Raw genomic sequence first — 57,671 nt, forward strand, 5'->3', positions numbered from 1 at the left:
ATTTTTATCCCCCAATATCCCAAGCCCCCTAAACATAATAGAATGATTGCCAAGCCAACATATTTAAGTCTCTTTTTCTTCTTTATAGGCTCAATGTTTGGCGCATTCTCCATTATGTCAACACCACAATTTGGACATATCTTTGCCTTATCACTAACTTCCTTTCCACATTCTGGACACTTAATTAATGCCATACTACATTTCCTCCCTACAAGAAATAAAACCATGTAATCTTTACACAATTTTACATGATTTTCTTTCATTATACTCTTATTATATGTTATTTTCAACAAATTTTTCTGAATTTGTGTATACATTTTCACCAATATGGAATTCTATATTGATACACTATTAGTGAAAGCAGGTGATACATTTGGTAAATATGGGTGAAAAATTAAAATATCTCCGACAAACAAAAAAACTTACTCAGAAGCAAGTTGCTGATCGTCTCGGTCTTGCTGTAAGTGCCATATCTTCCTATGAATCTGGTTCACGGTATCCAAGCTATGAATCTCTAATTAAACTTGCCTGTATGTTTCACGTATCCACCGATTATCTGCTTGGTATTACCGATAAGCGTATTATTGATGTATCTGACTTAAATACAGAAGAAATCGAACTTCTTTCACAATTAGCAGACAAATTAAGAAGTAAATCCTATTAATAAATAACTATGAGTTCTATCTTGCTCTAAAATCTTATACACAAACACAAAAATAGGGCATACCAAGCATTTCACCCGATATACCCTATTCATTCTATTCTTCCACAAAAATATCTTTCCGCACACTAATCGTATGGGAATCCTTTTTCTTCTTATACTTCAAATTCTCGGTAAATCCATTCTTAAGGTAAAATGTAATTTTAAATTCTACACCTATAGAATTCACTGCTATTCCACTACAATTTCCAGATCATCATAGCTTCCAGGCCGCAATTTTTCTCCAAACTTGTGAAAAACGGGCATCCAGTCCTCAGCTGTCCTGTAAATCACGGTTACCTCCCTGGAAGGTTCAATCTTATTGATATCTTATTGATATCGTATTGAGATACCTTTGTGACCTGTGCCAAATTCAGCTCGTCGTTCCATTCTATTGCATAACCACCTGGACCTACTTTTACAGATTTATACAGGGTCAAATCCTCTTCCCGTGCCTTTAATTGCGGCAATTCCTGATGGAGTTGGCGAATATTATAAGATTTCTCGGTGCCGTCCCAGAATATACATTTATATGAACATAGAAATCAAGAATAGTACCCAAGAATCTCCCTGAGTGCTATAACATAACTTTTAGGTATCGCTATAATGGTAACGGCAGGCCAGTATATACACATTATTTTCATCAATTTTATATATCACTCTATCTTTGTCATTTATCCGCCTGCTCCAATATCCTGCAAGGTTTCCGCTTAATGGCTCTGGTTTTCCTATGCCCTCATTTCCGTTTCTACAGATATCTTCAATCAACTTATTGATTTTCTTAAGTGTTTTCCGATCTTCCGTTTCCCAGTAGACGTAATCTTCCCATCCATTGTCAGTAAATACCTTATTCATCGTCCACCTCAATAAGTTCATGAGCCTTACACTGACCATTTTCTAATTGTGCCTTGGATTCCATTAACCAATCATAATTTACTTTATTTCCCATTACATAAATATTTTCCATAAGATTGTTGTAGCTTTCTTCTGATATCATAACAATATTCTTGTTATTTTTTCTCGTGACAATCATAGTTTCATAATCATCTGTTACCTTATCCATGTAACTTTTCATGTTATCTCTCAAATTTGTGTAATTAACTGCTAACATATAATCAACTCCTTCCGTACGTTTTTCTGTACTTATATTATACTGTACAGTTTTCTGTACGTCAATACTTTTTCAAAAATTAGTGCCCTCTGTCTGGTAAACTAAGGCGCTACTTTTATAAAACCATTTACCGGTGGCTAGGCTTCATCTAACCTTATGCCAGATAACTCTTGTCTTCTCTATTATACATCAGTGTATCTACTAAGTACTTGAGATTAATTTGAAATGCTGGCAGATATAAAAATAGCCTGCACATCTCTGTACAGGCCAAATTCAGTATTGAGTTATGAATCATGGGTTATAGGACAAAACGTGTTGATGGCTAATCCCAGCCATCAAACGTTCTATCCATTTTATGCAAATCACTCCAAACAATTGCATCACCCCAGATAGAGAGACTCTTTTCCAATCGGTTCTTCTCATTCAGCCGCTGTATTAGGCCTGGATGTTGTATATCGTTTCACTTGGCAAAACACATGAAATACGCACCGTTGATGCTTTGCTTTTGGCCATATTTTTTTGAGAGCTTTTGCAAATCCGGTTCCACCATCCGATACAACCATTCTTGGTTCCGCTATACGTTTCATTAACGCAATCCATGCTTCCGCATGTTCATAACGGCATAAATACCATCCCAACACATGCTTTTCATCACAGCAAATCAGAACGCAGGCTTTCCGACTAAGATATATGCCATCAAGAAATAAGACATCTCTGATTCCTTCTACCTTTGGCGGCATAGCCCATATATTCCAAAACTTTGCTGTCTTTCTTCGAAAGGTTCTTCCTTCTCCAGGCATCATTGCTTGAGATTCTTTTCCAAACAACCAATTTAAAAAGAACTGCAATTCCTTAGATTCATTATTTATTTTATGTGTCGACGATGTTTTGCAGCTCTTACAAAGCCAACGTTGCGAACCGGCTTTTGTCTTTCCTGATTTAACACATTTTTTACCACAAATAGGACAATTTACTTGATTCATTTAACCTTCCCTCCATGGTTCTAATTTTAAGGAAGATTAAATGCCTGCAAACCCTTTATTTTCAAGAGCTCACAGTACTTTCTATCAACACGTTTTGTCCTATAAGTCTGAATCATAGCACCGAACGCTACTGATATTTAATTTTTAGAGGATTTTTAAAGAGCAAACGTACAAGAATTTCTCCTTTCTTGTACAAAAAAACCAGTGTTATCAAGTGTTCTTGGAACGTTTGTTCTCGCAAATCGTTCTAACCCTTGATTTCACTGGATTCTCTGGGTGTTATAAAATGCCGGCGGCGGGACTTGAACCCGCACGCGGTTGCCCGCAACAGATTTTGAGTCTGCCTCGTCTGCCATTCCGACACGCCGGCATTCGTTGCCGTTATCAGCAACTCATTTATTATAGCATACCGGTTTTCTGTGCGCAAGCCCTAACTTGACATCTTACGCAATTTTTCCAGCAGCTTTTCAAAATACTCCGGAAGCGGCGCCTGAAATTCCATATATTCCCCTGTCGTCGGGTGGATAAAGCCCAGCACCATGGCGTGAAGTGTCTGCCCCTCCAGCTTAAAGGGGGACTTTCCCCGTCCATAGACCTCGTCGCCCAGAAGCGGATGGCCCAGACTGGCCATATGCACGCGGATCTGGTGGGTCCGGCCCGTCTCCAGCTGGCATTCGATATAAGTATATTTACCAAACCGTTCCAGCACCCGGTAATGGGTGACCGCCCGCTTCCCGCCGCTGCGCACAATAGCCATTTTTTTCCGATCCTGTGGGTGCCGCCCCAGGGGTGCGTCCACCGTTCCTTCGTCCTCCTTCAGGTTGCCGCAGACAATGGCCCGGTACTTCCGGGTAATGCTGTGCTCCGCCAGCTGCTCCGCCAGTCCGTTATGAGCCCTGTCATTCTTACATACCACCAGAACACCGGTGGTATCCTTGTCAATGCGGTGTACGATGCCAGGCCGCAGCACGCCGTTGATACCGGAAAGCCCTTCCCGGCAGTGATACATGAGCCCGTTGACCAGGGTTCCCGTATAGTGCCCCGCCGCCGGATGAACCACCATATCCTTGGGCTTATTGATGAGAATCACATCCGAATCCTCGTAAAGAATATCCAACGGGATATCCTCCGGCAGGATCTCCGGCTCCTCCGGCTCCGGAATCGCAAATACAATCTCTGCGCCGGCCAGGGTTTTCGCGCTGGCCTTTACTGCTTTTCCGTTCATCTTGATTTCGCCGTCCCGGAATAGCTTCTGCAGATAGGAACGGCTGATATCCGGCAGGCTCTCCGCCAGATATTTATCGATTCGAATTCCGGCATGCTCCGGACTTACTTCCAGCCTCATACCTTCTTTTTCAGGCTTAGAAAGCCCAGCTCCTCGTCCTTGTATACAAAAAGAATCAGAATCGCCAGCAGGATGGCTCCCATCGTCACATAGCAGTCTGCCACATTAAAAATCGGGAAATCAATCAGCTTAAAATACAGAAAATCCACCACATAGCTCTGCATCATCCGGTCGATCAGATTGCCTACCGCCCCGGCTCCCAATAGAATCCCTACGATCCGCATGGGAAGATACCGCTTTTCCACCGGCATCCGGTTATAATAAAAAGCCAGAATTGCCAGTACCGCAGCCGTACAAATCAGAAAAACAACTTTCTGTCCCTGCAGGATTCCAAAGGCTGCGCCCCGGTTCTCCAGATAACGCAGTTCGAATACACCGTTCCAGATTACCATGGGTTCCTGCCCCATCAGATGTTTTACCGCCAGAACCTTCGTCCACTGGTCAAGTCCAATCAGCACCAGGGCCAGCGCCGCTCCTATCAGGTTGTATCTTATCTTTTTATTCATGCTCTTACTCTCCCAAAATCCAATGAATTGCTTCCAGAAGTTCTTTCTCTGTCAGCGTCCGATCCACAAAAGCCTCTCCGATATGGCGCAGCAGCACAAACCGGATGCTGCCCCCATCCATCTTCTTGTCGGACTTGGTGGTCTTTAAAACCGCTTCCGCAGCCAGATTATTTGTACGGATCGGCAGGCCAAATTCCCGCAAGCCTTCACAGACATAGACCAGATCCTTCTCGGAAATCAGTCCCCGCTTCCAGGACAGATAGGCGGCTGCCGCTGTTCCAATCGCCACACATTCGCCGTGGGACAGACTGAAATCCTTTAGCTTCTCCACCGCATGGCCCACCGTATGGCCGAAATTCAGAAGAGCCCGCTCTCCCTGCTCGGTGGGATCCTGCTCAACCACCGCACGCTTAATCTTACAGCTTTCTTCGATCATTGGAAGCAGTACTTCCATCTCATGCCCGCAGATGGCCTTCTGATTTTCCAGAAGCCAGCGGAAATATTCCCCGTTTTTGATCAGTCCGTGCTTCAGAATCTCACCCATGCCGGAGGCAAACTGCCGCTCCGGAAGGGTCTTGAGAACTGCCGGGTTGATGTATACCAGACGGGGCATATGAAAAGCCCCGACCATATTCTTGTAGCTGTCAAAATCCACGCCTGTCTTACCGCCGATACTGCTGTCCACCTGGGATAAAAGAGTCGTGGGGATCTGGATAAAGCCAATTCCTCTTAAGTAGGTAGCCGCCGTAAATCCGGTCAAATCCCCGGTCACGCCGCCTCCCAGTGCCACCAGCATATCCTTCCGGTCATAATGCTTTTCAATGAGACAGGTATAGACCTTACGCACCGTATCCAGGGTTTTGTATTCCTCTCCGGACGGAATCGTATAGAGATCCACCCTATCCGTGACCTTTCGCAGCTCCCTTTGTACTTCCTCTCCGTAGAGCTTTCCTGCCTTCTCGTCCGCCACAATACAAAGCTTTCTGCCTGCCACGCCAAGCGTCCTTACCTGTTCCCCCAGTTCGGAAAAATCCGGTCTCAGGATAATATTGTAGCAAAAAGCCCCATCCTTTTGAACCGGAAGTGTATGCGTGTTTTCTTTCATGGAATCTCCTCCTCTGTAGGTCCGCTCCTCTGATGTTATATATACTTCCACAGGGTCACATATTCCCGACCCTTTTTGGACTGCCCGCCGGCTCCCTGAAAACGGAACCGTCCCATACCGCGTACAGAAACCAGATCGCCTTCTTTCGGCTCATAGCCGTTTGATGTGACTAACCTGCCGTTTACAAAGACCTTTCCGCCCTCGATCAGACCGGTCAGACTGCTGCGGGAGGCCTGGAACGCCAGGGATAACAGCTTATCCAGCCGGACGGAGGCTACGGTTCCGCACAGCTCCTGATATCTGGGCTCGTAATGAAACGCTCCGGCTTCCACCCGCTCCACATAGACGGAGGTGTGCCGGATCCGGGTCAGGTTATCCCGGATAAAATCCGCCATCCGTTCCAGGCAGAACAGATACGCCGCTTTTTCCTCCACCAGGATATCTCCCAGGCAGGACCGCTCCAGTCCCAGATTCAAAATCGCGCCCAGATAGTCCCGATGGTTCAGCTCTTCCGCGAATTTTGCGTTCAAAGGCGTAATTTTAAGACAGGCAACGGGATAATCCGCATAAAAGACCGGAGCCTCAGGACGAAATACCGCTATCTGACGCTCCGCCAATTCATAGCCGCCGAAGCTCTCCGTCTCCAGATAGGAGAACTCCCGGCGTACACTCTGAAAGATATTCAGTTCGTTTAAATTCAGAAAATCGGAAAATACAGGAATTCCGCGCTGGTAAGCCGTCCTTGCCAGATCGCGGAAATGCTGCTCCAACTGCTGTTCTTCTTTTGTCATAATTATTTATTGTATACCGATGGAATATCCAGAGAACCGCTCAGGATATCCTGAAGGTCACCGGAGATATCCACATTCTTCGGCGTTACCAGGAAAATATAGCCGGATACCTTCTGTAGATGACCGCCAATGGAATAGCAGCCGCCGGAGGTAAAATCAATGATTCTCTGAGCCACATCCACGTCCAGGCCCTCGAAGTTCAGCACTACCGTACGGTTGCTGAGCAGTGTATCCATAACCTCCAGGGAATCCTCAAAGCTGGTGGGCTTGATAACACAGACCTCCATGCCGTTGCCGGATTTTCTCTGGGTCTGTCGAATCGGAGTCACCTTAGTAGGCTTGGAAGAAGCGCTGTCCGCCGGAAAATCATCCTCTGCGTCCTCGTCCTTTTTTTTCTTAAAAATGCTCTTTTTCGGCTTGTCCTCGTAGTCGTCCTCGTAGTCGTAATCATCCTCGTAATCGTCGTACTCGTCGTCTCCTCCGAGCTTCATGACATCCAGAAATTTATCGATTACACTCATACCGCTGTCTCCATTCTATTAGATTTCGTAAAATTAGATCTTGTAATTTCTTTCTCCGAAAATACCTGTTCCCACGCGTATCATGGTGGCGCCCTCCTCAATGGCTACCTGATAATCTCCGGTCATACCCATGGACAGGACATTCATAGATACATTATCAATATTTTTCTTCCCGATGTCAACAGATAATTGCTTTAATCTGGAAAAATGTACCCGGTTGTCCTCCGGATTCTCCACATAAGGCGCTATGGTCATCAGTCCCCTGATCCGGATAGCCGGAAGCTTCGCGATTTCGCGGACCAGCGCTTCCGTTTCCTCCGGCGTCACGCCAAACTTGCTTTCCTCGCCCGCCACGTTGACCTCGATGAGTACCGGAACCGTCACACCCTTCTTTACGCCTTCCTCGCTGATGGTCTCAGCCAGACGCAGGGAATCCACGGAATGAATCAGATATGCCTTGTCCACGATATATTTTACTTTATTGCGCTGCAGATGGCCAATCAGGTGCCAGCGGATATCCCGGGGCAGCACCTCGTATTTCTCGCAGAGCTCCTGTACCTTATTTTCACCGAAATCCCTGGTTCCTCCCGGAAGCAGCTCTTCTATCATGGACACCGGCTTGGTCTTGCTCACCGCAATCAGCGTCACCTCGTCTCTGGAACGCCCTGCCCGGGCGCAGGCCTCCTGTACATGTTTTTCCACTTCCGCGAAATTTTCCACTACCATACTCATCTTAACTCCTCCTGTTTAGAAACTAGTAAATAACCTGATCCTCCTTGACCGCCAGCGCGTTCAGCACAATCCGGTCGTAGACGGAAAGGCCGTAGCTGGTTCCCTCCTTCACAATACAGTACTCCTCATTTTCGTAGAGAACCTCTATCCGCCGGAAAATCGTATAACCCTTGTTGATATTGTAGACACCTGTAAGCTGGGAGGTCTGCCCCACCTGGAAGGTGTCAGAGGAATCGGTCTTCACCAGCAGATCGCCGCTGTTCAGCTTTTTCTGGGAGGTGCTGAAGCTCTCCTCCTCCGGATCCGCATAAGCATTCTCTTCGTCCTGATAATAAATGGTACAGTTCACAAACTGGGCGCTGACCGTTCCGTCTTCCCCAGTCAGCTGCTTCATAAAGCCGGTGTCATTTTCCACCTTTGTCAGGTAATCCACCGGAATCACATAAAACTCCTTCTGGGTGACGGCGGTCTGCGGAATCTTAAGCCCTGTGGTCTCATCGCGCAGAACCTCGAAGTTCAGATAGCGCTCCCCCGCGTAGCGTACCATGGAATTCACAAAGGACAGCACGCCGTAAGCCTGTCCGTCCCGGTACTCCACCGTTACGGAGGGCCAGACTGCCTCCTTATCCTTGTCAAAACGAATCTGTATGTAGGTTGTCCGCTGGGTCACTGTCCCATCCTCAGCGGTCTTCTGATTGGCCTCTATCTTATCCAGGATATAGCGTTCCATATCCTGATCCAGCGGAAATACCAGCTTCCAGTTTTCATCGGTAACCAGCTTATATACCGGGTCTCCGGAGCTGACCAGCTCCTCCGTCCGCAGATTCTGCCGCTGATACTTCGTCTCGTCGAACCAATCCGCGCTTAAGCCTTCGAGGCTGGCGTCCTCATAGCCGTCTATATAATACTCCACCACTCCGGCTGTTGCCGCGTTATACCGGGTAAACAGGGCGCTGTTTTCCTCCGCCGTACTGTCCAGCCTGTCTATCATATTCTGATTCACCAGATCCAGAATGGTGCTGTCTATGTTCGTCTTAAAATTGTATACGCCATTGAAATCCATATCGGAAAAGCTGCTTGTATAGGTACCGATCTGGGAACGCAGCTCCGTGTAATCTTCTTCAGAAAGACTCACGTCTCCGGCGTTCTCCTTGAGAATATCCGCCATTCTGCCGCTTTCGTCCACCGTATAAACCGTAGACAGCACGGACACCTTTTCATTTTCCGACGCATAATAATTGACATAGCCTGCTTTCTCTGCCGTATAGACCTGCTCAGTCCGCAGCGCAATGCCTGTATAGCGGTAATCTGTCGCCAGATTTCCCTTGATAACCTCATACCCGGATATATGGGTCGAGGTGAAATACAGATAGATACAGACTATCAGATATACGGCAATAAACCCAAAAAAGACAACGCCGATATTAAATGGGCGTCGATATCTGACAATCTTCTTATTCTTTTTTCCGGCTCCTGCCACCCGTCAAATTCCTCCATATTTAACGAGAGGACGCCCTGAAATCAGGGCATCCTCTTATGTACTGTGCAGAATCACTCAATCTTAACAGGAAATGATAACCTGTTCTTTCGCAAATTCAGGAAGCTCGTTCTCCTCTACGGAAATGCTCAGGCAGAAGTTTACCTTAAACTGCTCGCTGATAGCATTCAGCTGGGTCAGAGCGTCTGTCAAATCCTCGCCTTCCAGATGGGCAATCTTCAAAAAGCTGTCCAGATACATCTGCTCCAGGTCGTAATCCTGAGAAATAATACCGCAGATAAATCCGATAAATTCATCACAGTTCTTAAGCGGATAATCAGCTACATTGATAAGACGAACCTTGTTGTCAAGCTCATGCATATGCTTGGTATTCTTATCCAGGTATACGATATTGCCTGAAGCTGTCTTGATCTGGCTGTTTACTCTGTCCAGTAAATGTTTTGTCTTTCCGTCTCCCTTACTTCCTACAATTAACTGCACCATAGCCGTGTCCTCCTTGGTTTTCCCATTTTTCTTTAAAAAGGCTTTCCGTCCTTTTTTATATAATACCAGTATAGTCGATCTGCCCTAAAAACACAACTATTATTTACTTTTTTTCTAACTAATTATACAACTCTCTCCATTCCATATCTCCACGATCCAGAGCCTTGATCAGAAGCTCCGCCGTAGCCAGATTGGTAGCCAGCGGAATGTTGTACATATCGCAGAGCTTCACCACGTTATTCACGTCCGGCTCATGCTGCTTGGGATTCAAAGGATCCCGCAGAAAAATCACCAGATCCATCTGGTTATGCTCGATCTGGGCCGCAATCTGCTGCTCTCCTCCCAGATGGCCCGCCAGATAACGGTGTACGTTCAGATTGGTCACCTCGACAATCAGCCTGCCTGTGGTACCGGTAGCGTAAAGCTCATGCTTACAGAGAATTCCCCTGTAGGCAATGCAGAAATTCTGCATCAGTTTTTTCTTTGCATCGTGTGCGATTAATCCAATATTCATAGGAGTACCCCCAAGTTAGTATTTTTTCGGCTGTAAGCCGACATTCAACACAAAGCCGATCGCCATGAAAAGCGTCAGAAGAGACGTCAGTCCATAGCTCACAAAGGGCAGCGGAATTCCCGTATTGGGAAATATTCCTGTCGCAACGCAGATGTTGATAAAGCTCTGAAATCCGATGTAGCCTGCTACGCCGCAGCAGATCAGTGTGCCCGAAAATTCCCTTGATCTTTTACCAATCCAGATACATTCTATCACAATTAACGCCAATAGTAAAATAATTGTTGCGCAACCGATAAAACCAAGCTCCTCTCCCGCCACCGCAAAGATGAAATCTGTCTGGGGCTCGGCGATAAAGCTGCCGTTCTTTACCGAGGAAACCAGGTTATTGTTCAGACCCTTTCCCACCAGCTGTCCGGATCCTATGGCCATAATGGAATTCTGCTGCTGGTACGCATTGTCCGCGTACTTGGTCGGATTCAGCCAAGCCATAATACGCAGCCAGGCGTAATGATCCAGGATCTTCTGATTCGGCTGCATAATCAGGCTGATGAAAATCACCACCGCGGGAATCCCCACTGCCAGCGCCCCGCCGATAAGCTTATAGCTTAAGCCCGAGACAAAAAGCAGGATACCAAAGGTCATACAGATAGAGATGGTGGTGGACAAATCCGGCTGGCTCTTAATCAACGCTGCCGGAACTGCGAAAAATGCCGCCATCATTCCCAGAATCTTCCAGGTATTCAGGCTATCCCGGTACTTCTCCAGCATTTTCGCGAAAAACAAAATCAGAAGCAGCTTGGACAGCTCCGAGGGCTGAAAGCGGAAGCCTCCGATCTTCAGCCACCGGACCGCTCCGTTGGCGTCGTCACCCAAAGGCGTCTTCACCAGAAGCAGCAGGAGCACATTAAACCCATAAAGCAGCCAGTAAAACTTCAAAACCCAGTTGTAATCAATCAATGAGACTACGATCATGGCTATGGTTCCCAGAAAAAGTCCTACTATCTGCTGATTCTGAACGGACTTTTCCGCGCTGCCAATAACCAGGATTCCTAAAATAGTAATCGCATATACATAACACACAAGTCTGAATCTGTAATCCCTCAATCGATACTGTTTTAACATATAACTCCTTTGTCGTTATCTCTGCTGATCCTTGTGTTTCAGATCCTTAATCGGGATATTGGCACACAGGGCCGGCACGCGGCCGTTCTGGCCTTCGGACTCGGTCTGTGTAATCTGGATATCCAGATTTTCGCAGTCAATCTCCATGTATTTTGAGATAACCTTGATAATATCATTTTTGATCAGTTCCATCACTTCAGGGGAACAGTTTGCCCGGTCAGAGATCAGCAGGAGCTTCAGTCTGTCCTTCGCCACATCCCCCGAACTCTTTTTCCGGAAAAAATCCATCAATGCCATTTTCCTTCTCCCCCTTTACTTATTTGAACAGCTTGGACAGCTTCGCGAAAAATCCGTTGTTCACATCCAGATTCAAAAGCGGCACATCCTCGCCCATGATACGCTTACAGATGTTCATATAAGCGGTTCCTGCCAGAGAGGAATCGCCGGCCAGCGGCTCGCCCTGGTTGGTGGCTACTACGATGCTCTCGTCATCCGGTACGGCTCCGATAAGGTCGATCGCCAGAATGTCGATGACGTCATCGATGGACATCATGTCGCCCCGCTTCACCATATCCATACGCAGACGGTTTACAATCAGATGAATCTTGTGGATATCGTTGGCCTCCAGAAGTCCGATGATACGGTCTGCGTCGCGGATAGCGGAAACCTCCGGCGTCGTAACGATAAGCGCCCGGTCTGCAGCCGCGATGGCGTTCTTGAAGCCCTGCTCGATACCTGCGGGGCAATCCAGCAGTATGTAATCAAATTCCGGACGGAGCTCCTCAATCAGCTTCTTCATCTGCTCCGGATTTACAGAGGTTTTATCTCTGGTCTGCGCGGAAGGAAGCAAGCAGAGGTTGGAATACCGCTTGTCCTTGATCAGCGCCTGTTTCATCCGGCAGTTACCCTCTACCACGTCTACCAGATTGTATACAATCCGGTTCTCCAGTCCCATAACCACATCCAGGTTACGCAGTCCGATATCGGTATCGATCATTACTACACTTTTGCCCAGCTTCGCAAGTCCGGTTCCAATATTCGCGGTGGAGGTGGTTTTTCCTACGCCGCCCTTACCGGATGTAATTACAATTACTTCACTCATACCTTTTTCCTCCAAAGATTTTATAATTTAATATCATTTAATACATCTTTCGTAATGGGTTCTATATAAATATTCCCATTTTCCACAAAGGCTATCTTCGGCGTATCCTCCGCCTTCTTTTTCCGCCTTGCCGCTCCGTCTGAGCTGCGGGCAATCACGTCTCCGATACGAATCTGCATGGGATCCATGGACAGGGCCGCCACAAAGGCCGCTTCATTTCCTGCCGCTCCCACAAAGACATTTCCCTTCAGGGCTCCCAGGACGATGACATTTCCCTTGGATACCACCCGGGCTCCCGGGTTCACATCACCCAGAATGATAATGCTGGTCTCAGACTCCAGCACCTGGCCGGAACGTAAGGTTCCTTTATAGAAGCGCCCATCCTGCAGATTGGAGAGCTCCGGCTCCTCCCGGGATCCGGATGCGTCACCTGCCCGCTCCACTGCCTGCTTCATGTTCTGCTCGGTGATCTGATTTTCATCTACCAGGCACATAACCTGAATCTGGCAGCTCTGACTGATCACCTCCACAAGCTCCTGCTCCTCCTGAGCACTGAGCTCTCTTCCCTGAAAGCACAGGGCCATCTGGGCATTTCCAAAAAATTTGGCAGAAGCGCTGAATTTTTCAGCCACTTCCTTCTTTATAGTCTCCCAGTCGGGTTGTCCGTCCAGAATGACAATCAGCCCGTACCGGTTACTTTTGATGATAACTGACTGGTTCGACATCACTTTCACTCCTAATCACCGATAGTCTGTCCGCTGGAGCCGCTGGCGGTTCCGCTTAAGATCTCCTCCTCATCCGTAAGGTTAAAGTAATACTTAAACACATCGGAAGCTACCTCCGCACAGTTTGCAGAGGTATATCCGTTCGCAATACGAACGGCAATCGCGATCTCCGGCTGCTCATAAGGCGCAAAGCCCACGAACAACGCATGGTTCGGATGGCTCTTGCTCTGCTGGGCCGTACCTGTCTTTCCGGCCACATTCAGTCCCAGATCGCTTAAAGACTTCAGGGCGCTGGTGTTCTCTGCCACCAGACGCATACCCTGCTGCACCGCGTTCCAGCTGCTGTCCGAAATCTTTACCTGATTGTGCAGCACCGGATCGTAATCCTGAATCAGCGTTCCGTCCGTCTCTGTAAGCTTATCCAGAAGCGTCAGGTCATAGCAGCTTCCCCGGTTGGCCAGAGTCGCCACGTAGCGGGCGATATGGGAAAGGGAATAGCTGTTGGTACCCTGTCCGATGGCGGAACGCACCGCGTCCTTATCGGAAATCTGCGGCTCATACTCGGAAAGCTCCAGGCCGGATTTATCGCCCAGGCCAAACATTCTAGCATATTTTTCCAGAACTGAAAGGCCCTTATCCACATTGTAGCCGCCGGCAGAACGTCCTCCTGCCAGACGGTACCCCACTTCATAGAAAAAGCAGTTACAGGAATCCCGGATCGCCGTCGTTACCGTCTCATTGCCATGATGGCCGCCGTACTGGTTGAAAATCCAGCAGGTCGGCGACGGCGTGATCTCCGTAAACTGTCCGGACGCGTAAATCACGGTAGACGGCGTAATCGCCCCTTCCTCCAGACCCGCGATAGCCGTAATCGGCTTAAAGGTAGAACCGGGAGCCAGGTTTTCCTGGGTCACACGGTTGACGAAGGGGGAGGACAAATCCTTCCGCAGGCTATTGTAATAATCGGAATCCATCACATTGGTCAGCCGGTTGTTATCGTAGCTGGGATAGGTCACACAGGCCAGTGTCTTGCCTGTTTTCGTATCCACGATTACGATACCGCCGCTGCAGGGCTCCAGCGCAAGCTGCGCCGGGGTAATCTCCAGATTCCGGATCTTGTCCAGCATAAAGCTGTAGGCGCTGAGAGCACCGGATTTCAGCTTTGACACCGTATCCTCATCATATTCTAACACATTCTGCTCATATAATAAAAGACAAATTTCCCTTCCGGACACCTGGTCGCTTAGCAGCATGTATTTATAAAGCATCTTACCAAACTCCGCGTCCTCCAGAAGGCTGTCCCGGATATAGTCCAGCACCGACTGGTAGATCTCACTGGAATCCAGGTAAGGATTGTCTCCGGAAATCTTCGTTACATCGATCCAGTTTTTGGAAATTGCGTACTGCAGATATTCCCGCAGACTGATGGTTTCATCTGTGGTCCACGCTATATAGGTAGCGTCCGAGGTATCCACCGCGTCCTTCATCAGCACCTGATGGTCACCCATCAACACATTCGCCACAATATAGCTCATGTAATTTTTCATCTCTTTGGAGAGATTCTGGTATGGCGCGGCCTGCGCGTTGTTCAGCTCCGCAATCAGACTGTCCACGGTGCCTGCAAGCTTGCTCTGGAACCGGCTGTAGATACTCTGCTCCAGCTCTGTGGCGTCCTCCGCGTTAAAATGGGTGGTATCGATAATATAATTGTTGATCAGCGCGTAATATACATCGTAAATCGGGATCATAATCTTGGCCGCGCTGGCATTGGGTCCCGGGTTATACTCCTTGGTGTTCTGAATCTTGGAAATCAGGATACCTGCCAGCTTCTGCTCCAGAATATTGTAGCAGGCCATCTGCAGCTCCTTGTCAATGGTCAGATAGACGTCATTGCCCGGAACCGCGTCTTTCTGCTCCGATACCTCCAGAATCCGTCCCACGCTGTCCACATACATCCGCTCATAGCCCTTGATTCCCTGGAGATCGGTCTCCATATACTGCTCGATACCGGATTTTCCTACGATATCATTGAGTTCGTAATCCGGATTCTTCTCCTGCAGGCTTTCCAGCTCTTCCTGGGAGGCCTTGCCGATATAACCGATAATCGGCGCGAAGTATTCGCTGTCCGGATAGACTCTCCGGCTGCTCTCCTCGATTTCCGCGCCCTGCAGCTCGCTCTGATTCTCCAGAACGGCCGCCACCGTCTCATCTGAAACGTCGCTGGCCACGGTTGTCGCCACGTACCGCTTGTAGTTATTGGCGGAAATACCGAACCGGATAGTCGCTATCTTCAGCTGCTCCTCCGGCGTATAACCGGATGTGCTGATTCCATATTTTTCCTGTTCCTCCTCCGTATAGGAGCTGCGAATATCGTATTTCTTCTCTCCGCACAGATAAGCCATCAGCTCGTCCGCTGTGGCGAGTTCCTGCTTCGGCGTCAGCTCGCTGATCTTATTCTTGCCATATACGTCCGCTTTTAAACGAAGAAGGGAATTTCCTTCCAGGGAATATTCATAATGTCCGTTGCTGTATACAATTCCCAGATCGCTGACGACGCTGTCCCCGTTCTTCTCAATCAGCTGAATCAGCCGGTAGATGGTATCGTTGAGCTTGGGATTCTTGGTTTTGCTGGCATAGGTGCCGTTATCCTGGATGGTTACCGAATAGGACAGCTCGCTGTACGCAAGCAGCTCTCCGTTCCGATCGTAGATGTTTCCCCTGGTACTGGCCACCGACACCTCCCGTTCGGTTTTCAGGGAAAAGGATTCCTGGTAATCGTCGCCCTTTACAATCTGCAGGTAGAAAACACGCTGCAGCAGAATTCCAAACAGCACCACGAACACCACGCCGAGAACGAAGGTCCTGGATTTTATTAAATTGCTTAAGGCTTCTTTGATTTCGTCCAACAATTTTTTTACTCCTCTGTCTTACTGTCCGTCTGTCCCCGCCCCGTCATTATCATTATAAGGTATCACGGGAGAAATTTTCCTGCTTTCTCCCTCTTCTTTTTCCTTCTGCTCCAGCCAGTGATTCAGGGACCGTATCACACGGTAAAAAAGAATCGTGACCACTACGGTATACACCAGCTCCGGAAGAATGATATTGGTAAAATAAAAACCGAAATGGAATTTGCTGCGCATCAGAAACAGGAAGAAATAAACGCTCAGTCCGTAGACCAGCTCCGAAAGCGCGATCCAGATCATCGGAAGCTTGATATCCTCATCGTAGAACATACGGTGAAACAGCCCGCTTCCATAACCCAGGAACAGATACAGAAGGCTGTAAAAGCCAAACAGCTGGCCAAAGAAAATATCCATCAGAAGACCGGAGAAAAAGCCTACGGCCATTCCCTCCTTTTCGCCCCGCATAAAGCCCAGGGACGAGGTCACAATCAGAAGCAGATTCGGAACAATTCCCGCCAGGGCCAGAGCCTGGAACACGGTGCACTGCAGGATAAAGCATACGATAATCAGAAGCGCCTCTATTGCTTTACGTCTCATCCTTTTTCACTCCCGTTCTATTCTTCCACCGTCTGCTTCCGATCAGTGATGACAAGCACCGAATGCAGATGCTCAAAATCCACCGCCGGAGTCAGGGTTCCGGAACGCGTCAGATTGTTGGAATCCAGACTCAGCTCATTGATATAGCCAATCAGAAGTCCCTCATGGTATTTGTCGCTCACATGGGAGGTCACAATGGTATCGCCGATGCTGGCCTTTCCTTCCGTATCCCGCAGCTGGGTCAGCTGAATCAGCCCCGACTCCATCAGCTGCAGATCGCCCTTCACAAAGCAAAGATCCGAGGTAGACAGCACCTGGGCGCTGACCTCGCTCATATCATCGATGATAGAACGGACCTGGGCCCAGTTATCTCCCACCTTGATGATAATACCTGCCAGGCCGCTGCCGGCAATGACATTCATATCCACTGCCAGGCCGTCCCGGCTTCCCTTATCAATGATAAAGGTATTAAACCAGTTGCCGGAATCGCTGGCGATAATATTGGCCGCCACCTTATGAAATTCCTCGTAGGTCTGATCCAGGTTGTAAAGATCTTCCAGTTCCTGAAGGCGGTACTGGTTCTGGGTCAGTCTGCTGTTTTCCAGGGTCAAAGCATCCACCTGCTCCTGCAGAGCCCGCTTTTCCGCCTGGGCGTCCTTCAGATCCTGCAGGTTGTCGCCCTTGTCCCTGGCCCAGCCGCCCACACTGTTGATCCCCCGTTCAAAGGGAACAAAGACATAGCCGGTGATCCGGCCCAGGGTTCTGCCCGCAAAGCCTGTGGCATAGGAAGCATACATCATTCCGATACAAAGAATCGCCAGTGCCGCGAATATGTACCTGGGCGGCACGGAAAAATGATTTTTTTTCTTCATATTTCACCTGATCATTAATTATAATTCTGCTCTTTGGTCACAAAGGTCAGACTACGGAATTCCTTCTCTTTGATTACCCGTTCCAGTCCTCTTGCCACGCACTCCTCCGGCTTGTCAACCAGATTTACCTTGATATTGGTGGCGTCCGCGATCAGCTGATCCAGTCCCTTTAAGTTAGCCACGCCTCCGGTCAGGAAGATACCGTTGCGGATAATATCCACGCCCAGCTCGGGCGGAGTTCTCTCCAGAATCACCTTGATGGCATCCACGACGGACTTCAGATTCTCGGAAATCGCATTAGCCACAAAGTCCGCGGTAATCTCCAGGAGCGCCGGAAGTCCGAGGGCCATATTCCGTCCGCAGATTTCCCTTCTGGAGGTGGTGTCACCCGGCTGATAGCCCAGCTCATTTTTCAGGATCTCCGCTGTCTTATTGCCGATAAAATAACCATATTCCCGGCGGATGGCGTTGGCAATGGCCTCGTCAATTTTATTACCGCCATTCTTGATCAGCTTACTGGTGACGGTGCCGCCCAGGGACAGAATGGAAATCTCAGTAGTATCCGCTCCCACGTCTACAATCATGACGCCCTGGGACTGGGTTACATCAAGGCCGAGACCCAGGCCTGCCGCTACCGGCTTGTCAATCATCTGGATATTCTTGGACTTGAGGCCGGTACCCTGAATCAGTGTGCTGAATACACGATCCTGCACATCCGTCGGCAGGGCTACGACGAATTCCGCGCCCTTTAAGCTGCCCTTGGTGTGGGTCTCCAGGAATGCCTTCAGGAATTCCTGCATATAGGTAATGCTGGCTACGGTTCCGAAAGACATGGGATAAAGCACTTCGATATTGGAGGGCGCCTTCTCATGCATCTCAAAGGCCTCGTCTCCGTATGCAATCATTCCCTTTCTTTCTTCAATGGCCACCATATTCTTTTCGCTGAAAATGGTATCGCTTTCCTTGCTGTAAATTTTGATGCTGCTTGTACCAAAGTCGCATCCAAAACTCTGTGCAGACATGTTTCTTCCTCTCTTTCTTTCCCTGTAACTGATTCTTATTTCTCTGATAGTATTCCCCGCTCCCGAAAGGAGCTATAACAGTGATCACCTATAATAATATGATCCAAAAGCTGGATTCCCAGCATTTCGCCCGCTTCATAAATCCGGTGCGTCATCCGGATATCCTCCGGACTGGGCATAGCGTCTCCGCTTGGGTGATTATGCACCAGTACCAGCCGCACCGCGTGACATTCCAGCGCCTCCAGGAAAATCTCCCTGGGTGAAACCAGGGAAGCATTGACCGTTCCCTGAAACAAAAGTTTTTCCTTCAGAAGCCCGTTTTTCGTATTCAGAAACAGCGTATGCAGCTGTTCCTGCTCCGCGTAGCGCAGATCCTCCATGAAATAATCCGCTACCGTCTCCGGCGCGTCAAAGCAGAGACGCTCAGCCGCTTCTGCCCGGGACATCCGGGCCGCCAGCTCCGCCACGCATTTTAGCTGTACGGCTTTCACATTTCCAATGCCCTTAAGCTTCATCAGGCGCTCCATGGGAATCCGGCTCAGCCCTTTAAGTCCCTGGTAGCCTGGCAGGCTCAAAACTCTTCCCGCCAGCTGACAGGCGTTTTCCCCGCAGGTCCCGGTCCGCATAATCACGGCCAGTAGCTCCGTATCGGAAAGCGATCCGGCTCCGGCCTGCAGGCATTTTTCATAGGGACGCTCTTCCCTGTATAATTCCTTCATGGTTGTGGTTGTATTCATTCCCGTTCCTTTCTGCTCTCCAGACAGCGAATCACGGCAGTACAACCCTTTCGGAGCCTTTTACAGCTTCCGGTAGATAATAATCGCAAGCACCACGCCGATGATACTGGCAATGGATATCTGTATCGTCAGACCGAAGGTCAGAATCAGGAGACCCAGATCCAGTACAATCGGATTCTCCAGTCCGAAGCTCTGCCCGTAATTCAGCCAGCTAAGGCCTGATACATTGGCGGTCAGCATTCCGATGAAGCCTCCCAGTACAATGCCGGAAAGCAGCATCACCAGCAGCACCCAGCCGTTTTTTGATCTCATAACATCCCTCCGTCTTTCGTGATTATCACATTTTATAATAGCACAAAGGCTTTCTCTTGTATACAAAAAAAATCCTAAAGTTCTCTTAAGATGTCGCCGGATTTCGACTGTATTTTCCTGCAATCATCTCTGCCGTCCGGACGCCGTCCATGGCCGCCGAGGTGATACCTCCCGCATAGCCTGCGCCCTCTCCGCAGGGATAAAGTCCCTTCACCGGACTTTCCGCCCGATCTCCTCTCAGAATCCGCACCGGAGAGGAGGTCCGGCTTTCCACGCCGGATAATACCGCGTCTGCCCGGGAAAAACCAGAAATCAGATGCTCGCAGTCCAGAATCCCCTCCTCAAGGGCCGCCGACAGATACTCCGGAAAAATTCCCCGCACATCGCCAAACTCCCAAGCGCCCTTGATACAGGGTTCCACCCCGCCAAGACCGGTGCTCAGCTGTCCCCGGCAGAAATCTCCCAGAAGCTGGACCGGCACCTTACCGCCGCCTGCCGCGAAGGCCGCCCGCTCCAGCTTTCTCTGGAATTCCACGCCGGAAAGCAGATCCTCTCCGCCAAAATCCTCCGGGCGCACAGTCACAATCATGGCGCTATTGGCGTTGCGGCCGTCCCGGGCCTGATAGCTCATACCGTTCACCGCCAGTCCTCCCTCCTCAGAGGAAGCGTTGACCACATAGCCGCCGGGACACATACAGAAGGAATAGACGCCCCGATCCCCGCCGACCTTCCGGGTCACCTTGTAGGCTGCCGTGGGAAGCTCATCGGGATAATGCTCCCCATACTGGCTCACATTGATCAGCTCCTGGGGATGCTCAATCCGCACGCCCACCGCAAAGGCCTTCCGCTCCATAGGAATCTTCCGATCCCGGAGCATGGCAAAGGTATCCCGGGCGCTGTGACCGATGGCCAGCACCAGCACCTCTGTCTCCAGATAAGAGGGCTCGCCCTCCTGCTCCCCGCTTTTTCTTGTATACACGCCGCAGACCTGTCCGTCCCGGATCTCGATATCCACAAGCTGGGTATCAAAATATACCTGGCCGCCCAGATCTTCGATCTCCTTCCGGATATGCTCCACCATGCCAATGAGCACGTCGGTGCCCAGATGGGGCTTATTCCAGTAGAGAATCTCCTCCGGCGCTCCGGCCTGTACAAAGGTCTGGAGCACCAGCCGTCCTCTTCCCTCCGGATCCTTGACCAGGGTGTTCAGCTTTCCGTCTGAGAAGGTTCCTGCCCCGCCTTCGCCGAACTGCACGTTGGAATGAAGCTTCAGGGCGCCGCCGCCCCAGAACCGATCCACCGTCTCCTTCCGCTTTCTGGCCGTCTCTCCCCGCTCCAGTAAAATGGGCCGGTATCCTGCCCGGGCCAGCATCAGCCCGCAGAACAGGCCCGCAGGTCCCGTCCCCACGATAACCGGACGGTGCGGCAGCTTTTCCCTGCCCGGCTCCGGAAAATGATAGGCCTTCTTTACCGCCGCCGTCACATTCCGGTTGTGAAGCTTCTTCAGCAGCTTCTCCTCACCTTTTAGCTTCACATCAACCGTATACACGTAGGAAATCGGTTTCTTCCTGGCGTCCACAGACTTTTTCTGAATGGTCAGCTGCTCTATTTTATCAGAAGATACCTTCAGCTCCCGGGCAGCCGCCTGGACAAGCGCCAGCCCGTCGTGTCCTGTGGGAAGCTTGATCTGACTGATTCGTATCATATACTCTCTCCTTTATTCTGCCGCCGCGCTGGTTCCCGCCAGCCAGCCGCTGCTGAAGGCCCATTGCAGATTGTAACCGCCGCAGGCGCCGTCCACGTCCAGCAGCTCTCCTGCCAGATAGAGTCCCGGCACCTTCCGGGATTCCATGGTCTCCGGGTTCAGTTCCCGCAAGTCCACACCGCCGGAACAGACCTGCGCCTGGGAAAAATCGCCGCTTCCCGTAATCTCTGTCTCAAAGCACCGAATCGCCCGGCTTAACCGTTCGATATCTTCCCAGTTCCAGTCCCCCGCCTTCTTTTTCGTTTTTCCCAGACCGCTTCGTTCCAGCACACAGGCGCTCACCTTTGCCGGCAGAAGCCCGGTCAGAAACTGCTCGCCGGTTTTATAGGCGTTATTCTCTATCCGTTCTTTTAAGAAGGCCAGGAACTCGGTCTCTTCAAAGACCGGCATCAGGTTCAGCCGTCCGCGGACCTGTCTGCCCTGCGCAAGGGCCCGCACCGCATAGCGGCTCACCTGGAAAACCGGAATGCCGGAGATCCCGTTCTTTGTAAACTGTACCTCGCCCCGGTCGGAGGCCAGCCATTCTCCGCCCGCATAGAGCTCCACCTGAGCATCCATGCGGACTCCCGCCAGCTTTTCAAAGAACTTTTCCCTGCAGCAAAGCTGTACCAGCGCCGGAAGCGGCTGGATCACCCAGTGTCCCAGCTTCTTCGCGAAGCCATAGCCCGCGCCGTCGGATCCGGTCTCCGGAGCCGCCTTGGAGCCACAGGTGAGAATCACAGCGTCCGCCGGATAGCTCCACCCTTCCGTCTCCACCAGAAAGCCATCCGGATTCCGGGTCACAGCCCGCGCCTCTGTATTCAGGGCCATCTTCACGCCCAGATGCTCCGCCTCCAGACGAAGTGCCTCCGACACTGCGGCCGCCTGATCGCTGTAGGGATAGAGATAGCCGTTCCTGTCCTTGGTAAAAATTCCCATTTTTTTTAAAATCTCCAGGGTATCTTCCATGCCAACCCGGCTAAGGACCTGTTCCACAATGGAGGGGTCCGTGCTTCGGTAATGGGACAGGCTCTGATCCCGGTTGGTCAGGTTGCAGCGGCCATTTCCGGTCACCAGTATTTTCTTTCCCACCTGTCTATTTTTCTCCAGCAGTGTCACCTTTGCCCCGCACCGGGCAGCGCCGATGGCCGCCATCAGCCCGGAGGCTCCGCCTCCCACAATCAGAACCTTTTTCATCCTTCTTCTCCTTACAGCTGTACCAGTCCCGCGTCCACCATTTTCTGCAGGGACATCAGAATGCCCAGCTTTGCGTGGGGCCAAGTCAGTCCGCCCTGGAAATACACTGCGTAGGGCGGTTTAATGGGTCCGTCTGCGGAAAGCTCAATGGACGAGCCCTGCACAAAGGCTCCCGCTGCCATAATGACGTCACTGTCATAGCCCGGCATAGCCCAGGGCTCCGGCGTCACATAGCTGTCCACCGGCGCTGCCGCCTGAATTCCCTGACAAAAGGCGATGACGCCCTCCGGCTTTCCGAAGGTAACCGCCTGGATAATATCGTGACGGCTCTCCCTGCTGTCCGGTACCACTGCGTAACCCAGCTTTTCGTAAATATTGGCTGCGAAAATCGCGCCCTTCAGCGCCGCTGCCGTCACGGTCGGCGCCAGAAAAAAGCCCTGATAGAAGCTGGTCATAACGCCCAGGGAAGCGCCTACCTCCTTGCCGAGACCCGGAGAGGTCAGGCGGTAAGCCGCGTTTTCCACATACTGTTCTTTTCCGACGATATAGCCGCCGATGGGCGCCAGTCCGCCGCCCGGATTCTTAATCAGAGATCCCACACAGAGATCCGCTCCCACATCTGTGGGCTCTATCCGCTCTACAAACTCGCCGTAGCAGTTGTCTACCATGCAGATCACGTCCGGCTTTCTTTCTTTAATGAAAGCAATGAGCTCGCCGATACGCTTTACCGACAGAGTCGGGCGGGTCTGATAGCCCTTGGAACGCTGAATCGTCACCAGTCTGGTGCGCTCGTTCAGCGCCGCCTCAATGGCCGGATAATCGAAGCTTCCATCCTCCCTCAGATCCACCTGGCGGTAGGTCACGCCATACTCAGCCAGAGAACCATTGGAGGGACGGATTCCGATCACCTCCTCCAGGGTATCGTAGGGCTTTCCGACCGGGGAGAGCAGCTCGTCTCCGGGACGCAGATTGCCGGACAGGGCCACTGCCAGCGCATGGGTTCCACAGGCGATCTGGGGACGCACAAGGGCTGCCTCCGCATGGAACGCGGCAGCGTATACCTCCTCCAGCTTATCTCTTCCCAGATCGTTATAACCGTAACCGCTGGTGGCCGCGAAGCAGGCTGCCTCCACCCGGTTCTTCTGCATGGCTCCCACCACCTTCAGCTGATTGTATTCCGCTGTCTCATCGATGGCGTCAAAGCGCTCCTTCAGACCCTTTTCTATCTCCTGTCCAAATGCGTATACGGCCGGGCTGATTCCCAGCTCCCGGTACATCATTTCTGTCTCTGTCATTCTTCTGTTACTCCTTTTTCTCTCCATATTTTCAGCATAAATGCAAGAATTTTCTCATCGTCATAGCCATACTCCGGCTTCTCTACCCAGACGACGTCCCGCTCCCGTTTAAACCAGGTGAGCTGACGCTTAGCAAAATGGCGGGTATCCCGTTTCAGAACCCGCACAGCCTCCTCCAGGGAAACAGAGCCGTCCAGATAATCCAGGATTTCTTTGTAGCCCAGTCCCTGCATGGATACCATGCCCCGCTTACAGCCTTCTTCCTTCAGCCGCTTTACTTCCTCCACCAGACCAGCCTTCATCATCTCATCCACCCTCTGGTCGATGCGTTCATAAAGCCTGGAGCGCTCGTCATTCAGGACAAAATAGGCAAAGCAGTACGGAGATTCCTTTTCCCGCTGCTCCTCATTGTGCTCTGAGATACGCTGTCCGGTCAGCCGATAATATTCCAGGGCGCGGATCACCCGCTTTACATTGTTGGCATGAATCTCCTCCGCGGCCTTCGGATCCACCAGGGCCAGCCTGGCGTGGAAACGCTCCGGTCCCTCTGCTGCCGCCAGGGCCTCCAGCTCTTGGCGGACGCCGGTTCCCTCTTCATTTTCTGTAAAATCGATATCGTAAAGCAGGGCCTGAATATAGAATCCGGTTCCTCCCGTGAGAATCGGAATATGCCCCCGGCTCCAGATTTCTTCCATAGCCGCCCGGGCCAGTTCCTGGAAACGTACCACATTGAAGTCCTCTTCCGGCTCCAGCACATCGATCAGATGATGGGGAATCCCCTCCATCTCCTCCGGGCGGATCTTGGCCGATCCGATATCCATGCGGCGGTAGACCTGCATAGAGTCGGCGGAAATGATTTCTCCCTCCACAGCCCTGGCCAGGCGGATCGATAATTTAGTTTTTCCGACAGCAGTGGGGCCGGTCAGGATAATCATGGGTTTCTTCACGGGCTTCTCCTCCTTGGTTTATTGCAATCTGTTTTATTCTAATATTAAATAGGAACTTTTTCAAGATTAAAAATAGAATCCTGCAATGCAGGATTCTATTTTTTTCCACTTTAATATAGCACAGTATTTCCTATAGAGCAAAAAAGGTGCTGTCTTCCAGCACCTTCATTCTGTACCTTATCCCTGTGTAAACCGGGACAGGAACTGTTTTGTACGCTCCTCCCGGGTATGTTCGAACACTTCCTCCGGCGTTCCCTTTTCCAGGATACGGCCGTCGTCCATGAAGATCACCTGGCTTGCCACATCCCGGGCAAAGGCCATTTCATGGGTTACGATGATCATCGTCGTATTCTGGTCTGCCAGCTCCCGGATAACCCTCAGCACCTCTCCGGTCAGCTCCGGATCCAACGCCGAGGTCGGCTCATCAAAGCAGAGGATATCCGGCTTTAACGCCAGGGCGCGGGCAATCGCCACACGCTGACACTGTCCGCCGGACAGCTGATGGGGATAATTGTTCATCCGGTCCGCCAGTCCCATCTGGATCAGCAGGCCTTTGGCCTCTGCCTCAATTTCCGCGTGAATTTCCTTTTTTCTCGCTTTATAATCCGGCTGTTCCCTGGCCAGAAGCTCCTTGGCCAGCATTACGTTGCCCAGGGCTGTATACTGGGGAAACAGGTTGAAGGACTGGAACACCAGTCCAAAATGCAGACGTTTTTTGCGAATCTCGGATTCCTGCAGGGTCAGCGGATCCTCCGCGTCAAACAGGGTCTCCCCGCCCACACGGATTACGCCGGTATCCGGCCGCTCCAGAAAATTCAGGCAGCGAAGAAAGGTGGTTTTACCGCTTCCCGAGGAACCGATGATGGATACCACCTCTCCCTTCTCCAGGGTAAAGCTGATATCCTTTAATACCTCTGTATTATCAAAGGTTTTACTTACGTGTTCTACTTCCAGTATTGCCATTCTTAGCGCCCTCCTTATCTGAAATAATCCAGTTTCCGCTCCAGCCGCTCCAGAAGAACGGTCAGAACGCCGTTGAAGATCAGATAATAGACAGCCGTAAAGAACAGCGGCCAGATCTCACCTGCAATTCCCTGGGAGCCCTTCATAAATGCCTGTCCGGCCCAGATAATCTCCTGAAGGGCAATGATCCGTGCCAGGGAAGTATCCTTAACCAGGGTAATGATCTCATTGGACATGGGCGGTACAATCCGCTTAATCATTTGCATCAGCTTGATTTTAAAGAAAATCTGGCTTTTGGTCATACCCAGCACCAGGCCTGCTTCCTCCTGGCCCACCGGTACGCTCTGGATGCCGCCCCGGTAGATCTCAGAAAAATAACAGGCATAGTTCAGGATAAAGGAAATGGAAGCCGCCAGAAAACGACCGGCCTCTCCACCGCCCCAGATCTGCTTACCCAGTACTAGACCCGGAAAATAAAAGATAATCAGCAGCTGGATCATAAGCGGCGTACCGCGTATGATCCAGACGAGCAGCTTGGATAACATGCTCAAAGGGCGGAACCTCGACATGGAGCCAAAGGCTATCACAAGCCCCAAAGGCACCGCTCCGATCAATGTGATAAAAAACAGTCTCAGTGTCTGCAGAAAACCGCTGTTCAACGCGCCCAGAACAATCGGCATCTGTTCTATAATTCGTTCCATATTACTTCTCTTTTGCCTTCGCTTTTATTCTTATTCCTGTACCAGGGCTGCCTGGACGCCGTACTTCTCTGCGCAGGCCTTCATGCTGCCATCTGTGGTAGCATTAGCAAAGAACTCATCCAGCACTGCAGCCAGGTCGGAACCCTTCCGGAAGCCTACGCCGTATTTCTCACTGTTCAGCGCAACGGTGTAGGTCAGCTTTTCGTAGCTGGTTCCCTCGCCAATCATGGCTGCCGCCATCAGAGAGTCGATGACTGCCGCGTCAGAGGTACCGGATGCCACCTCCAGAAGAGCGTCAGACTGTGCCTTGACCGGTGTGTAATCCAGTCCCAGGGCGCTGACCTCAGCCTCTCCTGCGCTGCCTGCCTCTACTGCAAAGCTTAAATCCTTCAGGCTGTCTGTATCCTGATACTTGTCAGCCACGTCCTTCGGAACTACAACCACCTGGGCGTTGTTCAGGTACGCGCCGGTACATTCCATGGAGCTCGTTACCTCGTCGGTCAGGGTCATGCCGTTCCATACACAGTCAATGCTCTTTCCATCCAGCTCCAGGACCTTATTATCCCAGTCGATCTCCACAAATTCCACATCGACACCCAGGCTCTCCGCGAAGGCCTTGGCCATATCCGCGTCGAAGCCTACCCAGTCGCCATTCTCATCCTTGTAATCCATGGGTTCAAAATCAGTAATGCCGACTACCAGCGTTCCCTTATCTACCACATATGCCATATCGCTGTCTGTGGAAGCCGCGTCTGCGTCTGCCTCGTCCATATCTTTATCTGCAGCCGCATCCTCTGCATCCGTATTGGTTACCACTTCCTCCTGCTTGGAAGAACCACAGCCTGCCAGCATGGACGCTGCCAGTACTCCACATAAAAATACGCTTACTACTTTCTTTTTCATAATAATCTCCTCCCGCGGGTTCGAATTTCTTTCTGCTACCACTGCACTTTATTAAAGTGTCGGTACCATTGCATTCTATCATCTGACGCCGTAACTGTCAACCGGAAGTTATGCGTAACGGGCATTTTTTTCATATTCCCGCTCCAGCTCGTAGATTTTCTCTGTCAGAGATTCCGGCAGGCTCAGATGCTCCCCGGCCTCCCCAAGAAGCCTCTCATACTCCTCCATCAGCTCCAGAAGCTGCTCCCCGCCTATATTCTGAAGCTCCATAGCCTGCTCGAAATCATCGTCCGACAGGCCCAGACGCATGGCGAAGACGTATTCCTTCAGCACCTCCGGATCCTTCTGATACTGCCAGGAGGTCCGGAACGCCCTGGCCGCCTGCCCGAACCGGAAAAGCCTGCAGCAGCAGACTCCCAGATTATTCCAGACATGGGCGTAAAATTCCACGCCCAGGCGATCGCTCTGCCGGATATCCAGAATCTTCTCATATTCGTAGATCGACGCCTGGTAATTGCCGTTGATAAAATACTCATCTGCCCGCAGCTTCAGGCGTTCCTGCTCCTGATAGGTCTTCAGCACCTTCAGCCGGGCGGAAAGCTCCGTCAGCTCCTCCTGGGTATAGTAATCCACACTGCGCAGAATGGTCAGCACCATGTTCTGGATGCTGCTGCCCGCCTCTGCGCCCTTTTTCAGCTTTTCGGCCAGTTCCGGATTGTGAATCTCGGTACGGATCCACTCCCAGAGCCGTTCCCCCAGCATCTGCCGATCTGCCAGATACACATTTTCATAAAGGAAAAAGGCCAGCTCTTCCATAGAATAAAGGCGGATCCCCATACTTTCTATGTAATAAGGCGTCTTTACCGGTTCGTCCCGGCATATCATAACGGTTCCCATCTTCAACAGCCCCCTTCCTGTCTAAAATCAACGACCTCATTCCAGGTCAGATCCGAAGAAGGAAAGAGTTCCCCAAAGCCCATATCCCGAATCTGGATTTTCAGCTGCTCCACTCCAGAGAATTCCACCGAAATATCAAGCCTGGTGGTTCTGGGCGGCCGCTCCGGAAGCCCCGGCAGGGCAACCGTATCCTTCAGGGTTTCCTTCCCCTGCATGGGCTTCAGGATAAATTCCAGCACCGGCTCGTCCGCCAGCAGTACCTGACACTCTGCCTTGGCCTCGTACCAGCTGGTTCCCGCATTCAGCAGTGTATACACACTTTCCCTGCTGCCACGGGTGCGGATTCCCACGTTATAGGAAATCTTATCCTCTCCCAGATAGACAAAGGAACGCTCCTCCGGCTTCTTCAGTTCTTCCATGGCCCGGTAGCAGGCTCCCTTGGCAAATAAATTGTTGCCGGCAAACACCCGTCTTCCGGCTCCGCATAGAATCTTCAGGCTCTCCTCATACCAGTTTTCCCCAAAGCCGTCGCCCACCAGGAAAACAGAAGAAACCGGACGCCCGCCAAAAATATCCCTGGCAATTCCGGACAGCAGCAGATCCTTTTCCGTCGCCGTATAGCCCTCCAGGGAGGCCTGCCATTTTTCTTCCTTCTCTGTCCGTGCCATAACCGGAACCGTCCGGCTGTTGCTGTTGAGCACCGTGCTCTGAAGCTGTTCTCCCTCACAGGTAAACAGCACCGCCTGGTGCCGCCAGATTTCCCGGGACTGATGCAGCACATAAGCGCAGAAGCTCTCTTCCCGGGACTGGACAAAAATCCGGCTCTCCGGGACTCCCAGAAGCTGCATGGCCAGGCGTCTCAGCTCCTGAACGGCCGGTTCGTCCGCCTGCTCCAGGCAGAACACCAGAGCCTCAGCCTCGTGAAGCTTCCCGTAGGGCTTTAAGAGCCGCATGGCCCTCTTTAAAAAGCTCTCTGTATTTTCTGTCGGAATCCGGTATTTCTCTGTGCCGGGCTCGATGGAAACCGAAACCGGTTCTTTGGATTTGTCATTCCAGCAGCAGATCTGGGAATATTTCTTCCCCAGATCAAACCCTATTACAAAGGCTCCCACTGTCTGCTACCTCCTATCCTTTTACGCATTATTTTATGGAAAACATGGTTTCCACCAGAAACTTCTTTTTCTCATAAGTCCGGTACTGTTCCTCCAGAGTGTCCCTGTCATGCTCAGACAGCGAACGGGCCATCTCATAGACGCCGGCGTATTTGGTGCCGGTCACAAGCGGCTCCTCCTCTCCCTCCACAAAGCTGTGATCCGGAGTGGCGTGCTCACCCTGTCCGTCCTCCTCAGTCACGAACCAAGTCAGGCGATCCCCGTAAAAAAGGGTAAATTCTTTTACAAACAGTCCCGGCTCCACCGGATACAGACGCTCCGCCACATAATTGCAGTTCCGAATCCGGGGCGATTCAATCACATAATGGAGAATGACCTTATGAGCCGGATTAGCCCGGTATTCCACAAAGGTTTTGTCCTCCAGAAGCTCCGGTCGGCCCAATCTGCCCAGAAGCCACTTCATAAATCCAAAACGCATTTTCTTCTGAACACACACTCTTACCATCTGTTCTGCCCGGATCTCCTCCGTCTCTGTCATTTTGCGCTTGCCGGACAGATACCGAAGATAGGCCAGATCGCAGACCGGGGCCAGACCGACTTCCCAGACGATGGCCTGCTCGAGTTCCCCATAGACCGCCTCCGGTGCCTTCTCGTCCCGCACAAAATCCTGCCAGCACATCCAGGTAAGCCACGCCTTTGCCACCAGGCCGTCGCCTCCCAGCCTGCGGTAATCCAGAAAAATCTCCGCAGCCTCTTCCCGCACCTGGCCGGTAAAAAGCATCTGTCCCAGAATCCGCTCCTCCAGATCAAAAACGTCCAGTTCAAATTCCCGCGCTTCCCGCCAGACTTCCTCCATGACCGCCATGGAGCCGTAATAATAACCGGACAGGTATTCCAGGATTCCCTCGTTGTACTTATGCTTCCGGAAGATATACAGACAAAGCTTCAGCAGAAAGGCATCCTCCTCATACTCCAGCTCCCGCATTTTCCAGACTGCCAGCTTCAGCAGAAGCTTTACCCGGACCATGGAATAATCATAGCTGCGGACCAGATTCCAGGCGTCCTCATACAACCCCCGGAGAATCAGGATTTCCACGTAGCGTCCCCGGTCCTTCGGGGTCATCTGCGTAGTCTCCGTCACAAAAAACTCCTGATCCAGCTCCTCCAGATCATGGCTTGCGTAATAGAACTGCAGGATTTCCTGCCGCACATCTTCTTTGTAATGGGCCGTAAAGCCCTCTATCTTCAGTACCCGCTTATAATTCTCCACATTGTCCCCGGTCAGCACATGATTCCGGCTCATACCGTCGCAGAGATAGAGATAGAGTCCCTGGTGATAGCGGAGCAGCTCACGGCACTTCTCCACATAGCGCCGCTCGTTCAAAAGCCGGGTCAGCGTATAGGGTACGCTGGAGGTATAGCAATTGCCCTGATCATCCACCAGCACAATCACCGCTCCCGGCGTGTATACAGGAATCAGCGCCTCCCCGTGAAGTAACGGCACGGTAATCTTCTGCTGCAGCTGCTCATAGAGCACCTGCACCTGCCGAATCCGCCTGTCCTGACACCGGATCCGCCGCAGAAACATAATATCCGCCAGCGCTTCGGCAAAATCTATGGTCAGCAGCTCTTCCACCAGAAACCGCTCGTAGATCACCGCCATATTTTCACTGAGTCTGCGCTCCAGAAGCTGATCCAGCATGAAGCTCTCGATTTTATCACGGTATCTGCGGTACAGATCGGAATTCTCATCCTGGAAACGGATCACATTGGCGTATAAAAGCGCCTTCTGAGCGTTGTTCAGGGTATTTTCCATCAGGAAATATAAAAGCAGATTTCTGGGAAATGCCTCCCCGTAGGAATCCGGCACAGCCATCATAAAATACTCGTAGAGATTCGTAATCTTCAGTTCCAGATCCACGCCCCTGCGGTACCAGGAAAAGCTGTCCTCATCCGTACAGCCGCTCTTAATCAGAATCGAGCAGATAGCCGACAGCAGATCCTTTCCGCCGTACTGCTCATAAGCTTCCTTCACCCGGGCAAAGCCCTGGGCCTCCGGACGCCGGCCGCGCAAGATCTGATCCGCCAGCTCCAGGGCCTCCTGGGGCGTCAGCTCCTTTTTTCCTGTATCCGCAACAACCTCTGTCACAGGCTCGGCCTCCTGCCGGTCCGGTTCCTCCGGCAGCGGCTCTATGGGATCCGCGGAGATAAAGTAGGCGTAGCCCTCCTCCTTCGGCGCCTCGTGGGCCGCTACCCGCACCGTATAGGGAAGCAGGTACTCGCCCGCCTCCGCTACGATACAGAATTCGCCTTCGATCTCCTCTCCGCCCCAGAGTCCCCGGCCGTCAAAGCAGTAACCGATACGCGCCGTCCTGGCTGAGAAGCTGGGATGCTCCACCTGCATCCGCCAGGAGGAAGCGTAGACAATCCCCTTTATCGGCCGATCCGCCGTAACGGTAAAGCAGCCTTCTGCCATCTCTCCCGGCATACAGTTCAGGGTAATCAGAGATTCCGAGAGGGTCATCTCCGGCTTTTCGTATTCTATCTTTCCTGCTGCGATTCGTTCCAGCTTTGCCCGCATAGACTCTCCGCTCCTTCCGCCGCCCCTGCGGCTTTCCAAGTTATCATTGCATTTTTCTGAAATAAAGTTATAATCAGTATAGCATTATTTGTAACAAAGTACAAGAAAAGAGGATACGCAAATGCTTAAGCACAAAGACCATTTCCACGGAAGTGACCTGGAAAAAATAGAAGAAGTTTACGGTATTAAAAAGGAAAACATTACCAGTTTCAGCGCAAATGTGAACCCCCTCGGTATCTCTCCGAAGCTGCGCTCCTCGTTGATTGATCATATCGACGCGATCACCTCCTATCCGGATCGGGAGTACACCTCCCTGCGGAAGCAGATCGGCGCTTACGTAGGTGCCCCCGCGGACAGTATTCTGGTGGGAAATGGTTCTACGGAGCTGATTTCCCTGTTTATCCAGATGGAGCACCCGAAAAAGGCCCTGATTCTGGGACCCACCTACTCGGAGTATGAGCGCGAGATTTCTCTGGGCGGCGGCACCTCCCTGTATTTTCCTCTGCGGGAGGAGGACGATTTCGTCCTGAATCTTCCCGCCTTTAAGGAAGCCCTGAATGAGAGCATCGATCTGCTGGTGATCTGCAACCCCAACAACCCCACCTCGACTGAGATTTCCCAGGACTCCATGCGGAAAATTCTGGACGAGTGCAAGCGGTATGACATTTTTGTAATGGTAGATGAAACCTATGTGGAGTTTGCGCCGGACGCGGCGGAGGTGGATTCAATTCCCCTGACACATTTTTACAATAATCTGGTGGTTCTGCGCGGCGTTTCAAAGTTCTTTGCTTCGCCGGGACTGCGGCTTGGCTATGCGGTAACCGGCAACGCCGATCTGCTGAAATACATCAACACCCATAAGAACCCCTGGACTATCAACAGCCTGGCCGCTATCGCGGGAGAGCTGATGTTCTCTGACGAAGATTATATCCTGGAAACCCGGAAGCTCATTGCGCAGGAGCGGACACGCTGCTACGAGGAAATGAAGGGCTGGGGAACCGTGAAGGTCTATGAACCTGCCGCCAACTTTATGCTGGTAAAGATTCTCAAGGAGGGCGTAGACGCGGATATGCTCTTTGAGCACGCCATCCGGAAGGGACTTATGATTCGGAACTGCTCTACCTTCCCGTTCCTGGACGAGCGATTTTTCCGGTTCTGCTTCATGAGCCCGGAGAAGAATACGGAGCTGCTGCGCTGCTTACACGAACTCTTGTAGGCGAACTATAAAAAACCGGCCGGGAAACTTTCTTCTAAGCCGGTGTCCGGCTTTTCGCGGATTGCTGTCTGATTGGGGCGGACTTTTCAAAGTCCGTTCCAGACAGATAGCTGTCCGTGAAACGTCCGAACACTGCAGAAGAAAATTCCCGGCCGGTTTTTAATTTCCATCAAGATTCAGTCTCCGAAATGCGCCGTATAGATGGTCATGAAATTGGGAGCTGCCTCGCCGCTGTAATCGGCAAAATGCACCTTATTCCAGAGATGCTTATTGAATTCCGACGGCGTATCCGCCATCAGAGCCTCGTAGGCCTCGCTGAATTTCTGATCCCGGCGTTTTTCCACCAGCGTCACTTTATTGGCTTCTGTAGCCTCCCGGTCGAAATGATTGACACATTTCAGGATATAGTAGCCGTCTGCGGTTTCAATGACGTCGCTTATCTGATCATTTTCCAGGGAAAAAGCAGCTTCTTCATACGCCTGTTCCTTTTCCCCCCGGCTTAAGGTGACGGTAGTCTGGCTGTCCTTATTGTAGGCCGCAGCCACGGTGCCAAAATCTTTGCCTTCGTCCAGACGGGCTTTCACAGCCTCCGCGTTTTCCCGGCTGTCCAGATGAATCTGCTGAATGGTAATAATCCGCGCGTCATCATCGCTGACCTCTGTATTGACGTCTTTGGTGATCTCTTTATAGACCTTGCCGGACAGCACATGGGCGGCGAAGAGATCTTCCACGTCGCTTTTTTCTATTTTCATGTATTTTTTCTGCTCGTCCGTCAGAGCCTGATAATATTCCTCCGCAGCCTGGCTGACTTTTTCTTTTTCACTGCTGTCTAAGGTAACCTCATGCTCTTTGGCCAGCAGCGTAATCGCTTTGACAGAGGCAAGCTGGGCTACGATGGTGTCTTTTACATATTCTTCCAGTGTCACGCCGCCAAAGTCGTGCTCCCACATTTCTACCCCATAGGCATTTTCATACTGCTGCTTATAGTCCATCACGTAGATCATGGCTTCGGGCAGGGTGCAGACGCTTTTTCCCACCTTGAACAGCTGATCTCCGGACAATCCTGTGGTCAGGACAACCTTTGTGTTTTTTAAAACGCCGCAGCCCGTCAGACTGCCGGTGAGAACCAGGGCTGCAAAAAAAGCTGCTATCCCTCGTTGGATCATGTTTCGCATCTTATCCCTCCACAATCAGGTAGGTTCCGTCTTCCAGGGCGAAGACCTCTGCGGTCTCTTCCACTTCTTCATCGCTCATGCCACTGACATCCATTCCACTTTCTTCCAGATAATTCCGGACATCCTCCAGACTATCTACTACAACCGCCATGCAATCCTCCAGAAATTCTTCCGCCTCCTCCAGGCTTCCTGCTACGGGCTCGTCAAAAAGCTGTCCCTGGTTTTTCAGAAAGGTTTTCAGACATTCTTCTGTATATTCGTTCATAGTATGCTCTCCTTTTTATCGTTTAATCAATCAAAGTACGAAGTACCTTCAGTACGCCATCGTTTACATTGGTATCCGCAATATGCTTCGCGGCTTTTTTGACTGCTTCCGCCGCGTTTCCCACAGCATAACTTTCTGTAGCTGCCGCCAACATCTCCAGATCGTTGTGGTTATCTCCAAAAACCATGGTCTCATCGGGACTGATTTTCAGAGTTTTCTGGATTCCCCGGATGGCATTTCCCTTATTGCTTTCCTTGCTCAGGAAATCTACCCAGATATCCCCTGCCACCGTACAGTGAAGCCGCTTTGACCACCGGGGAACCAGAAGATCCCGCACCTCTTCGATATTTTCCTTACGGTAGACCGCCATTTTATTGACCTTTAATTCCTTTACAAGTGCATCCTCCCTCTCAAACAGGACGCTGCGATACCCGTTCCGCACCAGATCGATAAATTCCGGATCCTTACTTTCCGTATAGAAGCCCTCTTTCGTATCCAGCGTAAAGCTAGTCCCCGGAATCTGCCGGACCTCCTTTACCCACTGACAGACATCCTGCCAGTCCATGCTCTGCTCCAGAATGCTGTATCCCCTGCAATTTACATACGCACCGTTTTCTGTGATAAAAATCATGTCATTCTTCACCGGTTCAAATAGCTTCGACATACTGGAATAATGACGTCCACTGGCTGCTGCAAAAAGTATTCCCCGACTTTTCAATTTTCGAATTATCTCAAAGATCTCCGGATTCAATTTCGCAGTTCCCTCAGGAAGCAGAGTTCCGTCTATATCGCTGGCCACCAATTTTATCATCTTACTTACTACCCTTTCTATAAATTTCTATCAGTTCTTCTGCTTTCTTTACCACGACATTCGCTCCATTTTTCTGAAGTTCCTCCGCGTCCCGGAAGCCCCATTCGACTCCCACGGTATACATATGGGCCGCCGTTCCGGTCTGCATATCGGTCCCCGTATCCCCCATGTACATGCATTCTTCCGGTTTCACGCCGAACTGCTCCGCAATATAGAGTGCTCCCGCCGGATCCGGCTTTCTGGGAAACGCGTCTGACTGTCCCTGAATCCAGTCAAAAACGCCCTCCTCAAACACGGTATGAATCACATTTTCCGTATTTTCATGGGGCTTATTGGACAGCACGCCAAGCTTTGCCCCCTGTGCTTTCAGTTCCTTCAGCGTATCCACAATCCCCGGATAAGGCTTCACATGGTACAGACAACCCTCATTAAAATACTCCATATACCGTTCTTTTACTTCTTTGAAATGAACTCCCTCTTCGTCTCCCGCAAACCGCAGCAGACGTTTGATCAGCACATCTACACCGTCTCCCACAAAAATTTTATAATCCTGAATAGACGCTTCCTTCAATTCAAAATCACGCATGGCGTGGTTGGCGCTGTTTGCGATAGATTCCACACTGTCGCAGAGCGTTCCGTCCAAATCAAAAACACACGCTTTAAAGTTCATAATAATCCTATTCCTCCTCTGTCGGCTTCTGCAAATCTATTCCCTTTTTCAGAAGTTCCTGATAAAAACGGGCCGCCGGAAAACCAACCACCGTTGTATATTCTCCGTGAATCTCCCGGATATAAGGCATACAGCCACCCTGAATCGCGTAAGCTCCGGCCTTGTCCATAGGCTCGCCAGTTTTAATATACTGCCAAATCCATTTCTCCGTCATGGGATACATCGATACCTTCGTACCCTCCGCAAAGTGAACCACAATTTCCCCGGTTACCGTATCCACAACGGCTACTCCGGTATAAACCATATGGGAAGCATTCTGCAGCTCCTTCAGCATCCGGAACGCTTCTTCCTTATCCCGGGGCTTACCCAGGATTTTTCCCCGGCTCGCTACTACCGTATCTGATCCAATCACCAGAGCCGGCTCCTCTGTCTGTTTCGCTACCTCCCGGGCTTTCTGCAGCGCCAGTGTTTTCACAGCTTCAACCGGATCCTCTGTTTCCAGTTTTTCCTCTCCACAGGCCGGCTGAACCTGAAAGCTCAGTCCCATCTCCGCCAGTATCTCACGCCTTCTGGGGGAGGCGGAGGCCAGTATCCATTTTCTCTTTTTCACTTTCTGACTCCTCTTTTCTCACTTCTACTAGAGTAATATATATTTTTTAGATTGACAATAAATTTTTTAGATTTTTTTGCTTTTCTTTTCCCCGGAATCGTATTACAATATAGGAAATGCATAAGGAGGGACTGTACCATGAAAAAAATAGCAAAAATTTTCGGAGCATTTGCTGCCGTAAGCGCTGTCATTGTCGGAGGGGTAGCCCTTTATAAAAAATTCTTTTCCCTTGATGGAGATCTGGACGACTTAGACGAGGATCTGGAAGACGAATTTGAGGACGAAGACCTAGATGCCGAGCCCGCAAAGGCTGCTGACAGAAGCTATGTATCCCTGACGCCGTCTGAAGAGCAGAAAGAAGAGACTCCGGCAAAAGTCGATACAGAGACTGCTGCAGCAGATGAAACCGAAGTTTCCAAAGACGCAGCAGAAGCTGACACTGAAACCGAAACTGCGGACGAAGAGTAAAATCGTCCATAACAGACACCGAGGCTGTTTACAACATCATCCGGTAGAGATGATGTTGTGGCAGCCTCATTTTTTATTCTTCTTTTTTCTGTTCCCTCAGCATTTTCCGGTAATAGGATACTCTCCGGAACTGATCCTCAAAATAGGAATTGATCTCCGCGCCAATCAATATGATATACATACAGAAATACAACCACAGCATTACCAGCACAATGGTCGTCAGGCTGCCGTACATATTGGCAAGTCCCGGTGATAGCTCCACGTAAATGGAAAATACGATGGAGAATCCATACCAGCAGACCGCGGAAAAGGCCGCGCCCGGCGCCTGGCGGAGCAGACGTACCTTCCGGTTCGGCACAAAACGGTACAACAGCATAAAGAATACCGCCAGAATCCCGATGGATACCATACCCTTCAGCTTCAGCAGAATCCCTGTCACATAAGAAAGAATCGGAACATATTCCAGCGCCACATGATGCAGGGAATTGCCAAAGACCAGAATCACCAGAGACAGAATGACTGCCACCACGAACACCAGCGTATAAAAAGCAGACTGCAACCGCAGAAGGATATAGTTTCTGCGCTCCTCCACGTTATAAATCATATTCATTCCCTGAATCAGACCCATAAAACCCTTTCCCGCAGACCATGCCGCCATGATCGCGGACAGGGAAACCGTCACCGCAGTCTTACTGTAGACCTCATTGATGATTCCCTGTACAAAGGAGTCCATGCTGGGCGGAAAAATCATCTGGGCCGCCTGGTAGATATCCTCCGGTGTCAGAGAGGTGTATTGCACCAGAGTTATCAGAAGAATAAAAAATGGAAAAAAGGACAGCATAATAAAGTATGCCGTCTGCGCCGCATACGCTCCCACGCAGTCCTCCTGCATGGCATTCAGAAAGCCCATTATCAACTTCATGCATTTTTTTACAAACTTCATGCTTCCCCCCGCTGCGTCCCGCGTTTCCGGAACCTTTTCTCAACCGTATCTTTTATTTTATCATAAGTCACCGATTTCCGTCAAATTCACATCTGTGTAAAAAAAGTGCAGAATATCACCATATCTCTTCCCCTGCCTTGCCATGCCGTTGGCTCCGTTCTGGCTGAGTCCCACCCCATGACCGTAACCGCCACCGCTAAAATGCCAGCCGGACAACTCTCCTTCTTCATCAAATACCGGCTCGATCTCCAGATAGGCACTGGGAAGAAGCGCGCCTCCGTCTGCCACAGAACCGTCTTTCCGCCGGATTTTCCCGCCCTGTACATTTAAAAGTGCCCGCACATTGTATTCCGTACAGACCTCGATGGTATGACGGCTTCCCCGGATCTGCAGCCTTACAATGGCTCCGCCCGCGTTCCGTTCCAATACGTCGATACCCCGGATCCGTCCGATGGTTTTAATGGAACGGCTCTCCAGACGGGAACCCAGCCGGGTGAGCACCGCCTCCGGATTGGCTGCGATCCGTCCCGCCAGCGCCCGGTTCAGGTTTTCGGAAAGAAGCCGGTTGTCAATCTCCGTTTCCCAGCGGTACCAGCTGACGTCTGCGTCATATCCATCGTGCTCTTCCTCCAGAAAGCTGTGAAAAGCCTCCTCTGAGCTTAGATCCACGATCTTCCCCGCCGCGTCCACGGTTTTCCCGGTCAGATAGGGCGTCAGGGCCTGATTTCCCTCCCACCAGACCTCCTGGTTGCCGGTGGCTCCCCAGGAGGTAGAAAAATAATACGCCGTAATGGGACTGCCCTGGCAGGTCAGAATCTGACCGGCTGTCTCCCGCACCGCCTGGTCGGTGCTTTTCGTCCGCCCGGTATTGCCGTAGACCTGAAAGCTGACGCTGTCGTCCACATGAGCCTCGCACTCCGGATAAGCGTAGCCGGAAAGCTCCTGATATGCATAGGTCCTGGCGCAGACTGCCTGCGCCTTCAGAGCCTCCTCCTCATAACCGGATGGCATCTCACTGGGCACCACGTAAGCCAGATACGTCTCCAGGTCTACCTCATTGACCAGATAAAAGCCTCCGTCCGCAGGCCGGATCTCAAACGTTCCCTCATAGGACGGATGACCGCCGCCGCGTTCCAGGGAATCCACCCGGATCCGCCCCTCTGCCGCTGCGGCGCAGAGGCATTCCGGCCGCTCCCCGGCCGGCTCTCCGTTCAGAAACAATACGCCGTCCTCTGCGGTCAGCTCCAGACGACTTCCCTCCTCCAACACATCCCCGCTTTCCCGATCCGTCAGCGTCAGCTCTGTTCCATTTTCCGACACAAGCGTAACCTTTTCATGAAGCAGATCCGCAAATTGATCGGTCTTTAACAGAACCCGGATCCTGCCTGTGAAGGGAAGCGGTTCCGGATCTCCGGTATCTTCCGTCTCTTCCCCGGCTTCTTCCTCCGCGGGCTCCCGCTCCGATACGCTCTGGCCGTTACTCTTATCTTCCGGTTTCCGGCTTACAAGTGCCAGCAGCACCGCAAGACCGAGCAACAAGAACACCAGTTTTATTTTAAGAAGCCTTTCCTTTTCCATCTGCTTATCTCCGGACAAAACAAAATTCTATCAGAATTTCCTATAGAGTAAAAAAAGAAAAGACAGCCGTCTCCGACTGCCCTTATCTTTCTTGTAAACCCAAAGTGCCGTTTCCGCGATTTTGACGCCTAGCTAATGCTAGGTGGGTAACCTCAACTGCCTTTCTGCCTTCCACTGCACACTCGGAGGCCTGACATCCGGGACAGAGATATTGGAATCCCATGAACGTAAATGTAGGTTCAAAATAGCGGGTTCACGCACACCCCAGGAATTTTACCTGTTCTTAACTTCTGAAACTATTATACCCCAATCATTCCTGTTTGGCAACAGAAAAAATCTGACCTATGGTCTTTTTGAAAATTAAAAGCGCCGCTGCCGCCGTTATCCATTCTGTAAGCCAGAAACCGTGCCAGACTCCTGCCGCGCCCCAGAACAGGCTCAGCACAAAGCCTGCCGGAACCAGCAGCACCAGATACCGTAGCAGGGAAATGATCAGTGACGGAAGTCCCTGTCCCAGCCCCTCCAGCACGCCGCCGGAAATAATGGATACGGAGGACACCAGAAAGCCTGCCGATATGATCCGGAGAGCCTCGGCGCCCATCCGGACAGTCTCCGCATTCTTCGTAAAGAGACCGAATAATGTCTCCGGGAAAAGCAGACAGATACCCGTTCCCAAAGCCATAATAACAGCCGCAAACCAAAGAGCCGTCCGATAAATCTTCCGCACCCGCTGCTCCTCTCCCGCTCCGTAGTTATAGCCCACCAGAGGCCGGATTCCCTGGACGATGCCGTTGGCGGTCAGATACAGGAAGGTCTGTAGTTTATAATATACACCCAGCACCAGCACATAGACCTCCGAAAATCCGGCAAGAATCGCGTTCAGGGCAGAAATTGTCAACGAGGGCACCGCCAGATTCAGTGTGGCCGGAATTCCCACACCATAGATACGCCCCAGCACGCCTTTTTCAAAAGCCAGCGTTTTACAGCTGATACGCACAGGGAGAGGCCGCAGAAAACAGACTGCCAGATAGACTGCCACGCTCACCGACTGTCCGATTCCGGTAGCCAGGGCCGCACCCTCAATGCCCATTCCCGGAAAAGAGCCCACGCCGAAAATCAGCAGCGGATCCAAAATGATATTACCAAGACAGCCCGCCATCAGGCCGATCATAGAAACCTTCATTCTTCCTACGGACTGGAAAATCTTCTCAAAGCTCAGATTGAAGGAAAGGATCACCGCAAAAGCAAAGACAATCCGGGAATAACGCAGCGCATAGTTGATGACCACTGAATCCTTCGAATATAACCGCAGGAATCCCGGCATCACCAGCATACAGAGAACCATCAGAATCAGGCTCTGCACCGCATTGATGAAAAAGCCTGCGGACGCCGCCTGATCCGCCTGCTCCTTCCGTCCTGCCCCCAGGAAAAAGGCAATGGCCGCGTTGATGCCGATGCCAAAGCCGATGGCGATGGCATTGAGCAGATTCTGGATGGGGAAGACCAGAGACAGGGCCGTCATGGCTTCCTCCTGAATCCCGGCGACAAAATAGCTGTCTACAATATTATAGAGGGAATTCACCAGCATAGACAGTACCATGGGCAGCGACATGGACAGCACCAACCCCGGAACCTTTTTTTCTTTCATAAATGTATTGTCATTCATCACTTAATTTTTCCTTGAAAAAGAGTGCGATAATATTTTATTGTGTAATAGGAATTTCCTATTACACAATAAAATCGCCACACAGACAGGTATGCCCTGTCTGTGTGGCGAAAAGCGGAATTACTTCCTGAAAAATCCACGTCCCTTACGGGTTTTAATAATTGCGAATTAGAGCTGCGGACCTGCTGCAACCAGTGCCTTGCCGTCTGCATTGCTCTCGTATTTTGCAAAGTTCTTAACGAAACGCTGTGCCAGATCCTTTGCCTTTGCATCCCACTCAGCAGCGTCTGCGTAGGTATCGCGCGGGTCAAGAATTCCTGCGTCAACGCCCGGAAGAGCTGTCGGTACCTCAAAGTTGAAGTACGGAATGGTCTTGGTCTCTGCGTTCAGAATATCGCCGTTCAGGATAGCGTCGATGATTCCACGGGTATCCTTGATGGAGATACGCTTGCCGGTGCCGTTCCAGCCTGTATTTACCAGGTATGCCTTAGCGCCGCTCTTCTTCATCTTCTTAACCAGCTCATGAGCGTACTTGGTCGGATGCAGCTCCAGGAATGCCTGGCCGAAGCATGCGGAGAAGGTCGGTGTCGGCTCTGTGATTCCACGCTCGGTTCCTGCAAGCTTTGCAGTGAATCCGGACAGGAAATAGTACTCGGTCTGCTCCGGTGTAAGAACGGATACCGGCGGAAGTACGCCGAACGCGTCTGCGGACAGGAAGATTACATTCTTAGCGTCCGGACCGGAAGAAATTACATTTACATTCTGCGCAATCTTCTCGATGTGGTTGATCGGGTAAGATACACGGGTATTCTCTGTAACGCTCTTATCAGCGAAATCAATCTTGCCTTCTGCATCCAGAGTTACGTTCTCCAGCAGAGCGTTTCTCTTGATTGCATTGTAGATATCCGGCTCAGAGTCCTTATCCAGGTTGATAACCTTTGCGTAGCAGCCGCCCTCGAAGTTGAATACGCCGTTGTCGTCCCAGCCGTGCTCGTCATCACCGATCAGCAGACGCTTCGGGTCGGTAGACAGGGTAGTCTTACCTGTTCCGGAAAGACCGAAGAAGATAGCGGTATTCTTTCCTTCCATATCTGTGTTTGCGGAACAGTGCATGGAAGCGATACCCTTCAGCGGCAGATAGTAGTTCATCATAGAGAACATACCCTTCTTCATCTCTCCGCCGTACCATGTATTTACGATAACCTGCTCGCGGCTGGTGATATTGAACATAACAGCGGTCTCAGAGTGAAGACCCAGCTCCTTGTAGTTCTCTACCTTTGCCTTGGATGCGTTGTATACAACGAAATCCGGCTCGAAGTTCTCCAGCTCCTCAGCGGTCGGCTTAATGAACATATTGGTTACAAAATGAGCCTGCCAAGCTACTTCTACGATGAAACGGATAGCCATACGGGTATCCTTATTTGCGCCGCAGAATGCATCTACTACATACAGCTTCTTACCGGACAGCTCTTTCTTTGCGATATCCTTTACTGCAGCCCATGCTTCCTGAGTTGCCGGATGGTTATCGTTCGGATACTCCTCGGTAGTCCACCATACAGTGTCCTTGGAATTCTCATCCATAACGATGAATTTGTCTTTGGGAGAACGTCCGGTATAAATACCTGTCATAACGTTCACTGCGCCAAGCTCGCTCTCCTTACCTACTTCAAAGCCTTCCAGACCCGGCTTTGTCTCCTCCTCAAAAAGCATCTCGTAAGAAGGATTGTGTACGATCTCTGTAGTACCTGTGATACCATACTGAGTTAAATCAATCTTTGCCATCTTTCACTCGACCTCTTTCTTTTCATATAGTATGTGTCAACCAAAGGGCTGCTCTGTATGCAGCTGCCATCCTGCATACGGGGTACTTCTACCCACGCTCCCTATTATCACATCTTGTGAAAAAAAAGTCAAGGAAAAGTATCCGGAAAAGTACAAAAAATAATACAATTTCTCATTTGTTACCAAATTCTTAAATATCTGTAAATTTTCTTCTTTTCGCATGATTTTCTGTCCTTTTTATGCTATCATATTGCTTAAAACACGTTATAACCAGAAAGGAGCATTTGCCTATGGTAATTCATTCATATTCCGAAATCACACCTGAAATTCTGGATCTTTCCCATTTGAGTGAAAAAACCAGTCAGATCAACGCAGAGCTTTACAAAAAATATGATGTAAAACGGGGTCTTCGCGACATCAGCGGTCAGGGTGTTCTGGCCGGACTGACCGAGATCGGCGAGATCCACGCTTATGATATGGTGGACGGCAATCTGATTCCCTGCGAGGGTAAGCTTTTCTACCGGGGCATGGATATCGAGGAGCTGGTCCGTGGCTTCGTAACCGAAAAACGCTTCGGTTTCGAGGAAATCACTTACCTGCTTCTTTTCGGCGAACTGCCGGACAACGAAGAGCTTCAGATGTTCCAGGATCTTCTGGGCTCCTACCGCTCTCTGCCCACCCATTTTGTCCGGGATATCATCATGAAGGCACCCAGCAAGGATATGATGAACACGCTGGCCCGGAGCGTCCTGACCCTATATTCCTATGACGACCGGGGCGACGACATCTCCATTCCCAATGTGCTCCGGCAGTCCCTGCAGCTCATCTCGCTGTTTCCGATGCTTTCGGTCTATGGATACCAGGCATACTCCCATTACCACGACGGAAAGAGCCTTTACATCCATCCGCCCAAGCCGGAGCTGTCCACCGCAGAAAATATTCTCTACACCCTGCGGCCCGACAGTAAATACACGGATTTCGAGGCGAAGATTCTGGATATCGCCCTGGTGCTGCATATGGAGCACGGCGGAGGTAATAACTCCTCCTTCACCACCCATGTAGTGTCCTCCTCCGGTACGGACACCTATTCCTCTGTGGCCGCTTCCCTGGGTTCCTTAAAGGGTCCCCGCCACGGCGGCGCCAACATAAAAGTAGTGCGGATGTTTGAGGATATGAAGCAGCAGGTAAAGGACTGGACCAATGAGGAAGAGGTAGGCAGCTATCTGCGCGCTCTGCTTCATAAGGAAGCCTTCGACCACGCAGGTCTCATCTACGGTATGGGCCACGCGGTTTACTCCCTCTCGGATCCCCGTGCCAATATCTTCAAGTCCTTCGTAAAACGTCTTTCTATTGAGAAGGGACGGGAAGAGGAATTTGCTCTCTACTCCATGGTAGAACGTCTGGCTCCCCAGATCATCGGCGAGGAACGCCAGATCTACAAGGGCGTCAGCGCCAATGTGGACTTCTACAGCGGCTTTGTATACAGCATGCTGGATCTGCCCCTGGAGCTTTATACTCCTATCTTTGCCATGGCACGTATCGTGGGTTGGAGCGCGCACCGCATCGAAGAGCTGGCCAACAACGGCAAGATCATCCGTCCGGCTTACAAGAGCGTGGCAGAGCGCCAGGACTATGTAAAGCTGGGCGACCGGTAATACCTTTCGATAAAAAGAGCGTAAAAAAAGCCTTCCGGGTCTTTCCATAACCGCGGAAGGCTTTTTTACATCTGTACTTATTTATTTACCAGAACTTTTATTTACCAGAACTTTTCGGTTCCCTTTCGCGCCATCAGCGCGAACCAGATCAGGATCAGCAGAAATACAAACATCATTACATTGTAAAGCATAGAGGGAAGCGGTGTCACATAGCTATTGACCAGCCCCATACCACCATAAGCTACAGCACCCACTCCAAACACCAACATCTTCGGCGCTATATAAGCCTTGTAGCCTTCCAAATTCTTACATTTTTTCAATTCAATGTCCTTACTCATCAGGACTTCCTGCTTAATCTCGCCCTTTTTTTTCATAAGAAACCAGGCATACAGCATATAGACGCCGGCTCCCACAAAAATAATATCCAGAAAACTCCATATATTATCCATTTTCATACCTTTGGCCGCCCTCTCTCCCGGGGACAGCGCTTCCTTTTCTTTTTTTGATCTTACATACCGAGAAATGCCTTTACAGCCGCTTTCATATCCGGTACCTCTACCACCGTATCATGAAGAACCGGCGCGGTACGGATCTCTTCCACTGCCTTCGGCACCTCTACGCCGGAAAGCCGGGACAGTTCATCCGCCAGAGCGAAATCATCCCTGCCCTCGCAGTTGATTCCCATAGCTTCCATGACGCTTCTGGTAAACTTATAGGGACTTGCGGTGGAAGCAATCACGGATTTGGTCTCATCCTTCGTCTCCGCCTTGTATTTCTTGTATACACAATCAGCAACCGCCGTATGGGTATCGATCACGTAACCGGTCTCCTCATACAGATTGTGAATGGTCTTCGCGCCCTCTTCCTCTGTGGCGTAATTTCCATAGAAATCACCCAGCTTTTCCCGCATGGCCGGTGTAATCTCGTATCTTCCATTCTCGCTTAAGGACTTCATGAAGGCCGCGTCCGCTTTGTCGTCGTGATCGGCAATCCGGTAAATCAGACGCTCCAGATTGCTGGAAATCAGAATATCCATGGACGGGGATGTTGTCAGCACAAACTCCCGGTTCCGGTCGTAGCTTCCGGTCTGGAAGAAATCATACAACACCTTATTGTCGTTGGAGGCACAAATCAGCTTCCCAATGGGCATACCCATCTGCTTTGCGTAGTATGCCGCCAGGATATTGCCGAAGTTGCCGGTGGGAACCACCACGTTGATCTTCTCATCCTTTTCAATCTCGCCATTTGCATATAATTTCGCGTAAGCATATACATAATATACAATCTGTGGAACCAGACGGCCGATGTTGATGGAGTTTGCGGAAGAAAACTGGAAGCCTGCCGCGTCCATTTCCTTCGTCAGATCCTTATCACCGAAAATGGCCTTTACCCCACTCTGGGCGTCGTCAAAATTGCCGTGGATGCCGATGACCTTCACATTCTTACCCTTCTGGGTCACCATCTGCTTCTCCTGTACAGGGCTTACGCCGTTTTTCGGGTAAAATACCACGATTCTGGTCCCCGGTACGTCCGCAAAGCCTGCCAGGGCTGCTTTTCCGGTATCTCCGGAGGTAGCGGTCAGGATTACGATCTCATTCTTTACCTGATTCTTCTTCGCGGAAACGATCATCAGATGGGGCAGGATAGAAAGGGCCATATCCTTGAACGCAATGGTAGAACCATGGAACAGCTCCAGGAAATAAGCGCCGTCCGCCTTCACCAGCGGAGCAATCTCCGGGGTATCAAACTTCTCATCGTAAGCGCTATCGATGCAGTGCTTAAGCTCCTCCTCAGTAAAGTCTGTCAGAAACTTGCTCATAACCGCGTAAGCAGTCTCCTGATAGCTCATGTCCGCCAATTTATCCAGGCTCACGTCCAGCGCCGGAATGCTCATAGGCACAAACAGACCGCCGTCTGCGGAAAGGCCTTTTAAGATAGCCTGGGAAGCAGTTACCTGCACGCCGGAATCTCTGGTGCTTCTGTATAACAAATCCATAGTCGTCGTCCCCTTTTTTCTATATGATTTAAAATGAAATTTCAAAAGTCCCTGCTATTATAGCAAAATAAAAGAGCTGCGTCAATGCGCAGCTCTCTGTTACGTTAAAATATTAAACTTCCCACTGCTTCTTTTATTTTATGCCACAGAATTGTTGATGGCTGTAAGAAGCGCGTCGATGGAAGCGCGGATGATATCCGGGTCTACGCCTGCGCCCCAGGCCAGGGTTCCGTCCGGCTTCTGGAGACCCACATAGGCGATAGCGCGGGAGCTGGAGCTCTGCTCCAGAGCATGCTCCTGATACGTAACCAGGCTGTACTCCAGGCCGTATCCCTTCTTAAGCGCATTGCTGACTGCGTTCAGACGGCCGTTTCCGGTAGCGTAAAGAACCTTCTTTTCTCCCTGGTACTCGGTATGCACCTCTGCCGTGATACCGTCCACCTGCTTGAAATGTACTTCCGTGATATTGTAGGGAGCCGTAATGCCCTCGAACTTCTTCTTGAAGATCTCGAAGATCTCCTCCGGCATCAGCTCCTTGTTCTGGTGATCGGACGCGTCCTTGGCTGCATAGCCCATAGCCTCCCGCATCTTCGGCGGCAGATTGAGACCGAAGTTGTGCTCCAGGATATAGCCTACGCCGCCTTTGCCGGACTGGCTGTTGATACGGATAACGTCCGCGTCGTAGTTACGGCTGACGTCGGTGGGATCGATGGGCAGATAGGGTACGGTCCAATGCTCCGGATCGTTTTCCGCGCGGTAGTTCATGCCCTTTGCGATAGCGTCCTGGTGAGAACCGGAGAAGGCCGCGAATACCAGCGCGCCTGCGTAGGGGCTTCTCTCATTGACCTTCATGCCGGTATATTTCTCATAAGCCTCGCAAATCTCCGGCATATTGCTGAAATCCATCTTCGGATCCACACCCTGGGAATACAGGTTCATGGCCAGGGTCACCACATCTACATTACCGGTGCGCTCGCCGTTTCCAAAGAGAGTTCCCTCTACACGGTCGGCGCCTGCCAGAAGACCCATCTCTGTGTCTGCCACGCCGCAGCCCCGGTCATTGTGGGGATGCAGGGAAACAATGACGTTCTCGCGGTATTTCAGGTTCTCGCACATATATTCCACCTGGCTTGCGTATACGTGGGGCATGGAATGCTGTACCGTCACCGGAAGGTTGATGATGGCTTTCTTATCTGCCGTGGGCTTCCACACATCCAAAACGGCGTTGCACACCTCCAGCGCGTACTCCGGCTCGGTTCCGGTGAAGCTCTCCGGACTGTACTCGAAACGGAAATTACCCGCGGTCTCGTCCGCCAGCTTCTTCAAAAGCTCCGCGCCGTCCACGGCGATTTTCAGGATTTCTTCCTTGGATTTATGGAACACCTGCTCCCGCTGGGCCACGGAAGTAGAATTGTATACATGGACAATGGCCTGCTTCGCGCCCTCCAGTGCGGCAAAGGTCTTGCGGATGATATGCTCCCTGGCCTGTGTCAGCACCTGGATGGTCACGTCATCCGGGATCAGATCCTGCTCAATCAGGGTCCGCAAGAATTCATACTCTGTCTCGGAAGCCGCCGGGAAACCAACCTCAATTTCCTTAAAGCCTACCTTGCAGAGAAGCTTGAAGAATCCGACCTTCTGCTCCAGGGTCATGGGAACCACCAGGGCCTGATTGCCGTCGCGCAGGTCTACGCTGCACCATACGGGCGCCTTGTCCACATAATCCTTCTCTGCCCATTTCATGCAGGGATAGGGCGGTAAGAAATACTGTCTCTGGTATTTTCTGTAATTCATCATGTTCTTCCTCTCCTTCTGTCCTTGTTGTCTGTTCTGTTTTTTGTTAAAGAATCCTGCGAAGCAGAATTCTCCGCCTGCGGCGGGTCGCGTAAGCGACATGATTCCATTCCGCCGCAGTGCGATAAAATTTTTTTATGTACTGGGGGATTCCGTAGGAATTTCCCAGTACATAAAAAAATCCGTCTCCGTCAGCATCTGCCAACGGAGACGGAAGACTTTTTCTGCCTTACGCGGTACCACTCCATTTTTGTGAATTACCTTCACACACTCATGGGATACGGATTCCTTTTCGAATCTTATATCCTTCCCGCTGTAACGGTCGGGCTCCGTCTGCGCCTACTCTTCCGGAAGCGGAATTTGGGGCAGCCGCTCTGAGGTCAGTTCCCATTCTCCCTTCCGCTGCTTCACACCGGCCAGCAGCTCTCTGCGCTCCGGGGGAATCGTACTAGTCCTCGTCCTTGCATTTGTCTGATATTTGTTTTTTAGAATAGCAAATAGCTATCCGGTTGTCAATCCTTTTTTCCCATTTCCACAGATATTTTCACAGATAAAATTCATGACCGTGATAGGCCTGCACCAGGGTCAGGTGGCTTCGGAACCATTGAAGGTTCCCGGCATCGGCCAGGGACGGATTCACAAAATACAAAGCCCCTCCGGAGGCATCCTCCCCTGCAAGGGCGCGTTCCACTGCAGCCCGGGTCTCGTCGGAGACGGTTACGCGGTCGATTTTACCGCTGCCCACCGGAGAAAACTGGGCCTTCCCAGCCTGCTGCTGATAGACTACCTCATAGACCGTATCCGGGAACGCCTCGTTCTCCACCCGATTCAGAACCACATTGGCCACCAGCAGGCGGCCTGTCTCGTCCTCGCCGGAGGCTTCGGCCTCGACGATACGAAGGAGGGCGTCGTAGTCCTCTGCGGTGAGCTGGTAATTGCTGTTTTGCAAAGCAGTCAGCTCCGGATGGACTGCTGCGGCCTCTGCCACCGGTTCTGTCTCTGTCGCTTCTTCCTCCGACCAATCTGCCTGCGCCTCTGTGTATGCCTGCCGCATGCGGCCAGAATTCATACTGTTTTCTGCCAGAGCGCATAGCGTCTCATTTCCGATTCCCCGGAGCACCCCGACGGTTCCATCTTCTGTCGCTCTATCGATACTTTCACTTTCGTAAGAGATTTTTGCCTCCACATCCTTCGTATCAGCCGACGCCATCAAAAGCACGCCCGCCAATCCCAGCACGATTGCACCATCTCTTAGTCTGTTCATATGCCTATTATAAAAATGTCGGTTTCAACCGTCAAGCGGTCTGTAACATTTTTGTAACATTTTTTGTATTTTATTTCCTATATTATCCTTTTTATGAATAATTCCCGTGAAATAAACCAAAAATATGTTTCATAAGACAGACATTTTGGAGGCTTTTCTGTTCTAAACGAAAAGGAAACCATCTATCAGAGGAGGATCTGTATGAAAATCCGCGAGCGCATCAACCTGGCAGCCGGAATCATCTTCACGCTTGCCACCGGCACACTGTTACATTTTACCTATGAATGGAGCGGGGAGAACCCCTTTGTGGCCCTCTATTCCCCCGTCAGTGAATCTGTCTGGGAGCATCTGAAGCTTTTATTTTTTCCGGCGCTGCTCTATACCTTTTTTGAAATCCTGGTGCTGTACAAAACCTCCGGACACTTTCTGACCTGCCGGCTGCTGGCCATCCTGGCCGGCATGTTCTTCATCGCTTCGTCCTTTTTTACCTACACCGGGCTTCTGGGCCGGAGCTTTCTGGCCGTGGACATCGCTCTTTTTATCCTCAGTGTCCTGCTGACCTTTCTTCTGTCCCGTTACCTGGAGGTGCGCTGTCCCGGCCTGCGGCTGCCGCTGCTGGCCAACTACGCCCTGCTGCTCCTCATCGTCATCTGCTTTTTTTCCTTCAGCTTCGCTCCGCCGGGGCTGCCGCTTTTCACCCCACCGGCCTGAGGCAGCTGCTTTTATTTCTGATTGATGTAATTGATTAGGCCCTCGGCCCGGATAATCTTCTGCATAAACTCCGGAAAGGCCTGTCCCTGATACTGCTTTCCTGTGGTGCGGTTGTAAATCATACCGCTGTCAAAATCCACTTCTACTTCGTCCCCGTCCTGAATATCCTTTGCCGCCTCCGGGCACTCGATAATCGGAAGACCGATGTTGATGGCGTTCCGGTAAAAAATACGCGCGAAGGTCTCCGCAATCACGCAGGAGATACCGGATACCTTGATCACCAGCGGCGCATGCTCCCGGGATGAGCCGCAGCCGAAATTCTTGCCTGCCACCATGATATTGCCGGGCTGTACCTTCTTCACGAAATCTTTGTCAATATCCTCCATGCAGTGCTCCGCCAGCTCTTTGGGATCCGCAATGGCCAGATATCTGGCGGGAATGATTACGTCTGTATCTACATTGTCTCCATATTTGAATACTTTTCCTTTTGCCTGCATCTTCTCTTCCTCCTATAATCCAAGCTCTGCCGGAGCGCTGATACGACCGGTCACGGCGCTGGCTGCGGCTACCGCCGGGCTTGCCAGGTAAACCTCGGACTCCACGTGGCCCATACGTCCTACAAAGTTCCGGTTGGTGGTGGATACGCAGCGCTCGCCCGCCGCCAGAATTCCCATATATCCGCCCAGACAGGGTCCACAGGTAGGCGTGCTGACTACTGCCCCCGCCTCAATAAAGGTCTTCAAAAGTCCCTCGTCCATGGCGTCCATGTAAATCTTCTGGGTTCCCGGAATCACGATGCAGCGAAGTCCCTTCTTCACCTTTCTTCCCTTCAGGATCTCAGCCGCCGCCCGCAGGTCGTCGATCCGGCCATTGGTACAGGAACCGATCACTACCTGGTCGATTTCAACAGGTTTCGTAATCTCGTCGATGGTCTTCGTATTTTCCGGCAAATGGGGGAATGCCACGGTGGATTTCAGAGTACTCAGGTCGATGGTATACTCCTCGTCGTACTCGGCGTCCGGATCTGCCTCGTAGATCTTAAATTCTCTCTTGGAATGCTCCTTCATGTAGGCAATGGTTTTCTCGTCCACCGGGAAGATGCCGTTTTTGCCGCCTGCCTCGATAGCCATGTTGGCAATGGTGAACCGGTCGTCCATAGACAGGTTCTGAATTCCCTCGCCTGTGAACTCCATGGATTTATAAAGGGCTCCGTCTACACCGATCATGCCGATGATGTGGAGGATCACATCCTTGCCGCTGACCCATTTGGAGGGCTTACCCACGATATTAAATCGGATTGCGGACGGCACCTTGAACCAGGCCTTGCCGGTAGCCATGCCCGCCGCCATATCGGTGCTTCCCACGCCGGTAGAAAAGGCGCCCAGAGCTCCGTAGGTACAGGTATGGGAATCCGCGCCGATGATGCAGTCGCCGGCCACGGTCAGTCCCTTTTCCGGAAGCAGAGCATGCTCAATACCCATCTCTCCCACATCAAAATAGTTGGTAACCTCCTGACGACAGGCAAATTCCCGGACACATTTGCAGTTTTCCGCAGACTTGATATCCTTATTCGGGATAAAATGATCCATCACCAGGGCAATTTTATCCCGGTCAAATACCTCCTGCTTATTCAGCTTCTGCATCTCCCGGATCGCCACCGGCGTTGTAATATCATTTCCCAGAACCAGATCCAGATCGGCCTCAATAAGCTGTCCCGCCTTCACCTCGGGAAGGCCTGCATGCGCCGCAAGGATCTTCTGTGTCATTGTCATTCCCATGTTTTTATTCTCCTTTTATCTGTAATTTCGCATTTTCTTTCATTTCTTGTATTCTAGCACATTTATTGATATAATTAAAATACATAATAATCATATTTATTATAACTACAGATTATATTATTGGGCCATTGCCAGACAATCCGGCTCTATCTGACTTTTACTCATAGAAAGGATTTTTCTCATGAACCAGAATTTATCTCTCTACCGCATCTTCTACACGGTCGCCCTGACCGGAAATATCTCCCATGCCGCTGACGAGCTTTTCATCAGCCAGCCTGCGGTCAGCAAATCCATCCGGAAGCTGGAGCAGTCCATGAATACCTCTCTGTTCACCCGGTCCTCCCGGGGCGTCCAGCTGACCGAAGATGGGGAACTGCTTTTCTCCCATGTAAAATCTGCCTTCCAGACACTGGAAAATGCGGAAAACCAACTGCGGCTCCGCCGGGAGCTGGGCATGGGCCAGCTTCGAATCGGGGTCAGCTCCACCCTCTGTAAATATGTGCTGCTGCCCCGGCTCTCTGCTTTTATCAAAGCCCATCCCCACCTGCGGGTCACTATTTCCTGTCAGTCCACCAACCAGACACTGCAGATGCTGGAGAACGGAGACCTGGATCTGGGGCTCACCGGGCGGCCGGAAAATCCGGGCATGCTCCGTTTTTCCCCGGTCATGGAGATTCAGGATACCTTTGTGACTACCCGGGATTATCTGGACAACCTGGCGCGGCAGCTGGGACAGCCTGTCTCCGACTCTCTTTCTCCGGAGGTTTCTGTCTCTTTCCTGAAAAATGGCGTCCTGATGCTGCTGGATCAGGAGAACCTGACCCGACAGTATCTGGACGCCCATCTGAAGGAGCATATTCTGTTTCCGGAAAATATCCTAGAAACAACCTCCATGGATCTGCTGATTGATTTTGCCCGGGTGGGACTTGGTATCGCCGGAGTTATCCGGGAATTCGTACAGGCAGAGCTTTCCGGCGGCGCGCTTCTGGAGCTGCCGCTGCCCTTCCCTCTTCCGCCCAGGGAAATCGGGTTTCTGTGCCGGGAAGAGGCGGAGTACAAAAGAATCTAGGTTGTGTACAAACAGAGAACCGCGATACCTTCTCTCCGGAACACGTCGATTTTTCTGTTTCTCGCAGACGGCTTATCCGCGCCCGATCGCCAAACTCGGCCCTAATGGGCCTCGGACAGTGGCTCCTTCGGGCGCTGCCAGTCTGCTCGTCACTACAAAAAATCAACTATCGTTCCTGAGAGAAGGTATCGCGGTTCTCCTATCTATTTTACTCCACCGTCACGCTCTTCGCCAGGTTCCGGGGCTTATCCACGTCCAGTCCTCTGGCTACGGATACATAGTAGCCGATGAGCTGCAGCGGGATAACTGCCAGGGATGCTGCGAAATGTTCGTCGGTCTTCGGAATGTAGGTGACGAAATCGGCCGTATCCTCGATGTTATAATGGCCGTAGGTGGTCAGCCCCATCAGATACGCGCCGCGGCTCTTACATTCCACCATGTTGCTGACAGTCTTTTCATAGAGCGCGCTCTGGGTCAGGATTCCGATGACCAGGGTACCGTCCTCGATGAGGCTGATGGTACCATGCTTCAGTTCTCCTGCCGCATAGGCTTCGGAATGGATATAGCTGATTTCCTTCATCTTCAGGCTGCCTTCCATGGAGATAGCGTAATCGATTCCCCGGCCAATGAAAAATACATCGTGGGCTGCCGCCTGCTTGGAAGCAAACCACTGGAGCCGCTCTTTATCCTGGAGAATCCGGGTAATTTTCTCCGGCAGCGTACCCAGTTCCCTAATCAGCTCCTGATAACGCTCCCCATCAATCTCGCCCCGGGCCTTCGCGAACTGGACTGCCAGAATATCGCAGGCCAGAAGCTGCGTGCTGTAGGCTTTTGTGGTTGCCACGGAAATCTCCGGCCCGGCCAGGGTATAGAATACCTTATCTGCCTCCCGGGCAATGGAGGAACCTACCACATTTACGATAGCCAGGGTACGGATTCCCAACTTCTTCGCCTCCCGGAGGGCTGCCAGGGTATCGGCTGTCTCGCCGGACTGGCTGATGAGGATCACAAGCCCCTTCTTATCCAGCAGCAGGGTCCGATAGCGAAACTCGGAAGCCAACTCTACCCGGACCGGTATCTTCGCCAGATCCTCTATTACATACTGGGCCGATACGGCGGCATGATAAGCGGATCCGCAGGCTACCATATAAATCTGACTGACATCCCGGATCTCTTCGTCGGAAAGTCCCATCTCAGACAGATCGATCACGCCGTCCTTCACCACAGAGCTTAAGGTATCCTGAAGGGCTCTGGGCTGCTCGTGAATTTCCTTCATCATGAAATGCTCAAAGCCGGCCTTTTCTGCCGCTTCCGCATCCCACTTGATTTCCACCGGAGTTTTCTCAATCTCATCGCCGTCCAGGTTGTAGAAGGTGATAGCGCCCTTCTGCAGACGGGCCAACTCCATGTTGCCGATATAATAGACATTTCTGGTGTGTTTCAGGATAGCCGGTACGTCAGAGGCCACATAGCACTCCCCATTTTCCACTCCCAGAATCATCGGGCTGTCCTTGCGGGCCACATATATCTCCTCCGGATAATCCCAAAACATGACAGCCAGGGCATAGGATCCGCGGATCCGCACCATGGCGTGGTTGATGGCGTCCACCGGAGTGCCCAGGTATTTCTTATAATAATAATCGATCAGCTTGATCGCCACTTCCGTGTCGGTCTGAGAATAGAACTGATAGCCCTTCCGCAGCAGCTTATCCTTCAGCTCCTGATAGTTCTCGATAATCCCGTTGTGTACGCCCACCACATTACCGTCGTCGCTGCAATGGGGATGGGCATTATTCTCGGAAGGCTCGCCGTGGGTCGCCCAACGGGTATGGCCGATCCCACAGTCGCCTATCAGCGCCTGACCGCCATTGGTCTTCTCTGCCAGAATCTTCAACCGTCCCTTAGCCTTTACAATCTCAATAGGCGCGTCTCCGTTCCGCACCGCCAAGCCTGCGGAATCGTATCCTCTGTACTCCAGCTTGGAAAGTCCATCCAGCAAAATCGGAGCTGCCTGCTGATTCCCAACAAATCCTACAATACCACACATATGTCTTACATCCTCCTGTTCTTCTTTCTATCTATACGCTGTCAGATAAAATGTCAAAACTGTATTCGCCGGGTTCCATAAATCGGGACCGACATGTTATAGGTATTGTAGCAGATAATCCAGGAATTGAAAAGTGCAAATTGAATTTTAACTAAAAAGTGCAAATATACATTTTTAGTTGTGTAAAAATGCAAATATGTAACTAAAAAGTGCAAACTCATTTTACCACAATATTCCAAATCGCTGACGCAACTAAAAAAGAGAACCTCACGGTTCTCTTTTTCAGATAAGAAGAATGAAAATAATTTATGCTCTCTTCTGCTTCTTCGCTGCGATTGCTGCTACGCCAAGTACGGCTGCTGCTGCGAACCATACCATATACTCAGCAGTCTCGCCAGTCTTCGGAGAAGTTGCTCCTGTGCTGGAAGAGCTGGAGCTGCTGGAACTGGAGCTGCTGGATCCGGAACTGCTGGATCCGGAACTGCTGGAGCTGCTGTCTGCTACTACGATAACCGGAGACAGGCTCGCGAACTTCACAGTGATGGTCTTTGCGTCTGTATCTACATTAGACGGTGTGAGAACTTCCCAGCCACTTCCCTCTACATAGTGAAGAACTTTTACGTTCTTTACACTGTTGGTCAGGTTCGCAATGCCCAGAGTTACAACATACTTTCCATCTGCATCCTTTGTAGCTGTGGTTGCTGTTACATCGATAACAGAAGTCAGTGCTTTCTTTCCTTCTACTGCCTTCTTCACATCCTCAGGAGCGCCTGCGCTCAGCAGATTGCTCAGAGTAGCCTGGCTGCCGTCATTGAATTTTTCAATTCTTTCCTTTACAGCTGCGTCTGATACATGAGCCGCTCCATCAGCGGTCACAACGATTCCGTCAGTCTTGGATACTGCGTCCGTGGTCTTGCTCGGTGCTGCGCATACGCTCAGTGTCTGAGCTGCAAGCAGACCTACCATCAACATTGCTGCAAATACTTTCTTTTTCATTTGTTTTGCCTTCCTTCCATATCATGTTTTTCATTCTTCTATCGATACCAGTACAGCCTGTACCAGATATCTTCTGTCAGCCATTCCTGCATAGCAGGTGGACAGGGTGATAATCCTGTCCTCCGCAGTCACTTCCATCGAAGTGTCTACGAACGAATTCATGTCGCGCATAGAGCGCACATCCTCCAGATACCCCGCAAATACCTGCGGATCCTGAAAATCAAAATTCAAAAGCAGATGTCTGCTGTCATAAAGATACGCCGCAAAAATCTTATAATGCAGAATTTTGTCCGGCATATAAATCGTAATATCCCGATTTTCATCAAAAAAGCTTCGATCCCTGTAGTTATGAAGCGTCCGGAACATACTTCCGTTCTTCATATTGTGTCCGTAGATAACCGTGTTGGGATCTGTAAAATCTTTCCTGTTATAATTCTCCGTAAAAATTGCTCCGGCGATATCCTCTTTTCCATCGATGTCATGGTTCAGGTAATAACTGTTGTCGCTGTCATGCTGCAGAATCGGGTAATCCACCTTGGTTCCCGGCACAGTAATCCAAGCGTAAACCTCCGGATTTTCCTCCTGCAGCGCCGCGAAGTCAATCGGTATCTCCAGGCTTTTCTCCGGCTCTTTTTCTGCCTCTTTCGGTTCTTCTGTCTTTACCGTCTGCTGCAGCTCCTCGTACTGTTCTCCACTCTCCCTGGAGACTGTAAGCTTCCAGATCCCCACTGCGGCACAGAATACCGCCGCAACTGCAATGATAACTGCCGCCCTGTTTTTCATGCTACTCTACCTTCTTATAAAATGTCTCAAGCACCTTTTCATAAAAAGCGCTGTCATCTATTCGATACTCGTCAAATTCGCCGTCAAAACTACTCTCACCCGGAACCGTCCAGCTTTCACTGTCCGCCTCGTTGCCAAGGGCTTCTGCCAGCTTCGCGAACCAGTCATTATGAATCGTGCCCGTCATATAAGGCTTCAGCTTCTGATACATACTTCCCACAAGACCCGGATCCGAGGCCAGAGATTCCCGGACCTTTTCTCCCAGTGCTGCCAAAAATACCTGCTGACGCTCCATCCTGGCTACTGCGCTCTCATGCGTCTCAACATCCCGATACCGCACAAAGGTCTCGGCATTTTCCGGTGTAACCGTGAC

General features: G+C 51.0%; 57 protein-coding genes, 1 tRNA gene, 1 other RNA gene, 1 pseudogene and 1 other annotated feature (2 of these 61 running past the window's edge). Of the genes and pseudogenes, 6 read left to right on the forward strand and 54 right to left on the reverse strand.

The annotated features are described in order from the left end of the window. Positions 1-194, reverse strand: partial view of a zinc ribbon domain-containing protein gene (locus ACTNCH_RS07705; RefSeq protein ID WP_441017580.1) — the 5' portion only. The gene continues 697 nt to the left of window position 1, outside the view; only the first 194 of its 891 coding nucleotides appear in the window; the start codon lies at positions 192-194; its stop codon lies beyond the left edge, outside the window. Positions 195-382: 188 nt separating this feature from the next. On the opposite strand from ACTNCH_RS07705, the gene ACTNCH_RS07710 reads away from it, so the two are divergent. Further along, complete coding sequence (locus tag ACTNCH_RS07710) at positions 383-664, forward strand: helix-turn-helix domain-containing protein (protein ID WP_441017830.1); 282 nt, start codon at positions 383-385, stop codon at positions 662-664. A 627-nt stretch (positions 665-1,291) separates the two neighbouring features. On the opposite strand, the gene ACTNCH_RS07715 is transcribed toward ACTNCH_RS07710, so the two are convergent. The 33 genes and pseudogenes from ACTNCH_RS07715 to ACTNCH_RS07875 all read right to left on the reverse strand — a co-directional run bounded on the left by ACTNCH_RS07715 (position 1,292) and on the right by ACTNCH_RS07875 (position 32,021). Continuing rightward, complete coding sequence (locus tag ACTNCH_RS07715; protein ID WP_441017582.1) at positions 1,292-1,555, reverse strand: Txe/YoeB family addiction module toxin; 264 nt, start codon at positions 1,553-1,555, stop codon at positions 1,292-1,294. After that, positions 1,548-1,811: a type II toxin-antitoxin system Phd/YefM family antitoxin gene (locus tag ACTNCH_RS07720; protein ID WP_441017584.1), complete on the reverse strand. Its 264-nt coding sequence runs from the start codon at positions 1,809-1,811 to the stop codon at positions 1,548-1,550. The genes ACTNCH_RS07715 and ACTNCH_RS07720 overlap by 8 nt, the downstream gene beginning before the upstream one ends. A gap of 425 nt (positions 1,812-2,236) precedes the next feature. Beyond that, positions 2,237-2,794, reverse strand: a pseudogene (locus ACTNCH_RS07725) (transposase-like zinc-binding domain-containing protein); the annotation flags it as partial. Between the two features lie 287 nt (positions 2,795-3,081). After that, positions 3,082-3,164, reverse strand: a tRNA-Leu gene (locus ACTNCH_RS07730). A 60-nt stretch (positions 3,165-3,224) separates the two neighbouring features. Beyond that, a complete protein-coding gene (locus ACTNCH_RS07735; protein WP_441017586.1) occupies positions 3,225-4,139 on the reverse strand; it encodes an RluA family pseudouridine synthase in 915 nt (304 codons plus the stop codon). Next, the gene (lspA, locus tag ACTNCH_RS07740; RefSeq protein ID WP_441017588.1) at positions 4,136-4,645 is read right to left on the reverse strand and encodes a signal peptidase II; all 510 of its coding nucleotides are present in this window, start codon (positions 4,643-4,645) and stop codon (positions 4,136-4,138) included. The genes ACTNCH_RS07735 and lspA overlap by 4 nt, the downstream gene beginning before the upstream one ends. A gap of 4 nt (positions 4,646-4,649) precedes the next feature. Next, complete coding sequence (gene aroB / locus ACTNCH_RS07745) at positions 4,650-5,750, reverse strand: 3-dehydroquinate synthase (RefSeq protein ID WP_441017590.1); 1,101 nt, start codon at positions 5,748-5,750, stop codon at positions 4,650-4,652. A gap of 35 nt (positions 5,751-5,785) precedes the next feature. Next, a complete protein-coding gene (locus ACTNCH_RS07750; protein ID WP_441017592.1) occupies positions 5,786-6,541 on the reverse strand; it encodes an RNA-binding protein in 756 nt (251 codons plus the stop codon). A 2-nt stretch (positions 6,542-6,543) separates the two neighbouring features. Next, complete coding sequence (locus tag ACTNCH_RS07755) at positions 6,544-7,062, reverse strand: cell division protein SepF (protein ID WP_441017594.1); 519 nt, start codon at positions 7,060-7,062, stop codon at positions 6,544-6,546. A 33-nt stretch (positions 7,063-7,095) separates the two neighbouring features. Beyond that, on the reverse strand, positions 7,096-7,788 hold the full coding sequence (locus ACTNCH_RS07760; protein WP_441017832.1) for a YggS family pyridoxal phosphate-dependent enzyme: 693 nt from the start codon (positions 7,786-7,788) through the stop codon (positions 7,096-7,098). A gap of 28 nt (positions 7,789-7,816) precedes the next feature. Continuing rightward, entirely contained in the window at positions 7,817-9,274 is a 1,458-nt protein-coding gene (locus ACTNCH_RS07765; RefSeq protein WP_441017596.1) for an HlyD family efflux transporter periplasmic adaptor subunit, read from the reverse strand. 81 nt (positions 9,275-9,355) lie between these two features. Beyond that, on the reverse strand, positions 9,356-9,775 hold the full coding sequence (locus ACTNCH_RS07770) for a twitching motility protein PilT (protein ID WP_441017598.1): 420 nt from the start codon (positions 9,773-9,775) through the stop codon (positions 9,356-9,358). Between the two features lie 118 nt (positions 9,776-9,893). Next, entirely contained in the window at positions 9,894-10,289 is a 396-nt protein-coding gene (mgsA, locus tag ACTNCH_RS07775; RefSeq protein WP_441017600.1) for a methylglyoxal synthase, read from the reverse strand. Positions 10,290-10,304: 15 nt separating this feature from the next. Next, positions 10,305-11,411, reverse strand: a complete 1,107-nt coding sequence (locus tag ACTNCH_RS07780; protein WP_441017602.1) for an FtsW/RodA/SpoVE family cell cycle protein — start codon at positions 11,409-11,411, stop codon at positions 10,305-10,307. 15 nt (positions 11,412-11,426) lie between these two features. After that, a complete protein-coding gene (minE, locus tag ACTNCH_RS07785; RefSeq protein WP_441017604.1) occupies positions 11,427-11,708 on the reverse strand; it encodes a cell division topological specificity factor MinE in 282 nt (93 codons plus the stop codon). A 19-nt stretch (positions 11,709-11,727) separates the two neighbouring features. Beyond that, entirely contained in the window at positions 11,728-12,513 is a 786-nt protein-coding gene (gene minD, locus ACTNCH_RS07790; RefSeq protein ID WP_441017606.1) for a septum site-determining protein MinD, read from the reverse strand. A 20-nt stretch (positions 12,514-12,533) separates the two neighbouring features. Next, a complete protein-coding gene (minC, locus tag ACTNCH_RS07795; RefSeq protein ID WP_441017608.1) occupies positions 12,534-13,238 on the reverse strand; it encodes a septum site-determining protein MinC in 705 nt (234 codons plus the stop codon). Positions 13,239-13,249: 11 nt separating this feature from the next. After that, the gene (locus ACTNCH_RS07800) at positions 13,250-16,144 is read right to left on the reverse strand and encodes a penicillin-binding transpeptidase domain-containing protein (protein ID WP_441017610.1); all 2,895 of its coding nucleotides are present in this window, start codon (positions 16,142-16,144) and stop codon (positions 13,250-13,252) included. Between the two features lie 21 nt (positions 16,145-16,165). Continuing rightward, complete coding sequence (gene mreD / locus ACTNCH_RS07805; RefSeq protein ID WP_441017612.1) at positions 16,166-16,738, reverse strand: rod shape-determining protein MreD; 573 nt, start codon at positions 16,736-16,738, stop codon at positions 16,166-16,168. A 17-nt stretch (positions 16,739-16,755) separates the two neighbouring features. After that, entirely contained in the window at positions 16,756-17,610 is an 855-nt protein-coding gene (gene mreC, locus ACTNCH_RS07810; RefSeq protein ID WP_441017614.1) for a rod shape-determining protein MreC, read from the reverse strand. A 14-nt stretch (positions 17,611-17,624) separates the two neighbouring features. Further along, positions 17,625-18,632, reverse strand: coding sequence for a rod shape-determining protein (locus ACTNCH_RS07815; RefSeq protein ID WP_441017616.1), 1,008 nt, complete (start codon positions 18,630-18,632; stop codon positions 17,625-17,627). Positions 18,633-18,667: 35 nt separating this feature from the next. Further along, positions 18,668-19,369, reverse strand: a complete 702-nt coding sequence (gene radC / locus ACTNCH_RS07820) for a RadC family protein (protein WP_441017618.1) — start codon at positions 19,367-19,369, stop codon at positions 18,668-18,670. A 60-nt stretch (positions 19,370-19,429) separates the two neighbouring features. Next, complete coding sequence (locus tag ACTNCH_RS07825) at positions 19,430-19,681, reverse strand: DUF4321 domain-containing protein (RefSeq protein ID WP_441017620.1); 252 nt, start codon at positions 19,679-19,681, stop codon at positions 19,430-19,432. 85 nt (positions 19,682-19,766) lie between these two features. Further along, positions 19,767-21,386, reverse strand: a complete 1,620-nt coding sequence (locus tag ACTNCH_RS07830; RefSeq protein WP_441017622.1) for an NAD(P)/FAD-dependent oxidoreductase — start codon at positions 21,384-21,386, stop codon at positions 19,767-19,769. Positions 21,387-21,398: 12 nt separating this feature from the next. Then, positions 21,399-22,622 carry an NAD(P)/FAD-dependent oxidoreductase gene (locus ACTNCH_RS07835; RefSeq protein ID WP_441017624.1) on the reverse strand — a complete coding sequence of 408 codons (1,224 nt, stop codon included), beginning with the start codon at positions 22,620-22,622 and terminating at the stop codon, positions 21,399-21,401. An 11-nt stretch (positions 22,623-22,633) separates the two neighbouring features. Next, positions 22,634-23,917, reverse strand: coding sequence for an aminotransferase class I/II-fold pyridoxal phosphate-dependent enzyme (locus ACTNCH_RS07840; protein ID WP_441017627.1), 1,284 nt, complete (start codon positions 23,915-23,917; stop codon positions 22,634-22,636). Then, positions 23,914-24,852: a tRNA (adenosine(37)-N6)-dimethylallyltransferase MiaA gene (gene miaA / locus ACTNCH_RS07845; RefSeq protein ID WP_441017834.1), complete on the reverse strand. Its 939-nt coding sequence runs from the start codon at positions 24,850-24,852 to the stop codon at positions 23,914-23,916. The genes ACTNCH_RS07840 and miaA overlap by 4 nt, the downstream gene beginning before the upstream one ends. Positions 24,853-25,041: 189 nt before the next feature. Beyond that, a complete protein-coding gene (locus tag ACTNCH_RS07850; protein ID WP_441017629.1) occupies positions 25,042-25,827 on the reverse strand; it encodes an amino acid ABC transporter ATP-binding protein in 786 nt (261 codons plus the stop codon). A gap of 14 nt (positions 25,828-25,841) precedes the next feature. Beyond that, complete coding sequence (locus ACTNCH_RS07855) at positions 25,842-26,528, reverse strand: amino acid ABC transporter permease (protein ID WP_441017631.1); 687 nt, start codon at positions 26,526-26,528, stop codon at positions 25,842-25,844. A gap of 30 nt (positions 26,529-26,558) precedes the next feature. Then, positions 26,559-27,431, reverse strand: a complete 873-nt coding sequence (locus ACTNCH_RS07860; RefSeq protein ID WP_441017633.1) for a transporter substrate-binding domain-containing protein — start codon at positions 27,429-27,431, stop codon at positions 26,559-26,561. 108 nt (positions 27,432-27,539) lie between these two features. Then, positions 27,540-28,328, reverse strand: a complete 789-nt coding sequence (locus tag ACTNCH_RS07865; RefSeq protein ID WP_441017635.1) for a hypothetical protein — start codon at positions 28,326-28,328, stop codon at positions 27,540-27,542. A gap of 2 nt (positions 28,329-28,330) precedes the next feature. Continuing rightward, positions 28,331-29,440: a DUF5716 family protein gene (locus tag ACTNCH_RS07870; protein WP_441017637.1), complete on the reverse strand. Its 1,110-nt coding sequence runs from the start codon at positions 29,438-29,440 to the stop codon at positions 28,331-28,333. Positions 29,441-29,468: 28 nt separating this feature from the next. After that, on the reverse strand, positions 29,469-32,021 hold the full coding sequence (locus ACTNCH_RS07875) for a DUF5717 family protein (protein WP_441017639.1): 2,553 nt from the start codon (positions 32,019-32,021) through the stop codon (positions 29,469-29,471). Positions 32,022-32,142: 121 nt separating this feature from the next. Between ACTNCH_RS07875 and ACTNCH_RS07880 the strand changes: the two genes are divergently transcribed. Beyond that, positions 32,143-33,237: a pyridoxal phosphate-dependent aminotransferase gene (locus tag ACTNCH_RS07880; RefSeq protein ID WP_441017641.1), complete on the forward strand. Its 1,095-nt coding sequence runs from the start codon at positions 32,143-32,145 to the stop codon at positions 33,235-33,237. Positions 33,238-33,413: 176 nt separating this feature from the next. Here the strand turns inward: ACTNCH_RS07880 and ACTNCH_RS07885 are convergent, their stop codons facing one another. Genes ACTNCH_RS07885 through ACTNCH_RS07905 form a run of 5 tightly spaced genes read right to left on the reverse strand, consistent with a single transcriptional unit; the run spans position 33,414 to position 36,768 of the window. After that, positions 33,414-34,412 (reverse strand): peptidylprolyl isomerase, encoded by a 999-nt coding sequence (locus ACTNCH_RS07885; RefSeq protein ID WP_441017643.1) that lies wholly within the window; start codon positions 34,410-34,412, stop codon positions 33,414-33,416. Position 34,413: 1 nt separating this feature from the next. Beyond that, entirely contained in the window at positions 34,414-34,677 is a 264-nt protein-coding gene (locus tag ACTNCH_RS07890; protein ID WP_441017645.1) for a glyoxalase, read from the reverse strand. Positions 34,678-34,699: 22 nt separating this feature from the next. After that, positions 34,700-35,488 (reverse strand): HAD family hydrolase, encoded by a 789-nt coding sequence (locus ACTNCH_RS07895; RefSeq protein WP_441017647.1) that lies wholly within the window; start codon positions 35,486-35,488, stop codon positions 34,700-34,702. A 1-nt stretch (position 35,489) separates the two neighbouring features. Then, on the reverse strand, positions 35,490-36,158 hold the full coding sequence (locus tag ACTNCH_RS07900; protein ID WP_441017649.1) for an HAD family hydrolase: 669 nt from the start codon (positions 36,156-36,158) through the stop codon (positions 35,490-35,492). A 7-nt stretch (positions 36,159-36,165) separates the two neighbouring features. Further along, complete coding sequence (locus ACTNCH_RS07905) at positions 36,166-36,768, reverse strand: Maf family protein (RefSeq protein WP_441017651.1); 603 nt, start codon at positions 36,766-36,768, stop codon at positions 36,166-36,168. A 138-nt stretch (positions 36,769-36,906) separates the two neighbouring features. Here ACTNCH_RS07905 and ACTNCH_RS07910 point away from each other — a divergent pair, with 138 nt between their 5' ends. Next, entirely contained in the window at positions 36,907-37,236 is a 330-nt protein-coding gene (locus ACTNCH_RS07910; protein WP_441017653.1) for a hypothetical protein, read from the forward strand. Positions 37,237-37,309: 73 nt separating this feature from the next. Here ACTNCH_RS07910 and ACTNCH_RS07915 read toward each other — a convergent pair whose 3' ends face one another. The 5 genes from ACTNCH_RS07915 to pckA all read right to left on the reverse strand — a co-directional run bounded on the left by ACTNCH_RS07915 (position 37,310) and on the right by pckA (position 43,205). Then, positions 37,310-38,179 (reverse strand): YihY/virulence factor BrkB family protein, encoded by an 870-nt coding sequence (locus tag ACTNCH_RS07915; protein ID WP_441017655.1) that lies wholly within the window; start codon positions 38,177-38,179, stop codon positions 37,310-37,312. A gap of 60 nt (positions 38,180-38,239) precedes the next feature. After that, positions 38,240-39,757 carry a SpoIID/LytB domain-containing protein gene (locus ACTNCH_RS07920; RefSeq protein WP_441017657.1) on the reverse strand — a complete coding sequence of 506 codons (1,518 nt, stop codon included), beginning with the start codon at positions 39,755-39,757 and terminating at the stop codon, positions 38,240-38,242. 92 nt (positions 39,758-39,849) lie between these two features. Further along, a non-coding RNA gene (ssrS, locus tag ACTNCH_RS07925) (6S RNA) lies at positions 39,850-40,031 on the reverse strand. Positions 40,032-40,067: 36 nt separating this feature from the next. Continuing rightward, positions 40,068-41,423, reverse strand: a complete 1,356-nt coding sequence (locus ACTNCH_RS07930) for an MATE family efflux transporter (protein WP_441017659.1) — start codon at positions 41,421-41,423, stop codon at positions 40,068-40,070. A 168-nt stretch (positions 41,424-41,591) separates the two neighbouring features. Next, entirely contained in the window at positions 41,592-43,205 is a 1,614-nt protein-coding gene (gene pckA / locus ACTNCH_RS07935) for a phosphoenolpyruvate carboxykinase (ATP) (protein ID WP_441017661.1), read from the reverse strand. A 290-nt stretch (positions 43,206-43,495) separates the two neighbouring features. Between pckA and ACTNCH_RS07940 the strand changes: the two genes are divergently transcribed. After that, positions 43,496-44,860, forward strand: coding sequence for a citrate/2-methylcitrate synthase (locus ACTNCH_RS07940; protein ID WP_441017663.1), 1,365 nt, complete (start codon positions 43,496-43,498; stop codon positions 44,858-44,860). Between the two features lie 101 nt (positions 44,861-44,961). On the opposite strand, the gene ACTNCH_RS07945 is transcribed toward ACTNCH_RS07940, so the two are convergent. From ACTNCH_RS07945 to ACTNCH_RS07960, 4 genes are all read right to left on the reverse strand, one after another. Next, positions 44,962-45,315 (reverse strand): hypothetical protein, encoded by a 354-nt coding sequence (locus tag ACTNCH_RS07945; protein ID WP_441017665.1) that lies wholly within the window; start codon positions 45,313-45,315, stop codon positions 44,962-44,964. Positions 45,316-45,368: 53 nt separating this feature from the next. Then, positions 45,369-46,856 carry a threonine synthase gene (gene thrC, locus ACTNCH_RS07950; RefSeq protein WP_441017667.1) on the reverse strand — a complete coding sequence of 496 codons (1,488 nt, stop codon included), beginning with the start codon at positions 46,854-46,856 and terminating at the stop codon, positions 45,369-45,371. A 138-nt stretch (positions 46,857-46,994) separates the two neighbouring features. Then, positions 46,995-48,653 (reverse strand): 2-isopropylmalate synthase, encoded by a 1,659-nt coding sequence (locus tag ACTNCH_RS07955; protein ID WP_441017669.1) that lies wholly within the window; start codon positions 48,651-48,653, stop codon positions 46,995-46,997. A 200-nt stretch (positions 48,654-48,853) separates the two neighbouring features. Beyond that, positions 48,854-49,121: a binding site (T-box leader), on the reverse strand. A 73-nt stretch (positions 49,122-49,194) separates the two neighbouring features. Then, positions 49,195-49,887 (reverse strand): cell wall hydrolase, encoded by a 693-nt coding sequence (locus ACTNCH_RS07960; RefSeq protein ID WP_441038329.1) that lies wholly within the window; start codon positions 49,885-49,887, stop codon positions 49,195-49,197. 228 nt (positions 49,888-50,115) lie between these two features. Here ACTNCH_RS07960 and ACTNCH_RS07965 point away from each other — a divergent pair, with 228 nt between their 5' ends. Next, complete coding sequence (locus tag ACTNCH_RS07965; RefSeq protein ID WP_441017673.1) at positions 50,116-50,625, forward strand: DUF6512 family protein; 510 nt, start codon at positions 50,116-50,118, stop codon at positions 50,623-50,625. 11 nt (positions 50,626-50,636) lie between these two features. Here ACTNCH_RS07965 and leuD read toward each other — a convergent pair whose 3' ends face one another. Further along, positions 50,637-51,122 (reverse strand): 3-isopropylmalate dehydratase small subunit, encoded by a 486-nt coding sequence (leuD, locus tag ACTNCH_RS07970; protein ID WP_441017675.1) that lies wholly within the window; start codon positions 51,120-51,122, stop codon positions 50,637-50,639. A 12-nt stretch (positions 51,123-51,134) separates the two neighbouring features. Then, entirely contained in the window at positions 51,135-52,403 is a 1,269-nt protein-coding gene (gene leuC, locus ACTNCH_RS07975; protein WP_441017677.1) for a 3-isopropylmalate dehydratase large subunit, read from the reverse strand. 181 nt (positions 52,404-52,584) lie between these two features. Here leuC and ACTNCH_RS07980 point away from each other — a divergent pair, with 181 nt between their 5' ends. Continuing rightward, entirely contained in the window at positions 52,585-53,472 is an 888-nt protein-coding gene (locus ACTNCH_RS07980; protein WP_441017679.1) for a LysR family transcriptional regulator, read from the forward strand. Between the two features lie 208 nt (positions 53,473-53,680). Here the strand turns inward: ACTNCH_RS07980 and glmS are convergent, their stop codons facing one another. The 4 genes from glmS to ACTNCH_RS08000 all read right to left on the reverse strand — a co-directional run. Continuing rightward, a complete protein-coding gene (gene glmS / locus ACTNCH_RS07985) occupies positions 53,681-55,519 on the reverse strand; it encodes a glutamine--fructose-6-phosphate transaminase (isomerizing) (protein ID WP_441017680.1) in 1,839 nt (612 codons plus the stop codon). A 306-nt stretch (positions 55,520-55,825) separates the two neighbouring features. Further along, positions 55,826-56,515 carry a hypothetical protein gene (locus ACTNCH_RS07990; protein ID WP_441017681.1) on the reverse strand — a complete coding sequence of 230 codons (690 nt, stop codon included), beginning with the start codon at positions 56,513-56,515 and terminating at the stop codon, positions 55,826-55,828. Between the two features lie 30 nt (positions 56,516-56,545). Beyond that, complete coding sequence (srtB, locus tag ACTNCH_RS07995) at positions 56,546-57,298, reverse strand: class B sortase (protein WP_441017683.1); 753 nt, start codon at positions 57,296-57,298, stop codon at positions 56,546-56,548. A 1-nt stretch (position 57,299) separates the two neighbouring features. Next, positions 57,300-57,671, reverse strand: partial view of an LCP family protein gene (locus ACTNCH_RS08000; RefSeq protein ID WP_441017685.1) — the 3' end only. 618 nt of this gene lie beyond the right edge of the window; 372 of the gene's 990 nt are visible here — the last part of the coding sequence; its start codon lies beyond the right edge, outside the window; it ends in the stop codon at positions 57,300-57,302.

This window comes from Candidatus Merdisoma sp. HCP28S3_D10, assembly GCF_052065835.1.
Lineage (GTDB): Bacteria > Bacillota > Clostridia > Lachnospirales > Lachnospiraceae > Laedolimicola.

Coding starts and splice junctions, on each gene's coding strand:
- ACTNCH_RS07710 (WP_441017830.1), top strand. CDS start 383: ATGGGTGAAAAATTAAAATATCTCCGACAAACAAAAAAACTTACTCAG.
- ACTNCH_RS07715 (WP_441017582.1), bottom strand. CDS start 1,555: ATGAATAAGGTATTTACTGACAATGGATGGGAAGATTACGTCTACTGG.
- ACTNCH_RS07720 (WP_441017584.1), bottom strand. CDS start 1,811: ATGTTAGCAGTTAATTACACAAATTTGAGAGATAACATGAAAAGTTAC.
- ACTNCH_RS07735 (WP_441017586.1), bottom strand. CDS start 4,139: ATGAGGCTGGAAGTAAGTCCGGAGCATGCCGGAATTCGAATCGATAAA.
- lspA (WP_441017588.1), bottom strand. CDS start 4,645: ATGAATAAAAAGATAAGATACAACCTGATAGGAGCGGCGCTGGCCCTG.
- aroB (WP_441017590.1), bottom strand. CDS start 5,750: ATGAAAGAAAACACGCATACACTTCCGGTTCAAAAGGATGGGGCTTTT.
- ACTNCH_RS07750 (WP_441017592.1), bottom strand. CDS start 6,541: ATGACAAAAGAAGAACAGCAGTTGGAGCAGCATTTCCGCGATCTGGCA.
- ACTNCH_RS07755 (WP_441017594.1), bottom strand. CDS start 7,062: ATGAGTGTAATCGATAAATTTCTGGATGTCATGAAGCTCGGAGGAGAC.
- ACTNCH_RS07760 (WP_441017832.1), bottom strand. CDS start 7,788: ATGGTAGTGGAAAATTTCGCGGAAGTGGAAAAACATGTACAGGAGGCC.
- ACTNCH_RS07770 (WP_441017598.1), bottom strand. CDS start 9,775: ATGGTGCAGTTAATTGTAGGAAGTAAGGGAGACGGAAAGACAAAACAT.
- mgsA (WP_441017600.1), bottom strand. CDS start 10,289: ATGAATATTGGATTAATCGCACACGATGCAAAGAAAAAACTGATGCAG.
- ACTNCH_RS07780 (WP_441017602.1), bottom strand. CDS start 11,411: ATGTTAAAACAGTATCGATTGAGGGATTACAGATTCAGACTTGTGTGT.
- minE (WP_441017604.1), bottom strand. CDS start 11,708: ATGGCATTGATGGATTTTTTCCGGAAAAAGAGTTCGGGGGATGTGGCG.
- minD (WP_441017606.1), bottom strand. CDS start 12,513: ATGAGTGAAGTAATTGTAATTACATCCGGTAAGGGCGGCGTAGGAAAA.
- minC (WP_441017608.1), bottom strand. CDS start 13,238: ATGTCGAACCAGTCAGTTATCATCAAAAGTAACCGGTACGGGCTGATT.
- mreD (WP_441017612.1), bottom strand. CDS start 16,738: ATGAGACGTAAAGCAATAGAGGCGCTTCTGATTATCGTATGCTTTATC.
- mreC (WP_441017614.1), bottom strand. CDS start 17,610: ATGAAGAAAAAAAATCATTTTTCCGTGCCGCCCAGGTACATATTCGCG.
- ACTNCH_RS07815 (WP_441017616.1), bottom strand. CDS start 18,632: ATGTCTGCACAGAGTTTTGGATGCGACTTTGGTACAAGCAGCATCAAA.
- radC (WP_441017618.1), bottom strand. CDS start 19,369: ATGAATACAACCACAACCATGAAGGAATTATACAGGGAAGAGCGTCCC.
- ACTNCH_RS07825 (WP_441017620.1), bottom strand. CDS start 19,681: ATGAGATCAAAAAACGGCTGGGTGCTGCTGGTGATGCTGCTTTCCGGC.
- ACTNCH_RS07830 (WP_441017622.1), bottom strand. CDS start 21,386: ATGATACGAATCAGTCAGATCAAGCTTCCCACAGGACACGACGGGCTG.
- ACTNCH_RS07835 (WP_441017624.1), bottom strand. CDS start 22,622: ATGAAAAAGGTTCTGATTGTGGGAGGCGGAGCCTCCGGGCTGATGGCG.
- ACTNCH_RS07840 (WP_441017627.1), bottom strand. CDS start 23,917: ATGACAGAGACAGAAATGATGTACCGGGAGCTGGGAATCAGCCCGGCC.
- miaA (WP_441017834.1), bottom strand. CDS start 24,852: ATGATTATCCTGACCGGCCCCACTGCTGTCGGAAAAACTAAATTATCG.
- ACTNCH_RS07850 (WP_441017629.1), bottom strand. CDS start 25,827: ATGGCAATACTGGAAGTAGAACACGTAAGTAAAACCTTTGATAATACA.
- ACTNCH_RS07855 (WP_441017631.1), bottom strand. CDS start 26,528: ATGGAACGAATTATAGAACAGATGCCGATTGTTCTGGGCGCGTTGAAC.
- ACTNCH_RS07860 (WP_441017633.1), bottom strand. CDS start 27,431: ATGAAAAAGAAAGTAGTAAGCGTATTTTTATGTGGAGTACTGGCAGCG.
- ACTNCH_RS07865 (WP_441017635.1), bottom strand. CDS start 28,328: ATGGGAACCGTTATGATATGCCGGGACGAACCGGTAAAGACGCCTTAT.
- ACTNCH_RS07875 (WP_441017639.1), bottom strand. CDS start 32,021: ATGCGGGCAAAGCTGGAACGAATCGCAGCAGGAAAGATAGAATACGAA.
- ACTNCH_RS07880 (WP_441017641.1), top strand. CDS start 32,143: ATGCTTAAGCACAAAGACCATTTCCACGGAAGTGACCTGGAAAAAATA.
- ACTNCH_RS07885 (WP_441017643.1), bottom strand. CDS start 34,412: ATGCGAAACATGATCCAACGAGGGATAGCAGCTTTTTTTGCAGCCCTG.
- ACTNCH_RS07890 (WP_441017645.1), bottom strand. CDS start 34,677: ATGAACGAATATACAGAAGAATGTCTGAAAACCTTTCTGAAAAACCAG.
- ACTNCH_RS07895 (WP_441017647.1), bottom strand. CDS start 35,488: ATGATAAAATTGGTGGCCAGCGATATAGACGGAACTCTGCTTCCTGAG.
- ACTNCH_RS07900 (WP_441017649.1), bottom strand. CDS start 36,158: ATGAACTTTAAAGCGTGTGTTTTTGATTTGGACGGAACGCTCTGCGAC.
- ACTNCH_RS07910 (WP_441017653.1), top strand. CDS start 36,907: ATGAAAAAAATAGCAAAAATTTTCGGAGCATTTGCTGCCGTAAGCGCT.
- ACTNCH_RS07915 (WP_441017655.1), bottom strand. CDS start 38,179: ATGAAGTTTGTAAAAAAATGCATGAAGTTGATAATGGGCTTTCTGAAT.
- ACTNCH_RS07920 (WP_441017657.1), bottom strand. CDS start 39,757: ATGGAAAAGGAAAGGCTTCTTAAAATAAAACTGGTGTTCTTGTTGCTC.
- ACTNCH_RS07930 (WP_441017659.1), bottom strand. CDS start 41,423: ATGAATGACAATACATTTATGAAAGAAAAAAAGGTTCCGGGGTTGGTG.
- pckA (WP_441017661.1), bottom strand. CDS start 43,205: ATGGCAAAGATTGATTTAACTCAGTATGGTATCACAGGTACTACAGAG.
- ACTNCH_RS07940 (WP_441017663.1), top strand. CDS start 43,496: ATGGTAATTCATTCATATTCCGAAATCACACCTGAAATTCTGGATCTT.
- ACTNCH_RS07945 (WP_441017665.1), bottom strand. CDS start 45,315: ATGAAAATGGATAATATATGGAGTTTTCTGGATATTATTTTTGTGGGA.
- thrC (WP_441017667.1), bottom strand. CDS start 46,856: ATGGATTTGTTATACAGAAGCACCAGAGATTCCGGCGTGCAGGTAACT.
- ACTNCH_RS07955 (WP_441017669.1), bottom strand. CDS start 48,653: ATGATGAATTACAGAAAATACCAGAGACAGTATTTCTTACCGCCCTAT.
- ACTNCH_RS07965 (WP_441017673.1), top strand. CDS start 50,116: ATGAAAATCCGCGAGCGCATCAACCTGGCAGCCGGAATCATCTTCACG.
- leuD (WP_441017675.1), bottom strand. CDS start 51,122: ATGCAGGCAAAAGGAAAAGTATTCAAATATGGAGACAATGTAGATACA.
- leuC (WP_441017677.1), bottom strand. CDS start 52,403: ATGGGAATGACAATGACACAGAAGATCCTTGCGGCGCATGCAGGCCTT.
- ACTNCH_RS07980 (WP_441017679.1), top strand. CDS start 52,585: ATGAACCAGAATTTATCTCTCTACCGCATCTTCTACACGGTCGCCCTG.
- glmS (WP_441017680.1), bottom strand. CDS start 55,519: ATGTGTGGTATTGTAGGATTTGTTGGGAATCAGCAGGCAGCTCCGATT.
- ACTNCH_RS07990 (WP_441017681.1), bottom strand. CDS start 56,515: ATGAAAAAGAAAGTATTTGCAGCAATGTTGATGGTAGGTCTGCTTGCA.
- srtB (WP_441017683.1), bottom strand. CDS start 57,298: ATGAAAAACAGGGCGGCAGTTATCATTGCAGTTGCGGCGGTATTCTGT.